The sequence below is a fragment of the Mycobacterium sp. PO1 genome (assembly GCF_017312405.1).
GTDB lineage: Bacteria > Actinomycetota > Actinomycetes > Mycobacteriales > Mycobacteriaceae > Mycobacterium.
On the sequence record NZ_BLTG01000059.1, the window covers coordinates 1 to 44727 of the forward strand.

Annotated in this window: 39 protein-coding genes and 2 tRNA genes; 17 read left to right on the plus strand and 24 right to left on the minus strand. The window is 68.3% G+C overall.

Annotated elements, in window-relative coordinates; genetic code table 11:
* From J3476_RS18970 to pknB, 4 genes are all read left to right on the plus strand, one after another.
* The coding region (locus J3476_RS18970) for an FtsW/RodA/SpoVE family cell cycle protein (RefSeq protein WP_207067930.1) at positions 1-1375 on the plus strand (1375 nt) is incomplete at its 5' end.
* Positions 1372-2847: a penicillin-binding protein 2 gene (gene pbpA / locus J3476_RS18975; RefSeq protein WP_207067931.1), complete on the plus strand. Its 1476-nt coding sequence runs from the start codon at positions 1372-1374 to the stop codon at positions 2845-2847. The genes J3476_RS18970 and pbpA, both read left to right, overlap by 4 nt.
* A gap of 70 nt (positions 2848-2917) precedes the next feature.
* Positions 2918-4177 (plus strand): protein kinase, encoded by a 1260-nt coding sequence (locus tag J3476_RS18980; protein WP_163672430.1) that lies wholly within the window; start codon positions 2918-2920, stop codon positions 4175-4177.
* Complete coding sequence (gene pknB, locus J3476_RS18985) at positions 4174-6051, plus strand: Stk1 family PASTA domain-containing Ser/Thr kinase (RefSeq protein ID WP_207067932.1); 1878 nt, start codon at positions 4174-4176, stop codon at positions 6049-6051. Before J3476_RS18980 ends, pknB begins: the two co-directional genes overlap by 4 nt.
* Here the strand turns inward: pknB and J3476_RS18990 are convergent.
* From J3476_RS18990 to J3476_RS19005, 4 genes are all read right to left on the minus strand, one after another.
* Complete coding sequence (locus tag J3476_RS18990) at positions 6029-6733, minus strand: aminodeoxychorismate/anthranilate synthase component II (protein WP_207067933.1); 705 nt, start codon at positions 6731-6733, stop codon at positions 6029-6031. The two genes, pknB and J3476_RS18990, sit on opposite strands and share 23 nt — an antisense overlap.
* A gap of 44 nt (positions 6734-6777) precedes the next feature.
* Positions 6778-8124, minus strand: a complete 1347-nt coding sequence (locus J3476_RS18995) for a PE-PPE domain-containing protein (protein ID WP_286183341.1) — start codon at positions 8122-8124, stop codon at positions 6778-6780.
* A 305-nt stretch (positions 8125-8429) separates the two neighbouring features.
* Entirely contained in the window at positions 8430-9806 is a 1377-nt protein-coding gene (locus tag J3476_RS19000) for a PE-PPE domain-containing protein (RefSeq protein ID WP_286183342.1), read from the minus strand.
* A 180-nt stretch (positions 9807-9986) separates the two neighbouring features.
* Complete coding sequence (locus J3476_RS19005; protein ID WP_207067935.1) at positions 9987-10748, minus strand: DUF881 domain-containing protein; 762 nt, start codon at positions 10746-10748, stop codon at positions 9987-9989.
* A 120-nt stretch (positions 10749-10868) separates the two neighbouring features.
* On the opposite strand from J3476_RS19005, the gene crgA reads away from it, so the two are divergent.
* Together crgA and J3476_RS19015 are read left to right on the plus strand one after the other, a co-directional pair.
* The gene (gene crgA, locus J3476_RS19010; protein WP_152514828.1) at positions 10869-11150 is read left to right on the plus strand and encodes a cell division protein CrgA; all 282 of its coding nucleotides are present in this window, start codon (positions 10869-10871) and stop codon (positions 11148-11150) included.
* A gap of 149 nt (positions 11151-11299) precedes the next feature.
* The gene (locus J3476_RS19015; RefSeq protein ID WP_207067936.1) at positions 11300-11728 is read left to right on the plus strand and encodes a PH domain-containing protein; all 429 of its coding nucleotides are present in this window, start codon (positions 11300-11302) and stop codon (positions 11726-11728) included.
* 48 nt (positions 11729-11776) lie between these two features.
* On the opposite strand, the gene J3476_RS19020 is transcribed toward J3476_RS19015, so the two are convergent.
* Positions 11777-12304 carry a peptidylprolyl isomerase gene (locus tag J3476_RS19020; RefSeq protein ID WP_152514826.1) on the minus strand — a complete coding sequence of 176 codons (528 nt, stop codon included), beginning with the start codon at positions 12302-12304 and terminating at the stop codon, positions 11777-11779.
* 108 nt (positions 12305-12412) lie between these two features.
* Between J3476_RS19020 and cwsA the strand changes: the two genes are divergently transcribed.
* Both cwsA and J3476_RS19030 read left to right on the plus strand, forming a co-directional pair.
* A complete protein-coding gene (cwsA, locus tag J3476_RS19025) occupies positions 12413-12847 on the plus strand; it encodes a cell wall synthesis protein CwsA (RefSeq protein WP_207067937.1) in 435 nt (144 codons plus the stop codon).
* 13 nt (positions 12848-12860) lie between these two features.
* Positions 12861-14207: an L-serine ammonia-lyase gene (locus J3476_RS19030; protein WP_207067938.1), complete on the plus strand. Its 1347-nt coding sequence runs from the start codon at positions 12861-12863 to the stop codon at positions 14205-14207.
* Positions 14208-14215: 8 nt separating this feature from the next.
* On the opposite strand, the gene J3476_RS19035 is transcribed toward J3476_RS19030, so the two are convergent.
* From J3476_RS19035 to dnaA, 11 genes are all read right to left on the minus strand, one after another.
* Positions 14216-14288, minus strand: a tRNA-Ala gene (locus J3476_RS19035).
* A 3-nt stretch (positions 14289-14291) separates the two neighbouring features.
* Entirely contained in the window at positions 14292-14414 is a 123-nt protein-coding gene (locus J3476_RS27995; RefSeq protein ID WP_286183344.1) for a hypothetical protein, read from the minus strand.
* A gap of 17 nt (positions 14415-14431) precedes the next feature.
* A tRNA-Ile gene (locus J3476_RS19040) sits at positions 14432-14505 on the minus strand.
* Between the two features lie 58 nt (positions 14506-14563).
* Positions 14564-15610, minus strand: coding sequence for a DUF3566 domain-containing protein (locus J3476_RS19045; protein ID WP_207067939.1), 1047 nt, complete (start codon positions 15608-15610; stop codon positions 14564-14566).
* Complete coding sequence (gyrA, locus tag J3476_RS19050) at positions 15611-18136, minus strand: DNA gyrase subunit A (protein WP_207067940.1); 2526 nt, start codon at positions 18134-18136, stop codon at positions 15611-15613.
* Positions 18137-18170: 34 nt separating this feature from the next.
* A complete protein-coding gene (gene gyrB, locus J3476_RS19055; protein WP_207067941.1) occupies positions 18171-20198 on the minus strand; it encodes a DNA topoisomerase (ATP-hydrolyzing) subunit B in 2028 nt (675 codons plus the stop codon).
* A gap of 220 nt (positions 20199-20418) precedes the next feature.
* Positions 20419-20991: a DUF721 family protein gene (locus tag J3476_RS19060; protein WP_207067942.1), complete on the minus strand. Its 573-nt coding sequence runs from the start codon at positions 20989-20991 to the stop codon at positions 20419-20421.
* Complete coding sequence (recF, locus tag J3476_RS19065; protein WP_207067943.1) at positions 20988-22148, minus strand: DNA replication/repair protein RecF; 1161 nt, start codon at positions 22146-22148, stop codon at positions 20988-20990. The genes J3476_RS19060 and recF overlap by 4 nt, the downstream gene beginning before the upstream one ends.
* A 12-nt stretch (positions 22149-22160) precedes the next feature.
* Positions 22161-23054, minus strand: a complete 894-nt coding sequence (gnd, locus tag J3476_RS19070) for a phosphogluconate dehydrogenase (NAD(+)-dependent, decarboxylating) (RefSeq protein WP_152514806.1) — start codon at positions 23052-23054, stop codon at positions 22161-22163.
* Positions 23055-23085: 31 nt separating this feature from the next.
* The gene (gene dnaN, locus J3476_RS19075) at positions 23086-24285 is read right to left on the minus strand and encodes a DNA polymerase III subunit beta (protein ID WP_207067944.1); all 1200 of its coding nucleotides are present in this window, start codon (positions 24283-24285) and stop codon (positions 23086-23088) included.
* A 777-nt stretch (positions 24286-25062) separates the two neighbouring features.
* Positions 25063-26613 (minus strand): chromosomal replication initiator protein DnaA, encoded by a 1551-nt coding sequence (gene dnaA / locus J3476_RS19080; protein ID WP_207067945.1) that lies wholly within the window; start codon positions 26611-26613, stop codon positions 25063-25065.
* A gap of 596 nt (positions 26614-27209) precedes the next feature.
* Between dnaA and rpmH the strand changes: the two genes are divergently transcribed.
* The 9 genes from rpmH to J3476_RS19125 all read left to right on the plus strand — a co-directional run bounded on the left by rpmH (position 27210) and on the right by J3476_RS19125 (position 33589).
* Positions 27210-27353 carry a 50S ribosomal protein L34 gene (gene rpmH / locus J3476_RS19085; protein WP_014818477.1) on the plus strand — a complete coding sequence of 48 codons (144 nt, stop codon included), beginning with the start codon at positions 27210-27212 and terminating at the stop codon, positions 27351-27353.
* 21 nt (positions 27354-27374) lie between these two features.
* A complete protein-coding gene (gene rnpA, locus J3476_RS19090; RefSeq protein ID WP_207067946.1) occupies positions 27375-27734 on the plus strand; it encodes a ribonuclease P protein component in 360 nt (119 codons plus the stop codon).
* Positions 27731-28069 carry a membrane protein insertion efficiency factor YidD gene (yidD, locus tag J3476_RS19095; RefSeq protein ID WP_207067947.1) on the plus strand — a complete coding sequence of 113 codons (339 nt, stop codon included), beginning with the start codon at positions 27731-27733 and terminating at the stop codon, positions 28067-28069. Before rnpA ends, yidD begins: the two co-directional genes overlap by 4 nt.
* A gap of 43 nt (positions 28070-28112) precedes the next feature.
* Complete coding sequence (gene yidC / locus J3476_RS19100; RefSeq protein WP_286183351.1) at positions 28113-29177, plus strand: membrane protein insertase YidC; 1065 nt, start codon at positions 28113-28115, stop codon at positions 29175-29177.
* 34 nt (positions 29178-29211) lie between these two features.
* Positions 29212-29892, plus strand: a complete 681-nt coding sequence (locus tag J3476_RS19105; RefSeq protein WP_207067949.1) for a R3H domain-containing nucleic acid-binding protein — start codon at positions 29212-29214, stop codon at positions 29890-29892.
* Positions 29893-29949: 57 nt separating this feature from the next.
* Positions 29950-30633: a 16S rRNA (guanine(527)-N(7))-methyltransferase RsmG gene (rsmG, locus tag J3476_RS19110; RefSeq protein ID WP_207067950.1), complete on the plus strand. Its 684-nt coding sequence runs from the start codon at positions 29950-29952 to the stop codon at positions 30631-30633.
* Positions 30534-31568, plus strand: coding sequence for a ParA family protein (locus J3476_RS19115; RefSeq protein ID WP_239343468.1), 1035 nt, complete (start codon positions 30534-30536; stop codon positions 31566-31568). Before rsmG ends, J3476_RS19115 begins: the two co-directional genes overlap by 100 nt.
* Positions 31569-31611: 43 nt before the next feature.
* Complete coding sequence (locus tag J3476_RS19120; protein WP_207067951.1) at positions 31612-32619, plus strand: ParB/RepB/Spo0J family partition protein; 1008 nt, start codon at positions 31612-31614, stop codon at positions 32617-32619.
* A 217-nt stretch (positions 32620-32836) separates the two neighbouring features.
* Positions 32837-33589, plus strand: coding sequence for an acetyltransferase (locus tag J3476_RS19125; RefSeq protein ID WP_207067952.1), 753 nt, complete (start codon positions 32837-32839; stop codon positions 33587-33589).
* A gap of 197 nt (positions 33590-33786) precedes the next feature.
* On the opposite strand, the gene J3476_RS19130 is transcribed toward J3476_RS19125, so the two are convergent.
* The 8 genes from J3476_RS19130 to J3476_RS19165 all read right to left on the minus strand — a co-directional run.
* Positions 33787-34974: an N-acetylmuramoyl-L-alanine amidase gene (locus J3476_RS19130; protein WP_152519417.1), complete on the minus strand. Its 1188-nt coding sequence runs from the start codon at positions 34972-34974 to the stop codon at positions 33787-33789.
* 95 nt (positions 34975-35069) lie between these two features.
* Entirely contained in the window at positions 35070-35411 is a 342-nt protein-coding gene (trxA, locus tag J3476_RS19135; protein ID WP_207067953.1) for a thioredoxin, read from the minus strand.
* Positions 35408-36409: a thioredoxin-disulfide reductase gene (gene trxB, locus J3476_RS19140; protein WP_207067954.1), complete on the minus strand. Its 1002-nt coding sequence runs from the start codon at positions 36407-36409 to the stop codon at positions 35408-35410. Before trxB ends, trxA begins: the two co-directional genes overlap by 4 nt.
* Before the next feature lie 88 nt (positions 36410-36497).
* On the minus strand, positions 36498-37232 hold the full coding sequence (locus J3476_RS19145) for a hypothetical protein (protein ID WP_207067955.1): 735 nt from the start codon (positions 37230-37232) through the stop codon (positions 36498-36500).
* A 57-nt stretch (positions 37233-37289) separates the two neighbouring features.
* Entirely contained in the window at positions 37290-37847 is a 558-nt protein-coding gene (gene sigM, locus J3476_RS19150) for an RNA polymerase sigma factor SigM (protein ID WP_207067957.1), read from the minus strand.
* Positions 37848-38040: 193 nt separating this feature from the next.
* On the minus strand, positions 38041-41532 hold the full coding sequence (gene murJ / locus J3476_RS19155) for a murein biosynthesis integral membrane protein MurJ (protein WP_207067958.1): 3492 nt from the start codon (positions 41530-41532) through the stop codon (positions 38041-38043).
* A 79-nt stretch (positions 41533-41611) separates the two neighbouring features.
* The gene (locus J3476_RS19160) at positions 41612-44092 is read right to left on the minus strand and encodes a DUF6049 family protein (protein ID WP_286183349.1); all 2481 of its coding nucleotides are present in this window, start codon (positions 44090-44092) and stop codon (positions 41612-41614) included.
* A partial coding sequence (locus J3476_RS19165) for an NUDIX hydrolase (RefSeq protein ID WP_286183350.1) occupies positions 44089-44727 on the minus strand: 639 nt, incomplete at its 5' end. The genes J3476_RS19160 and J3476_RS19165, both read right to left, overlap by 4 nt.

The window sequence follows — 44727 nt, forward strand, 5'->3', positions numbered from 1 at the left end:
ACCGCCGCTGCCGAACCGGCGCAACGCCGAGCTGTTCCTGCTCGGCTTCGCCGCCGTGATCACCACGGTTGCGCTACTGCTCGTCGAGGCCAACCAGGAGCAGGGCCTGCACTGGGACCTGGCCCAGTACACGGTCGCCTACCTGGCGCTGTTCGCCGGTGCGCACCTGGCGGTGCGCCGTTTCGCGCCCTACGCCGACCCGCTGCTGCTGCCCGTGGTCGCGCTGCTCAACGGGTTGGGTCTGGTGATGATCCACCGCCTGGACCTGGCCGCCGAGGAGAACCGCGCACAGGGGTTCGGCGGCACCGCCAACCAGCAGATGTTGTGGACCCTGGTCGGGGTGCTGGGCTTCTCGGCGGTGGTCATCCTGCTGCGCGATCACCGGATGCTGTCGCGCTACGGCTATCTGTGCGGGTTGACCGGGTTGATCCTGCTGGCGATCCCGGCGGTGCTGCCCCGGTCGATGTCGGAGCAGAACGGCGCGAAGATCTGGATCCAGTTCCCCGGCTTCTCGATTCAGCCCGCCGAGTTCTCCAAGATCCTGCTGCTGGTGTTCTTCGCCTCGGTGCTGGTGTCCAAACGCAACCTGTTCACCAGCGCGGGCAAGCACGTGCTCGGCATGGATCTGCCTCGGCCGCGCGACCTGGCCCCGCTGCTGGCCGCCTGGATCGCCTCCATCGGCGTGATGATCTTCGAGAAGGATCTCGGCACGTCGCTGCTGCTGTACGCATCGTTCCTGGTGATGGTGTACATCGCCACCGAACGATTCAGCTGGGTGGTGCTCGGCCTGGGCTTGTTCGCCGTCGCCAGCGTCGTCGCCTACTACGCGTTCGACCACGTCCGGGTGCGGGTGCAGACGTGGTGGGACCCCTTCGCCGACCCCGACGGGGCCGGCTACCAGATGGTGCAGTCGCTGTTCAGCTTCGCCACCGGCGGCATCTTCGGCACCGGACTGGGCAACGGCCAGCCGGGCACGATCCCGGCCGCCTCCACGGACTTCATCATCGCCGCCGTCGGTGAGGAGCTCGGGCTGGTCGGCCTGGCGGCGGTGCTGATGCTGTACACGATCCTGATCATCCGCGGCCTGCGCACCGCGATCGCCGTGCGGGACAGCTTCGGCAAGCTGCTGGCCGCCGGGCTCGCCGCGACGCTGGCGATCCAGCTGTTCATCGTCGTCGGCGGTGTCACCAACCTGATCCCGCTGACCGGGCTCACCACCCCGTGGCTGTCCTACGGCGGGTCCTCGCTGGTGGCCAACTATCTGCTGCTGGCGATCCTGGTCCGCATCTCCCACGCCGCGCGCCGTCCGATCGGCAGCACCGCACCCGGCGGGCCCATCGCGGCCGCCAGCACCGAGGTGATCGAGAAGGTATGAACACCTCGCTGCGCCGGATCTCGGTGATGATCATGGGCCTGGTCGTGCTGCTGCTGGCCAACGCCACCTTCACCCAGGTCTTCACCGCCAACAGCCTGCGTTCGGACCCCCGCAACCAGCGGGTGCTGCTCGACGAATACTCCCGCCAGCGCGGCCAGATCACCGCCGGCGGCCAGCTGCTGGCCTACTCGGTGTCCACCGGCGGACGGTTCCGGTTCCTGCGGGTCTACCCGGATCCGCTGGTCTACGCCCCGGTCACCGGGTTCTACTCGCTGAGCTACTCGAGCACCGGGCTGGAACGCGCCGAGGACTCGGTTCTCAACGGGTCCGATCAGCGGCTGTTCGCCCGCCGCCTGGCCGACTTCTTCACCGGCCGCGATCCCCGCGGCGGCAATGTGGACACCACCATCAACCCGGAGGTGCAGCAGGCCGCCTGGGACGCGATGCAGGAGGGGTGTTCGGGCCCCTGCCAGGGCTCGGTGGTGGCGCTCGAACCGTCCACCGGCAAGATCCTGGCGCTGGTGTCCTCGCCGTCCTATGACCCCAACCTGCTGGCCACCCACGACCTCGCCGAGCAGACCGAGGCCTGGCAGCGGCTGCGTGACGAGGCCGACTCACCACTGCTCAACCGCGCGATCTCCGAGACCTACCCGCCCGGGTCGACGTTCAAGGTTCTGACAACGGCCGCCGCCCTGCAGGCCGGCGCCACCCCCGACACCCAGGTGACCGCGCAGTCGGCGATCCCGCTGCCCGACAGCACCGCCACGCTGGAGAACTTCGGTGGCCGCCCCTGCGGTGGAGCCGAAACCGCCACGCTCGCTTACGCATTCGCCCATTCGTGCAACACGGCATTCGTCCAGCTGGGCATCGACACCGGAGCCGACGCGCTGCGCAGCACGGCCCGTTCCTTCGGTGTCGACGTCGAGCCGCCGTCGATTCCGTTACAGGTCGCCGAGTCCACCATCGGCCCGATCCCCGACGCGGCGGCGCTGGGCATGACGAGCATCGGTCAGAAAGACGTCGCGCTGACGCCGCTGCAGAACGCGATGGTCGCTGCGACGGTCGCCAACGACGGGGTCACGATGCGCCCGTATCTGGTCGAGAGCCTCCGCGGACCCGACCTCGCGACGATCGCCACCACAGAGCCGACGGAAGAGCGGCGAGCGGTCTCCGAGGATGTCGCGGATACACTTACGGACTTGATGGTCGCCGCCGAGCAGGTGACTCAGCAGAAGGGAGCCATCGCCGGCGTGCAGATCGCATCCAAGACCGGCACTGCGGAGCACGGTACGGATCCGCGCAACACGCCTCCGCATGCCTGGTACATCGCTTTTGCGCCCGCGCAGGCCCCCAAGGTCGCCGTCGCGGTGCTGGTGGAGAACGGTGGGAACCACCTGTCCGCCACCGGTGGTGCGCTGGCCGCCCCCATCGGGCGCGCCACCATCGCCGCTGCATTGCGGGAGGGCGCATGAGACGCGCCGGGGTTGCGACACGTCCCCGAGCCGGAGGCGAAAAAGCCAGCACCCGGGCCGGAGGCGAGAAATGAGTCCCCGCGTCGGTGTCACGCTGTCCGGGCGCTACCGGCTGCAGCGGCTGATCGCCACCGGCGGCATGGGCCAGGTCTGGGAAGGCGTGGACTCCCGGCTGGGCCGCCGGGTCGCCATCAAGGTCCTCAAGGCCGAATACTCCACCGACGCCGAGTTCGTCGAACGTTTCCGCGCCGAGGCCCGCACGGTCGCGATGCTCAACCACCCGGGCATCGCCGGGGTGTACGACTACGGCGAGACCGACATCGACGGCGAGGGCCGCACCGCCTACCTGGTGATGGAGCTGGTCAACGGTGAGCCGCTGAACTCGGTGCTCAAGCGCACCGGTCGGCTGTCGCTGCGGCACGCGCTGGACATGCTCGAACAGACCGGCCGGGCGCTGCAGGTCGCGCACACCGCCGGGCTCGTGCACCGCGACGTCAAGCCGGGCAACATCCTGATCACCCCCACCGGGCAGGTCAAACTGACCGACTTCGGTATCGCCAAGGCCGTCGACGCGGCCCCGGTCACCCAGACCGGCATGGTCATGGGCACCGCCCAGTACATCGCCCCCGAGCAGGCGCTGGGCCACGACGCCACCGCCGCCAGCGACGTGTACTCACTCGGCGTGGTCGGCTACGAGGCGGTGTCGGGCAAGCGGCCGTTCACCGGCGACGGCGCACTGACCGTGGCGATGAAGCACATCAAGGAGAACCCTCCCCCGCTGCCGGCCGACCTGCCACCCAACGTGCGCGAACTGATCGAGATCACCCTCGTGAAGAACCCGGGCATGCGGTACAAGTCCGGTGGCCCGTTCGCCGACGCGGTCGCCGCGGTGCGGGCCGGTCGCCGGCCACCGCGGCCCAACGCCGCGCCGTCGATCGGCCGGGCGGCGCCGACGGCGGTCCCGTCGGCCACCCAGGCCCGCGCGGTCCCCGCACCGCCGCCACGCGCGCGCGCCACCGGCAGCCACCGCCCCGCGCCGCCGGCCCGGCGCACCTTCTCGTCAGGCCAGCGCGCGCTGCTGTGGGCGGCCGGGGTGCTCGGTGCCCTGGCGATCGTCATCGCGATCCTGATCGTGCTCAACGCCCAGGATCGGCAGGACCGCGCCCCCAGCGGCGACGAGACGTCACAGACGACACCGGCGGAGTCGCCGGCGGCCGCACCCGCGCGCTTCGGCGATCATGGATTTCAGGGATACCGGGTATCCCGCCCGCTTGACGACGTCGGACCCCCGACGTCGATGTTGGACGCCTCAGAACAGATGTTGCGATGACGACCCCCCAGCACCTCTCCGACCGGTACGAACTCGGTGAGATCCTCGGCTTCGGCGGCATGTCCGAAGTCCACCTCGCACGCGACCTGCGGTTGCACCGCGACGTCGCGATCAAGGTGCTGCGCGCCGACCTGGCGCGCGACCCGAGCTTCTATCTGCGGTTCCGCCGCGAAGCGCAGAACGCGGCGGCCCTGAATCACCCCGCCATCGTCGCGGTGTACGACACCGGGGAGGCCGAGACACCCACCGGGCCGCTGCCCTACATCGTCATGGAGTACGTCGAGGGTGTGACGCTGCGCGACATCGTGCACACCGAGGGCCCGATGCCGGCCCAGCGGGCCATCGAGGTCATCGCCGACGCCTGCCAGGCCCTGAACTTCAGCCATCAGCACGGCATCATCCACCGCGACGTCAAACCCGCCAACATCATGATCAGCAAGTCGGGCGCGGTGAAGGTGATGGACTTCGGCATCGCCCGCGCGCTCGCCGACGCCGGCAACCCCGTCACCCAGACCGCCGCGGTGATCGGCACCGCGCAGTACCTCTCGCCCGAGCAGGCACGCGGCAACAAGGTCGACGCCCGCTCGGACGTGTACTCGCTGGGCTGCGTGCTCTACGAGATGCTCACCGGGGAACCGCCCTTCGTCGGGGATTCGCCGGTCGCGGTCGCCTACCAGCATGTCCGCGAAGACCCGGTGCCGCCGTCGACCCGCAACGGCGACATCTCCCCCGACCTGGACGCGGTCGTGCTCAAGGCGCTGGCCAAGAACCCCGACAACCGCTACCAGACCGCCGCGGAGATGCGCGCCGACCTGGTCAAGGTGCACAGCGGTGAGACGCCGGACGCCCCGAAGATCTTCACCGACGCCGAGCGGACGTCGATGCTGGCCGCATCGGCGCCCTCGGACCGCACCGAACCGATCGACCCCGTCGGCGGCCATCAGCCGCGCTACGTGGAACGCCCGCGCAGCGGCTCGGTCGCCCGCTGGGTGGTGGCGGTCGCCGTGCTGGCGGTGTTGACGGTGCTGGTCACCGTCGGCATCAACATGTTCGGCGGCGACACCCGCGAGGTGCAGGTGCCCGACGTCAGCGGGCAGGTCTCCGCCGACGCGATCGCTGCGCTGCAGAACCGGGGATTCTCCATCCGCACCCAGCAGCAGCCCGACTCCGAGGTGCCACCCGACCACGTCATCAGCACCGACCCGGAGGCCGACAGCTCGGTCGCCGCGGGCGACGAGATCACCGTCAACGTCTCGACCGGACCCGAGCAGCGCGAGGTGCCCGACGTCTCCGGCCTGACCTATGGCCAGGCGGTGGAGAAGCTCACCGACGCCGGCTTCGAACGGTTCCGGCAGACGACGTCGGAGTCCACCCCTGAGCAGAAGGACCGGGTGCTCTCCACCCTTCCGCCGGCCAATCAGACCTCGGCGATCACCAACGAGATCACCATCGTCGTCGGCCGCGGCCCGGCCACCGCCGTGGTGCCCGACTGCGTCGGCCAGACTCAGCAGACCTGCCAGGAGGTCTTGACGGCCTCGGGGTTCCTCAACACGGTGCCGGTGCAGGTCGACAGCACCACCTCGGCGGGACTGGTGGTCGGCTTGGAACCCGCGGCCGGACAGACGGTTCCGCAGGACACCGTCATCCAGATCCAGGTGTCACGCGGCAACCAGTTCGTGATGCCGGACCTGACCGGAATGTTCTGGACCGACGCCGAGCCGCGGCTGCGGGCGCTGGGCTGGACCGGGGTGCTGGACAAGGGCGCCGACGTCCAGAACAGCGGACAGCGGACCAACGCGGTGGTGAACCAGAGCCCGGCACCGGGCACGGGGGTCACCTACGGATCGAGGATCACGCTGAACTTCGCGTCGTAGCCGCGGCGACGGCGCCGGCGACTTCCTCCTCGAGTGCGCGGACCAGTTGCTCGGCCGGCGCGGCTCCGCAGAAGCCCAGCCAGTTGGCCAGCATGCGGTGACCGCCCTGGGTGAGGATCGATTCGGGATGGAACTGCACGCCGTGGATGGGCAGCTCGACGTGGCGGACCGCCATGATCACACCGCCGCCATCCATGCCGTCACGTCGTTCGCCGCCGACTGTGCGGGCGATGACCTCGAGTTCCGACGGCACCGTGTCGGGCAGGATCGTCAGCGAGTGGTAGCGGGTGGCGACGAACGGATCCGGCAGCCCGGCGAGTACACCCTGGTTGCTGTGATGTACCACGCTGGTCTTGCCGTGCAACAGTTCCGGCGCCCGGTCGACCGTCCCTCCGAACGCGACCCCGATCGCCTGGTGTCCCAAACAGACGCCCAGCAGCGGCGTGCGGGCGGCGGCGCAGGCGTGCACCAGCGGGATCGACGCGCCGGCGCGCTCCGGGGTGCCCGGCCCGGGGCTGAGCAGCACCCCATCGAACTCGGTGGCTGCAGCAGCGATATCGGAGGGGGTGCCCAGGCGGTCGTCGTCGTTACGCCACACCTGCGCGTCCACCCCGAGCTGGCCCAGATACTGGACCAGGTTGAACACGAAGCTGTCGTAGTTGTCGACGACCAACACCTGCATCGTCACAGGTTACCGCCCGGTTCGAGGCTGCGCGGGCGGCGGGCTCAGTCGCCGGCCTTGTCGCCGCCGGCCTTGTCGTTACTGCTCGAGTCGCTACCGCCCGAGTCGCTACCGGCCTTGTCGCTGTCGCCCGAGTCGCTGTCGGCCTTGTCGCTGTCGGTGGCATCGTCCGAGCCTTCAGTGCTTGCGGACTCGTCAGCGTCGGCGGATTCTTCCGAGTCGTCCGATTCTTCCGCGTCGTCGGCCTCGCGCGTGCCACGGATCTCGCTCGTGTCGTCGGCGTCGCTCTGATGGGCCTCGGACTCTTCGTTCCCGACCTCCGCCGCGACGTCTGTCTCCGCGAGGCCGCTGTCCGGGTCATCGGCAGCAGAGGACTGCGCGTCGTCGCCGTCGGGTGCGGCGTCAGCCGACGCGCTCACGCTCACCAGCTCGGCACCAGCAGAGTCCTCAGCTGACGGCTCGTCGGCTCCCGCGACCCGTCCGGGCGACTGCGACTCGCTCTCCCCCGTCTCCGTCGTCGTCTGATCGGGCTCGGCCACGGGATCCTGCAGGCTGGGCGGCGGGGTCCCGTTGCCCCAGTCCGCACCCTCCCCCTGCGGTGTGTAGGCCGGACGGTCGTAATCGCGTTCGACCAGCGGACGGTACTTGGCGTCGAGTTCGGCCAGGCGCTCGTCGGACACGAACGGCGCGAGCCAGCTGACCATCGGCAACGTCTCCGCCGGGATCAGCATGTACGTGGTGTTGCCCGCCTGGTACACCAGGTTGTCCGGATCGTTGACGTCGAGACCCTCGAAGTAGGCGAAGTGCCGGTTCGAGAACAGCGAGTTGACCGCAGAATAGAAGCCGAACCGCGTCGGGCTGTCGGCGACGCTGTCGTACTGCGCCACGACGTCGAGGTGGTCGTAAGGCTGGGTCTGCGGCAGGCCGGTCCCCGGTACCCGGCGGTTGTCGCCGCCGAATTTGTTCTCGGGATTGCCGAACGTGACCACCAGCACCACCCGCTCAGGGTCGGGGGCCAGCGTCGGATCCTCTTCCCACGTCCGCAGCCGGTTGTACACGCCGGCTGCACCCACCGAATAACCCGCCACGATGATCTCGCCCGGGGTCGAGTCGACCGCGTCCTGGATGCGGCGGGCACTTCCCGACGGCGTGATGGTGCCCCTCCCCAGAGACCGGCAGGTGTTCTCCTCGCAGAACGCGCCGCCGAAGGCGGACTGCGCTTCACCGCTCTGCCGCGTGGCACCCTCGGCGAACAACGCGGTCGCGGCCGCAGCGGTGGGCGGCGCGGCAAACGGAACCGCGAAAGGCGTCAACAGCGTGGCGATTCCGGCGACATATCCAGTCCGGCGATGAGAGTTCATGGGTTCCTCGACCAGTCGATCGGTGGGCACCGCGCAGCCGCCTTCGCGGCATCGTCACTGAGCCAGACGGGGTTGGACGCAAGTGTTCAGGGCGTGGTGCTGTTACCGCTTACGGCGAAGTACATGCCCGAGTCCTCTTCGCTGAAACATCGGACCGACTTCACCCTTCACGCGGGGAATAACCCGTTGGCCCCTGGCATTTTGCGACTACCAGGGACGCTGTCGCTCCCCGCCTCCCCAACCGTACCCATCGGGTCAGCAAATTCACCCGGCGCAGCCATTACGCAGTTGTGACGCTGACGGGCTCACTCGCGACCGCGCCCGTCACCCCTGACTCAGCTCTGGTCGCCGGCGGGATCCTCGGACTCGCGACGCGCGGAGGTGGGCGCTTCCCGGTCGGCGCGGTCCGCCTCGTCCTCGTCGGTGTCGATCCCCGGTTCGGGTTCGTCGGCGTCGGCGGCCTCGTCGGCCTCAGCAACGTCACCGGCGCCTTCCGGGAGGTCCACGTCGGCCCGGTGGTCGTCCGCGTCGTCGGGCGCGGTCGGGTCGTCGGCCCGCCGGTCGTCCGGGTGGTCGGCCAGCCGCTCGTCCGGCCGGTCGTCCGGGTGGTCGAAGCCGCCGGCGTCCGAGGCGTCTGGGTCGTCGATCACGGTCCCGTCATCGGCGCTTGGGTCGTCCGGGTACTCGGCGGCGTGTGCATCGTCGGTGTTTCCCCCGACGCTTCCCTCGACGATTCCCTCGCCGGCGATCACGCTGTCGGGGTCAGCTCCACCCGATAGCGCATCGTCGGCCGTGCGGCCCGGCTCATCCGTGGCCATCGGTGTGGCCGCCCCGGCGTCATCCACACCACCCGGGGAAGTCTCCACGGTCGGCGGCGGAGTGCCGTTGCCCCAATCCGCGCCCTCGCCCTGCGAAATGTAGTCCGGCCGGTCGTAGTCGCGTTCGACCAGCGGCCGGTACTTGGCGTCGAGCTCCGCCATGCGTTCGTCGGTGGTGAACCAGTCCATCCACTTGAGCATCGGAAGCACATCGGCCTTGATCAGCATGTAGGTGCTGCCGTCGGCATCCTGATAGACGAGGTAGTCCGGGTCGTTGATGTCGATGGGATCGAAGTAGTCCAGATGGCGGGCGAATGTCAGATTGATCATCGAATACCACCCCCATCGGGTGGGCCGGTCGGCGACGCTGTCGTACTGCATCGCCACGTCGAGGTGCTGGTAGGGCTGCGCCTCGGGAAGGCCGGCGTAGGAGTTCTTGCGGTCGTCCCCGCCGTACTTGTTCTCGGGGTTTCCGAACGTGACGATCAGTTTGAGCCGGTCGACGTCGGGAGCGATGGCCGGTTCGTTCTCCCAGGCCCGCATCCTGTCGTACACGGACGCCGCGCCGAGGGAGAACCCCATCACGATCAGCGGTCCCTGGGTGGCGTCGATGGCGTCCTGCATCTGTTGTGACCCCATCGCGACGCCGAACGGGTGGCGCGCATTCCTGATCGAGCGGCACGTGTTGTGCGCACAGAAGGCCCCGCTGAACGCGGTCTGGGCCGTCCCGGCAGGTTGGGCGGTGCCTTCGGCCACCAGAACCGTGGCCGCCGGTGCCGACGGGGCCCACGACAGCGCCAGTGCCGCCGACGTCGACAGGGTGGCGGCCAGTGCTCCCCGGCGCCCGCGCGGGGTGCGTCGGCGGTGCCGGCCGGCAGATCGGCTCCGGTTCACTGGGCGTTCATTTGAGCAAACGACATCGACAGACGCAAACATGGCATGGCCCTCCCCCGAAGCACAGCCGCAAGCGGACAATCGCGTTCAGAACAGGTCTTGCTGTCCGAACAGCGAAATTCTGTATATCAGGAGGAACACAGAAGCGCTAGGCGACAGCTAATTTTCGAAACCGTCGATTCAGTAGCCCAGCGGACCCATCGGCTCCGCGTACTCCATCCGGACCGGCTCGGTGTGGCCGACGAGCTCCACGTCGCGCTGCTCCTCGCTGTAGCCCAGCCCGAATCGATCGACGTAGCGCTTGTACAGCGTCACCATCGGCGCGGCCGCCAGCGCGTCCTGCATCGCCGCGGCATCACCGATCGCCGAGATGACATAGGGCGGACTGTAGGTGCGGCCGTTGAGCAACAGCGTGTTGCCCACACAGCGCGGCGCCGATGTCGCGATGATGCGCTGATCCTGCACCTGCACACCTTCGGCTCCCGCGCTCCACATGGCGTTGAGCACCGCTTCGATGTCCTGCTGGTGGACGACGAGGTCGTCGGGGGAGGCGTCGCGCGGAAACCGGCCCTGGGCGTCGCGTTGCGCATCGTCGAGCGTCACCACCAGGCCCGGGCCCCGCAACGGGGTCAACCCGGCGGCACCGGCCAGGGCATCTCCGCGGCGGGTGATCGCCTCCAGCGCCGCCGCCGACGACGGGGTGCCGCCGTGATGGTTGGCGATGGCGTCCGCGGCGGCGTCGCGTTCGGCGGTCAACCGGTCCACCGACTGCTGCGCCTCGCGCACCAGATCGACCAGCCGGGGAGCGTCACTGCCCCGGATCTCGTCGCCCCCCGAGACGCTGTGCGTCACCCCGAGCAGCAATCCCGCGGCCACACACACCGCCGGCACGCCCCAGCGCCACGCCGAGCGTGTCGGCCGCGGCGGCGTCGAGTCCGGCATGGGCTTCATCTCCTGGGAGCAGGTTCGCGGCTACGTTAGGCTTTGCCTACACATCGTCGCACCAACCGGTGGTTTTAGGACACCGGCGGCCGGTGCGACGCCGATCGTCCGAAGGTTCGCATGCCCAAGTCCAAGGTCCGTAAGAAGAACGACTTCACCATCAACCCGGTGAGCCGGACGCCGGTGAAGGTCAAGGCCGGTCCGTCGAGCATGTGGTTCGTCGTTCTCTTCGTTGGTCTGATGCTGCTCGGCCTGGTGTGGCTCATCGTGTTCCAGCTGGCCGGCAACGGTCCCGACGCTCCCAGCTTTCTGCAGTGGATGGCCGACCTCAATGTGTGGAACTACGCCATCGCGTTTGCCTTCATGATCACGGGTCTGCTGCTCACGATGCGGTGGCGGTGACCCGCGGCGGCCGCCGATTGAATTCATCTTGGTCGCTGCGCGTTACCGTCGGCGCTACCCGATCGTCACCAGATCACACGGTTGTGATTCATCCCCATTGGGGATAGCACTTGTGGATAACCCCGTTGTCCGCGGTAGGAGAGGGTGAAATGTCCGCCCAGCAAACTTCGTGGGGTCCGCCGACCGCGGGCCTCGTCGGGGCCGCGATTCTCGGTGTTTTCCTCGGCGTCAGCGCTGTGACGCTGGTCACAGACGTGCCGGGACGCATCTTGATCGGCCTTGCCGCGGTCGGTTTGCTGCTGTTTGCCGTCATGTCGTGGCGCGCTCGACCGAAACTGGCAATCGACGACGGCGCCTTGATCTACCGCGGCTGGTGGCGGCAGCGGGAACTCACCAAAGCTGACATCGCCCTGATCCGGATCACCGAGTTCCGCCGCATCGGGCGCAAGGTGCGCCTGCTGGAGATCGACACGACCGACGACCGACTGCTCGTCCTGAGCCGCTGGGACCTCGGCACCGACCCGTTGCACGTGCTCGACGCGCTCACCGAAACCGGATTCGCCCCCGGCCGGGCGTGAAGTCGGCGTGGTCGCCGACGCTGAGCGCCGACAACCACGCCGAAGTCGCTAGGAGATGGTGATCGACTCGATCACGACCGGATCCGTCGGGCGGTCGCCCCGGTCGGTCGGCGTCTTGGCGATCGCGTCGACGACCTTCTGCGACTCGGGATCGACGACCTCACCGAAGATGGTGTGCCGGCGGTTCAGGTGCGGCGTCTCGGTGACCGTGATGAAGAACTGCGAGCCGTTGGTGCCGGGCCCGGCGTTGGCCATGGCCAGCAGGTAGGGCTTGTCGAACTGCAGTTCGGGGTGGAACTCGTCGGCGAACTTGTAGCCCGCGTCGCCACGGCCGGTTCCCGTCGGGTCGCCGCCCTGGATCATGAATCCGTCGATCACCCGGTGAAAGATCACGCCGTCGTAGAACGGGCCCGACGAGCCGCCCGACGCGTTCTCGGTGCTGTAGTCCTTGGTGCCCTGAGCCAAGCCGACGAAGTTGGCCACGGTCTTGGGCGCGTGGTTACCGAACAAGGCGATCTTGATGTCGCCCCGGTTCGTGTGCAGGGTCGCGGTCGCGGTCTGAATAGGACTCGTCACGGGAAGTCAGTGTGCCACGCCCCCTCCCGGGCCCAACCGGGCACCGTGGAGTTCGGCGAGATGGCAGGCTGATAGGCGCGACACCGCCAGGTGTGAAAGAGGTGGACTATGCGCTCCAAGACCGAACTCCGACTGACCCCACGTCAGCGACTGAGCCGCGGGTTGAAGTACTCGACGATCGGTCCGGTCGACGTCACCAGGGGAGCGCTCGGAATCGGGGTGGATTCGGCCCGCTCGTCGGCGGCCTGGGTCGGCGACCGATACCGGCGCAGTGAACTGGCCAGACAACTCAAGGCCGAGCTGAACGCGGCGCAGGAGACCGTCGCCGCCGAGCTGGCCGCGGCACAGGAAGCGGTGGCGCAGCTGCCCGACACCCTCACCAAGGCGCGCCGGACCCGCTCTCGGCGCCGGACGCTGCTGATCGCCGGTGTCGGCGCGGTCGTCCTCGCCGGGGGAGCGGCGGCATTCGTGATCGTGCGGCGTTCCACCCAGCCGGAGCCGTCGGCGTTGGAGCCCAGCGTCGAAGTCACCCCCAAGCCGTAACGCGTCGCGCGCCATGACCGTCTCGGTGTTCGATCTGTTCTCCGTCGGTATCGGACCGTCGAGTTCGCACACCGTCGGGCCGATGCGGGCCGCACACCGCTTCGTCGACCAGCTGGTGGCCGAAGACCGGCTCACCGACGTGGCCCGCATCCGTGTCGAGCTCTACGGCTCACTCGGCGCCACCGGGGCCGGTCACGGCACGCCCGGCGCAGTCCTGCTCGGCCTCGAGGGTTTCGCTCCCGAGACGGTCGACCCCGCCGAGGCCCGGAACCGCGTCGACGCCATCCGCACAAACCGGCGGCTACGCCTGGCCGGAGAGCACCCGATCGAGTTCGACCCGGCCGCAGACGTCGTTCTGTCGTTGCGCGCCATGGAATTCCACAGCAACGGCATGGTGTTCACCGCGTTCGCCGGTGACGGGGGAGAGCTGCTGCGCAGGGTGTACTACTCGGTGGGCGGGGGATTCGTCCTCGCCGAGGGCGAAGCGACTGCTGCCACTCCGGCGGTGCCGCATCCGTTCACCACCGGCGCGGAACTGGTGAGTCTGGCCGTCGAGAACAACTGCCGGATCGCCGAGATCATGGCCCGCAACGAGGCGGCGCTCGGGCACGCGGAGCTCCGTGAGGGCCTCCTGCGCATCTGGGCGGTGATGCGCGAGTGCGTGGACAACGGACTCCACGCCGAAGGGGTGTTGCCCGGCGGTCTGCGGGTCCGTCGTCGGGCACCGGCGCTGGCGCAGGCACTCGAGGCCGATCCGACCGACCCGCTCTACGCGATGGACTGGGTGACCGTGTTCGCGCTCGCGGTCAACGAGGAGAACGCCGCAGGCGGCCGGGTTGTCACCGCACCCACCAACGGCGCCGCCGGCATCATTCCCGCTGTGCTGCACTACTACTGGCGCTTCGTCCCGGACGCCTGCGAGGACGGCGTCGTCGAGTTCCTGCTCACCGCCGCGGCCATCGGCCAGTTGTTCAAGACCAATGCCTCGATCTCCGGCGCGGAGGTCGGCTGCCAGGGGGAGGTGGGCTCGGCATGCTCGATGGCGGCCGCCGGGCTGGCCGCGGTGCTCGGTGGCACGCCGGCGCAGGTGGAGAACGCCGCCGAGATCGGCATCGAGCACAACCTCGGGCTGACCTGCGATCCCGTCGGCGGCCTGGTGCAGATCCCGTGTATCGAACGCAACGCCGTGGCCTCGGTCAAGGCGATCACCGCCGCGCGGATGGCGTTGCGCGGCGACGGAATCCATCACGTCAGCCTGGACACCGCGATCAAGACGATGCGCGACACCGGGGCCGACATGGCCGAGAAGTACAAGGAGACGTCACTGGGCGGGCTCGCCCTCAACGTCGTCGAATGCTGACGCACTTGTGGAGCCTAGGAGATTCGAACTCCTGACATCTGCCTTGCAAAGGCAGCGCTCTACCAACTGAGCTAAGGCCCCCGATCAGGAAGGAACATCGGTGAGGCGGCCCGGCAAGGTGTGCCACACCTCGGGTTCGTGCTGGGTCCGCCACACCACCGCGGCGGCCACAGCGACGCCGGCTGCGAGCAGGAACACCAACTTCATCGATGTGAACCTTTCCGTGGGGCTAGGAGGACTCGAACCTCCGACCTCTTCGTTATCAGCGAAGCGCTCTAACCGCCTGAGCTATAGCCCCGTGCACCACACGGGCCGAGCGACGAGATTACCGTACGGTGTCGCTGTCTCCCAAACCGTCAGTCGCGATCGGCGAGGGTCACCTCGACGCCGCCCACCAGGTCGGTGGTCAGGTTGTAGATGAACGCGCCGATCGTGGCCGCCGCCGTCAGCAGCACGATGTTGACCAAGCCGATCAGTGCCGCGCCGCCGAAGATCGTGCCGCTGGACACCAGCTCACCGCCGGAGGCGCCGCTGGCGCTGGTCAGCAGGTCACCGACGTTGCTGTTCAGCTTCGTCCAGACGCCCATCCCGCCGAGGACCAGATACAGGAACGCCACGGCTATCATCCACACGAAGAACAACGCCACCGACAGCAGCAGCGACACCTTCAGCGTGCTCCACGGGTCGATGCGGCGGATCTGCATGCTGGCCCGCACCGGACCCTTGTGCTGGCGGGTCGCGACCTGCACGCCCTTGTTCGGCTGTGGCGGGCGCTGCTCGACGCTGGGACGCTCGGCCGGTTTGCGCTGCTGCGCCGGACGCGGCATCGGACCGGACAGGTCGGGCAGCTCGCTGTTGTACTTGCCGCCTTCCGGCCTTGCGGCCTGCTCGGTGCGGTTGCCGTCGGGACGCCCCCCTTCAGGTCGGGGACCTTCCGGCCTCGACTCCGGACGGGCACCCTCGGGCCGCGCGTCCGGACGGGGAACCTCGGGCCGGGACTCCGGGCGGCCGGCCTCTGGCCTCGCACCTTCGGCCCGCCCGGCTTCCGGCCGGGCACTGTCGGGCCTGGCACTGTCCGGTCTCGCACTGTCGGGTCGGATCGTGTCGGTGCGCTCATTGCGGGAAGTGGTGTCGCCCTCGGCCGGGGAACCGCCCGCGATGAAGCGGTTCAGCCGCGCGTCCAGGCCCTGCTGCCCGCCGCCACGCCGGGCCTCACCGGCCGACCCGTCCGGCGTCTGCTGCTGGCGAGCGCGGGCTGCCGGCCCCCGCTGCCAGGGCGGGACGTCGCCGGACTCGGCGACATGCGCCGGCGACGACCCCGACTGCTGCGGCCCGCCGCGCGGCGCCTGGCCGCCCGACGAACCCGCGTCATGAGCAGAACCCGGCTCGTTGGGTGAGCTCACCTACGACTCCTCACTGGTCGGCGCGCCCGGGTCGGTGTTGACCTCGTCGGTGCTGTCGCCGGCTTCGGCGTTACGCGCGATCGCGATCAGTGTGTCGCCCTCACCCAGGTTCATCAAGCGAACGCCCTTGGTCTGGCGCCCGGCCTTCCGGACCTGTCGAGCACCGGTGCGGATCACCCCACCACCGGAGGTGATGGCGTACAGCTCGGTGTCGTTGTCGACGATCAGCGCTCCGACCAGCGTGCCACGCCGCCGGTCGAACTGGATCGTGAGCACACCCTTGCCGCCGCGGCCCTGCACCGGGTACTCCTCGATCGCGGTGCGCTTGGCGTACCCGCCCGACGTCGCGACCAGGAGATACGTGTCGTCGCGCACCACGTTGAGCGACAGCAGCGCGTCGTCGGTGTTGAACCGCATGCCCTGCACACCGGAGGTGGCCCGCCCCATCGGGCGCAGCACCTCGTCGGTGGCCGAGAAGCGGATCGACTGACCCTTGGCCGACACCAGCAGCAGGTCGTCGTCCGCCGAGCACAGCACCGCACCGACGAGCTCGTCACCGTCGCGCAGGTTCACCGCGACGATGCCGCCGGAGCGGTTGGAGTCGAAGTCGGTGAGCTTCGACTTCTTGACCAGTCCGTTGCGGGTGGCGAGCACGAGATAGGGCGCGTCTTCGTAGCTCTTGAGCTGGATGACCTGGGCGATGCGCTCCTCGGGCTGGAACGCCAGCAGGTTGGCCACATGCTGGCCCCGCGCGGTGCGGGAGGCCTCGGGCAGGTCATACGCCTTGGCCCGGTACACCCGGCCCTGCGTGGTGAAGAACAGGATCCAGTCGTGGGTGGAGCAGACGAAGAAGTGGTTGACGATGTCGTCCTGCTTGAGGCCGGCGCCCTGCACACCCTTGCCGCCGCGCTTCTGGCTGCGGTACAGGTCGGACTTGGTCCGCTTGGCGTAACCGGTCTCGGTGATCGTGACGACCACCTCTTCGCGGGCGATCAGGTCCTCGTCGGCGACATCTCCGTCGGCCGGGATGATCCGGGTGCGGCGCGCGTCACCGTGTTTGTCGACGATCTCCTTGAGTTCGTCGCGCACGATGGCCCGCTGGCGTTCCGGCTTGGCCAGGATGTCCTCGAGGTCGGCGATCTCGGCCTCGATCTTGGCCAGGTCGTCGACGATGCGCTGGCGTTCCAGGGCGGCCAGCCGGCGCAGCTGCATGTCCAGGATCGCCTGGGCCTGGATCTCGTCGACGTCGAGGAGCTCCATCAGGCCGGTGCGGGCGACGTCCGCGCTCTCCGAGGCCCGGATCAGCGCGATCACTTCGTCGAGCGCGTCGAGCGCCTTGACCAGGCCGCGCAGGATGTGGGCCCGTTCGTTGGCCTTCCGCAGCCGGTAGGTGGTCCGCCGGATGATGACGTCGAGTTGGTGATTGACGTAATGGCGGATCATCTGGTCCAGGCGCAGGGTGCGCGGGACGCCGTCGACGATCGAGAGCATGTTCGCGCCGAAGCTGGTCTGCAGCTGGGTGTGCTTGTAGAGGTTGTTCAGCACCACCTTGGCCACCGCGTCGCGCTTGATCTCGACGACGATGCGCAGACCGACCCGGTCGCTGGACTGGTCTTCGATGTTGGAGATCCCGGCCATCTTGCCGTCGCGGACCTGTTCGGCGATCGAGGTGATGAAGTTGTCGTGGTTGACCTGATAGGGCAACTCGGTGATGACGATCGCGGTGCGACCGCGCGAGTCCTCCTCGATTTCGACGACGCCACGCATCCGGATCGAACCGCGTCCGGTCTTGTAGGTGTCCTCGATGCCCTGGGACCCGACGATCAGGCCATGGGTGGGGAAGTCCGGACCCTTCACGCGATCGCAGACCGCGGCCAGGGTGGCTTCCTCGTCAGCCTCGTGGTTGTCCAGGCACCAGTACACCGCCTCGGCGAGCTCACCGAGGTTGTGCGGCGGGATGTTGGTGGCCATGCCGACGGCGATACCGCCGGAACCATTGGCCAGCAGGTTCGGGAAGCGGCTCGGCAGAACCGTCGGCTCCTGAACACGTCCGTCGTAGTTCGGGACGAAATCGACTGTCTCCTCGTCGATTTCGCGCAGCATCTCCATGGCCAGGGGAGTCAGCCGCGCCTCGGTGTAACGCATCGCGGCCGGCGGATCGTTGCCCGGCGAACCGAAGTTGCCCTGCCCGTCCACCAGGGGATAGCGCAACGACCACGGCTGCGCCATCCGCACCAGGGTGTCGTAGATCGAGGCGTCGCCGTGCGGGTGGTAGTTACCCATCGTCTCGGCGACCGAGCGGGCCGACTTCGCGTGGGACCGGTCCGGGCGGAACCCGGAATCGAACATCGCGTAGAGCACCCGGCGGTGCACCGGCTTGAGACCGTCCCGCACCTCGGGCAGCGCACGCCCGACGATGACGCTCATCGCATAGTCGATGTAGCTGCGCTGCATCTCCTGCTGGATGTCGACCGGTTCGATGCGGTCGCCGGCTTCGTCGCCGGGAGGCAACGTGGTGTCAGTCATAGAGTTTTCCCTGGCCCTATCGCAGAATCAGTAACTAAACGTCAAGGAAGCGAACGTCTTTAGCATTTCGGGTGATGAAGCTGCGGCGCGCTTCGACGTCCTCGCCCATCAAGATGGAGAACAGTTCGTCGGCGGCCGCCGCGTCGTCGAGGGTGACTTGGCGCAGCACCCGCACCGACGGATCCATCGTGGTCTCCCACAGTTCCTTGGCATCCATCTCACCCAGACCCTTGTAGCGCTGGATACCGTCGTCGACGTTGATCTTCTTGCCGGCCTCGCGTCCGGCTTTGAGCAGACCGTCGCGCTCGCGGTCGGAATAGGCGAACTCCGGCTCGCTGCGCTGCCATTTGAGCTTGTAGAGCGGCGGCGCCGCCAGGAAGATGTGCCCGTTTTCCACCAGTGGCTTCATGAACCGGAACAACAGCGTCAGCAGCAACGTCGAGATGTGCTGCCCATCGACGTCGGCGTCGGCCATCAGCACGATCTTGTGGTAGCGCAGCTTGGCGAGGTCGAACTCGTCGTGGATGCCGGTGCCCAGCGCGGTGATGATCGCTTGGACCTCGGTGTTCTTCAGCACCCGGTCGATGCGGGCTTTCTCGACGTTGATGATCTTGCCGCGCAATGGAAGGATCGCCTGGAACATCGAGTCGCGGCCGCTCTTGGCCGAGCCGCCGGCGGAATCACCCTCCACCACATACAGTTCCGACTTCCGGGGATCGGTGGAGCGGCAGTCGGCCAGCTTGCCGGGCAGACCGCCGATGTCGGTGGCGCTCTTGCGCCGCACCAACTCCCGTGCCTTGCGGGCGGCCAGCCGGGCCTGGGCCGATGAGACCGCCTTGTTCACCACCGTTTTCGCCTCGGCGGGGTTGGCTTCGAACCAGTGACTGAGCTGCTCGTTGCAGATCCGCTGGACGAAGGACTTCACCTCGGTGTTGCCGAGTTTGGTCTTGGTCTGACCCTCGAACTGCGGCTGGGAGACCTTGACCGAGATGACCGCCGCCAGCCCCTCCCGGATGTCGTCGCCGGTGAGGTTGGCGTCTTTTTCCTTGAGCAGCTTCTTGTCTTTGGCGTACTTGTTCACCACGGAGGTGAGTGCGGTACGAAAACCTTCTTCGTGCGTACCACCTTCGTGGGTGTTGATCGTGTTGGCGAACGTGTGGACCGATTCGGAGTAGCCGGCGTTCCACTGCATCGCGACCTCGACCTCGTGGCCGTCGCCCTTGCCCTCGAAGTCGATGATGCTGGGCTGGATCGCGGTCTTGGTGCGGTTGATGTGCTTGACGAAGTCGGTCAACCCGCCGGGGTAGTGGAAGACGCGATGCTTCACCTTGTGCGGGGCGGTCGCCTCGGCGGCCTTCTCCTCGGCGGTCTTGGGCGCTTCGGCGGTGTCGCTGACCACCTCGTCGGTGATCTCTTCGGCGGCCACCCGCTCGTCGGTGAGCTCGATGGTCAGTCCCTTGTTCAGGAACGCCATCTCCTGCAGGCGACGCGCGATGGTCTCGAAGTCGTAGACGGTGGTCTCGAAGATGTCCGGATCGGCCCAGAATCGGATGGTGGTGCCGGTCTTCTTGGTCTTCTCACCCTGCTTGAGGGTGCCCGGAATCGACTTGTCGTAGGTCTGGAACCACTCGTAGCCGTCCTTGCGGATGTCGGCTTCCAACCGCGTCGACAGCGCGTTGACGACCGAGACGCCGACGCCGTGCAGACCACCGGAGACCTGGTAGGCGCCCTCTTCGAATTTGCCGCCGGCGTGCAGCACGGTCATCACGACGTCGACGGTGGGGATGCCGGTGGAGTGCATGGCCACCGGGATACCGCGGCCGTCGTCGGTGACCTGGACGCCGCCGTCTTCGAGAATGCGCACATCGACCTTGGTGGCGAACCCGGCCATCGCTTCGTCGACGGCGTTGTCGACCACCTCCCAGATCAGGTGGTGCAGACCGCGCTCCCCGGTGGAACCGATGTACATACCCGGACGTTTACGTACCGCTTCCAGGCCTTCGAGGACCTTGATCGCATCGGCGCCGTACTCGCTCGGAGCATTCTTCTTCTGGGCAGCCACGTTGGACGCGTCTCCTTGGATGTTTCGCAGGCAAGCGATCGAGCACCGCTCGCAGGTCTTCGTACAGTCTACCGTTACCGACCGTCAGGACCGATTCTGTGGCGGCGTTTCCACACACCTAATCGCGCCGTGCACGGAATTTCTCGATTCAGGATAGGTCTTGACGCCTCGGAAACACTGCGCTCGCGTCCTGGTGGCTCTCAGGCGCAGCTCCCGGAACTCACCCGTAGGTGTCGCGGGGACCGCGGCCGCGCACGCTGTAGCGGCCCTTCTGCCAGGAAGGACCGACCGGTCCCTGGATCTTCAACGATGTCACGACGCCGTCGCCGACAGCTGCCGCGATCTTGGCCAGCAGCTGCGATTGCACCAATCGCAACTGGGTGGCCCACGCCGTGGACTCCGCCGACACGGTCAACACCCCCTCGTGCAGTGAGGTCGGGGAGGCGTGGGCGGCGATCTGATCGCCGACCACTGACCGCCACCGGCCGAACACCGCCCCTTGGGCGACCCGGTTCGACCATCCCCGGCTGCGCGCCAGTTCGTTGGTGACATTGCCGAACAGTTGCGGGTCGCGACCGTCCGGGCCCGGACCCGACCAGCGCCGCCGCCCGCCACCGGCGACCCGCCTCGGCGGCGGCGCGCTGCGGCCGTGCCCCACGTTCTTCCCCTGCTGGCGCGCCGCGCCCCGGGCCTCCTCGAGGGTGCGGCGCACCAGATCCATACCCGACAAGTGGGACAGATGTGCCGGCGGGCCGGCGGCGGCGCCCTCGCTGTCGTCCGGTTCGTCGCTCACTGCTGCACCTCCGAGATCCGGCCGGCATCCGTGTCCCGCATGGTGATGTCGATGCGCCGCGCGTCCCAGTCGGCCGGGATGTCCTCGGCGACCGCGGCGGTGACCAGCACCTGCTCGGCCGACGCGGCGACCTGAGCCAGTGCCTCGCGGCGTGCGGTGTCCAGTTCGGCGAACACGTCGTCGAGCAGCAACACCGGATCGCTACCTTCGGCTCGCAGCAACTCGTAGGCCGCCAACCTCAACGACAATGCCATGGACCACGATTCACCGTGGCTGGCGAACCCTTTGGCGACCTGCTCGCCCAGTCTGAGCTCGAGGTCGTCACGGTGTGGACCCACCAGACAGACCCCCCGCTCCAGTTCGGCGGACCGGCGCCGACTCAGCTCGTCGAGCAACGCCGCCTCCAGCACCTCGACATCGGCGTTACCCGCGGCGGCCTCGTGCTCGACCACCTCCACGCGGCTGCGGTACCGCACCGACGCAGGCCGCGACGCTGGCGCGAGCAACTGATAAGCCTTCTCGACCTCCGGAGCCAACTCGTTGACGAGATCGATTCGGGCAGCGATCAATTGGGCGCCGTGGGCGGCGAGGTGACCATCCCACACGTCCAGGGTTTGCAGGGCACTGTCATCACCGCGGAACCTGGCACCTGCGGCGGTCTTGAGCAACGCTGTGCGCTGGCGCACCACTTTGTCGTAGTCCGCGCGGACCCCGGCGATCCTCGGCCGCCGCGTGGTGGCCAATTCGTCGAGATAGCGCCGCCGTTCTGCCGGGTCGCCACGGACGAGGGCAAGATCTTCCGGGGCGAACAACACCGCGCGCAGAACACCGAGCACCTCGCGGGCAGACCGGACCGGTGAGCGGTTGAGCCTGGCTTTGTTCGCCCGACCGGAGGTGATGTCCAGATCCACGGCCAACTCGCGGCCCTCGTTGACGACGATCGTCGAGATGATCGCCCGGTCAGCACCGACCCTGATCAACGGCGCGTCCGTGGCCACCCGGTGGGAATTCAGAGTCGCTGAATACCACAGTGCTTCAACAAGATTGGTCTTACCGTAGCCGTTGGGACCCACGAACACCGTCCGCCCCGGAGCGAGCTCGAGCTCGACTCGCGGCCACGACCGGAAATCGGTCAAGACGAGGTGGCGGACGTACACCGATCTTCTCGCTCAGCCGGATTCGCTGATCCGCTTCACCGCGTGTCCGCCGAACTGGTTACGCAGAGCCGAGACCGCCTTCATGGTGGGGGAGTCGTCCTGCCGGGACAGGAATCGCGCGAACAGTGACGCGGCGATGCCGGGCACCGGCACCCGCAACCTGATCGCTTCCTCCACCGTCCAGCGACCCTCACCGGAATCCTCGGTGTAGCCGCTGATCTCGGCGAGATTCGGGTCTTCCTTGAGCGCCTTGGCCAGCAGCTGCTGCAACCACGACCGCACCACTGTGCCGTTCGTCCACGCTTGGTAGACCGCCTGCGGATTCTGAACCAGCTCTTCGGCGGCCAGCATCTCGTAGCCCTCGGCATAGGCAGTCATCAGCGCGTACTCGACCCCGTTGTGCACCATCTTGGCGAAGTGACCGGCACCGACCGGGCCGGCATGGACGAACCCGTCCTCACGGGGTCCGGGCGGGCGCAGCGTGTCGAAAATCGGCATGACGCGCTCGACGTCGGCCTCGGAACCACCCACCATCAGGCCATAGCCTTCAGTCAGCCCCCAGATACCACCCGACACCCCGGCGTCGATGAATCCAATTCCCTTGTTGGCCAACAAGTGTGCGTGAGGCTGGTCCTCGGTGTAACGAGAGTTGCCGCCGTCGATCACCAGATCGCCCTTCTCGAGCACCCCGGCCAAACCGACGATGGTCTCGTTGGTGACCGTGCCGGAGGGCACCATCACCCAGACGACTCGGGGAGAGGGCAACTTCTCGGCCAGTTCCTCCAGCGACGCGACATCGGAAACTTCGGGCCGCGGGTCGTACCCGACGACCTCATGGCCGCCGTCGCGCAGGCGCGCGCGCATGTTGAACCCCATTTTTCCCAGGCCAACCAGACCCAGCTGCATGTCAACGCCCCTTTTCGTGTGTTCGCACCGGTCAGCCGGGAAGGCGAACCGGCATCAACAGGTAGACATAGTCGGTCTGCGACGCCGGGAACGGCCCGGCGCCGGTGGCTGCGGCGTCGTCGTCGCCGGCCGGACGCAACACCGCCGGCCGACTCGGTGTGGTGAACCCGAATGTCACGCGATCGGCGTGCAACGAACCGAGGCCGTCGGTCAGATAGGTCGGGTTGAACGCGATGGTGAGCGGTTCACCGGCGAATTCGACGGGTAGGTCTTCCTCGGCGCGACCGACGTCGTCGGCGCCTGCGGACAGCCGGAGCACACCGTCGGCGAATTCCATCCGAACCTGCGCGCCGCGGTCGGCGACCAGGGCCACACGCTTGATGGCTTCGGTGAGCTCGGCCACGCCCAAGGTGGCCATCGCGGTGTGTTCGGTCGGCAGCAGCTGGCGGAACTTGGGGAACTCCGCATCGAGCAGCCGGGTGGTGCTGCGCTTGCCCTTGCTGCGGATACCGAGCAGACCTTCCTTGCCGACCGCCGGACCGGAGCCGAGAGACAGGTGCACGTCGGCGCCGTCCGCGCCGGCCTTGGCTGCTTCGGACAACGTTTTGGCGGGGACGAGCACTGCGGCCTCGACGCCGGCGGCGTCGGTGGACCAGGTCAGCTCCCGGACGGCCAGGCGGAACCGGTCGGTGGCGGCCAAAACCACTTTCTCGCCGGAGATCTCGACCCTGATGCCGGTCAGCATGGGCAGCGTGTCGTCGCGCCCCGCCGCGACCGCGACCTGGCCGATGGCCTCGGCGAACAGCTCGGAGGACACGACTCCGGTCTCGTCGGGCAGGGTGGGCAGCGTCGGGTAATCCTCGACCGCCATGGTGGGCAGCGAGAAACGTGCACTTCCGCAGCTCAACGCGACCCGCGTGCCCTCGACGCTGACGTCGACCGGCTTGGCCGGCAGCGCGCGCACGATGTCGCTGAGCAACCGTCCGGACACCAAAACGCTTCCCGGAGAAGCGATCTCGGCCGGAATCTGCACCTCGGCGGAGACCTCGTAGTCGAACCCGGAGATCGTCAGTCCCTCGTCGGTGCCGGTGAGCAGCACGCCGGCCAGCACCGGGACCGTCGGCCGGGACGGCAGATTGCGCGCGACCCAGGCAACCGCATCGGCGAAGTCTTCGCGGGCCAGTCGAAATTTCAAATCCGTGAGACCAGCCGTTGTCGTCGCCACGTTCATAGCGTCCCTTCGATGCACACCCCGATAAAGCGTCAATCAGCGGTTTTCCCGCCACCGCACGTGCGCCCGGGCGGGCACAGTGCAGCGAGCGCAACGGCTGTCGATGAACCACCGTAGAGCTTTCCGTCTCAACTTGAAAGCTAATCCATCCCGCCGACATCGGCGACGTTCGGGGCTCTGGGAAGGCCTGTGAGCACGGTGTCCCCAAGACGCTTCTTCTAGAAGAAATTGATGTATTGAGATCAGTAACAGTAGTAGGTGTTGTGCACACTGGGGACAACGTGGTGTCGGCGCTGGCCAGCGGGGTCGTCGACCTGTGAGCAGGGTGTGGATATCAACGGCGCCCTTGGTGACGGGTTGGGGACGGCGCGGTGGTTGTGGACGCGCCTTGGGGTGAATCGCACGGTTGACCTCAGGTAGTGCACAGTGCGGTGCACAGCCTGGTGCTGTGACAGGTGGGGCGGTGGGTACAGAAGTTTTTCTGTCGTTTTCGGCCTGGGCGGCATCGCGGAGCCCGCTGGGGGAGCGGGCGCCCGTCGCGAGGGTGGTGGCTGGACGAGTCGGCGTGCCGTCGGAGGGCGGGTGAAGGCGTCATGCGGTGCGCTGTGTCAGCTGAGTGCGGCGCGCGCTGTGTGAGCTGAGTGCGGGGCGCGCGCTGTCAGCTGGTGCCTCCGTTGGGAGAACGGATGGGCGATCCGGGGAGCGTGCGGGCGCACCGGCAAGGCCACGATCATGTCGTGCGGGCGCCGCCGCGGCGGTGCAGAACAGGTCGCGCGTTCAGCGCTTGGCGCGCTGGCGGATCCGCGTGGTGAGCTCTTTGACGTGGTCGAACACCTCGCGTCGTTCGGCCATCTCGGCGCGAATCTTCTTCTCGGCGTACATGACCGTGGTGTGGTCGCGCCCGAATGCCTGACCGATCTTCGGCAGGGACAGGTCGGTGAGTTCGCGGCACAGATACATCGCGATCTGGCGGGACTGTGCCAACGCACGCGTCTTGCCCGGCCCTCGCAGTTCGTCGACGCTGGTCTCGAAGTACTCGGCGGTGGCGGCCATGATGGCCGCGGTGCTGATCTGCATCGTGGTGGGGTCGGAGATGAGATCGCGCAGCACGATCTCGGCCAGCGACTTGTCGATGGGGGTCTTGTTCAGAGACGCGAACGCGGTGACCCTGATGAGCGCGCCCTCGAGCTCGCGGATGTTGCGCTCGATGCGGCTGGCGATCAACTCCAGGACATCACCGGGTACGTCGAGGCGGTCCATCTGAGCCTTCTTGCGCAGAATGGCGATCCGCGTCTCCAGCTCCGGCGGCTGGACATCGGTGATCAGGCCCCACTCGAAGCGGGTGCGCAGCCGGTCCTCGAGGGTGGCCAGCTGCTTCGGCGGCCGGTCGGAGGAGATGACGATCTGCTTGTTCGCGTTGTGCAGGGTGTTGAACGTGTGGAAGAACTCTTCCTGGATACCGTCTTTGCCCTCGATGAACTGGATGTCGTCGACAAGCAGGACATCGATGTCGCGGTAGGTGCGTTTGAACGACGCCCGACGGTCATCGCGCAGCGAGTTGATGAAGTCGTTGGTGAATTCCTCGGTCGAGACGTACTTGACCCGCATCCCCGGGAACAGCCGCTGGGCGTAATTGCCGGCCGCGTGCAGGAGGTGGGTCTTACCCAGACCGGACTCTCCCCAGATGAACAGCGGGTTGTAGGCCCGGGCGGGCGCTTCGGCGATCGCCAGCGACGCCGCGTGGGCGAAGCGGTTGGATGCGCCGATGACGAACGTGTCGAAGGTGTAGCGCCGGTTGAGGGTGACACCTGAGGCGTCGTCGCCGGCCGAGTTCGCCGCGCGGTTGGCGAAATACGACGGCCAGTTCTCCTCGGCGCTGGCGCGTGCGGCCAGGTCGTCGTCGACATCGTCGTCGCTGTCGTCGAAGGAGGTGCCGTCCGCACCGTCGCCGGTCATGGTTTCGGGATCGAGCGCGGTCATGGTCGACGCCGCGCTGGTCCGCCCGTTGTGTCCGTCTCGACCAGGCTCGTCGGCGGACGCGGTGGCGGGATCGGCGATCCGGACGCCGAGTTCGACGCGCTGACCCAGTTGGCGACTGAGCGCGGCCACGATCGGTTCGCGGAGGTGTCGTTCGATCTCGTTCTGGACGAACGGCGTGGGCACCGACAGCAGGGCGAACCCCTCGGTCAGCACCAGCGGCTGCACGAGCTTGAGCCAGGCCCGCTGTTGCGGGGTCAGCGTGCGACCACCCGCGCCCGGTGAGCCGTTCAGCTCGGTGACGACGTTGTTCCAGATGGTGACGAAGGGGGGGTCGGGGTCAGCGCTCACAGACACTTAACCCCCTCGGGGCCGACGCGAGGGTCGACCTGACGAACGACGACGAATTGTCCACAAAGTTATCCACAGACTGTGGATAGGGGACGCCCGTCGTCGTTGTGTTGTCTACCGGCGCGAACGCTCCACACCGGAGCGCGTCACAGATGATCATCCAGTGGGCTCGCGGCGGAGGAGGCGTCCTCGCTTCGTTGTCGTTCGCCGATCCGTTGTGGAATCGGCATTGCCAGAAGCTAACAGTTTTCTCTCCGAGTGCCAACAGTTCTGCAACATTCCGAGGGCCGTGAACGTGTCGACGTCGGGTGCGGAGATCGCCACTGGCCCAATAGTTCCAGACAAGCGTGACAGGTGGGTCCGGTGTGATGACGGTGACAGTGATCGGGGCGCTGACCGTAGGTTTGACCGAGCGAAATCTCGTCAGTACCCTCGAACAGTCGCCCGCAAGTGGTGATACGGCTGCGACCCGGTGCCACCGGGGACCGCGCCGGCAAGAGTGACGAGCTTACCAACGGCCGTCCGCGTCGCGCTTGGCATGACCGACATCATGCGGGCTGGCGCGTGGCGGTCAAACGCAACAAGGAGTGACTGACGTGGCCAAGGGCAAGCGGACCTTTCAGCCCAACAACCGTCGCCGCGCGCGCGTGCACGGGTTCCGGCTGCGGATGCGCACCCGCGCCGGGCGGGCCATCGTCTCGGATCGGCGCCGCAAGGGCCGTCGCTCGCTGACTGCGTGATCCGGTCCAAGGTCTGACGCGGTGCTTCCGGCTCGGAACCGGATGACGCGGTCGGCCGAGTTCGGTGCCACAGTCAGTCAGGGGATCCGGGCCGCTCAGCCCGACCTCGTCGTATACCGGTTGCGTTCTGACCAGACCGGTGACCCCGGACCGCGGATCGGCCTGGTCGTCTCCAAAGCGGTGGGTAATGCGGTGCAACGTCACCGGGTGTCCCGGCAGCTGCGCCATGTGGCGCGCACCGTCATGGATGAGCTGACCCCCGCGGACCGCATAGTCATCCGGGCACTGCCCGGCAGTCGGCACGCGTTGTCGCTTCGGCTCGAACAGGAACTGCGCACCGCGCTCGCACGGATCTCGGCCCGAGCGGGGGCCGGCGCATGAGCGTGCGATCGGCGCCGGTGCGCGCGCTGGTCTTTCTCATCCAGCTCTACCGCCACACCATCTCTCCGCTGCGACTGCCGACCTGTCGGTTCACCCCCACCTGCAGCCAGTACGCCGTCGATGCGTTGAGCGAGTACGGCTTGCTGCGCGGCGGATGGCTGGCCCTGGTGCGACTGGGGAAGTGCGGTCCATGGCATAACGGAGGATGGGACCCGATCCCGGAGCGGGACGGGCAACCGGACAACCACAGTGAGGCCGCCGACCCGTACGGCGAAGGCGTCACCGAACACCGGGTCAGCCCGGACCACCAAGGGAAGAGTCAGCCGCGTGTTTAATTTCTTCAGCCTCGACATCATCTACTACCCGGTGTCGGGGATCATGTGGGTCTGGTACAAGGTCTTCGCCTTCCTTCTGGGTCCCACGAACTTCTTCGCGTGGGCGCTGTCCGTGATGTTCCTGGTGTTCACGCTGCGCGCGATTCTGTACAAGCCGTTCGTCCGGCAGATCCGCACCACCCGGCAGATGCAGGAGCTGCAACCCCAGATCAAGGCGCTGCAGAAGAAGTACGGCAAGGATCGCCAGCGGATGGCGCTGGAGATGCAGAAGCTGCAGCGCGAGCACGGGTTCAACCCGATCCTGGGTTGTCTGCCGATGCTTGCTCAGATCCCGGTGTTCCTGGGCCTCTATCACGTTCTGCGGTCGTTCAACCGGACCGGCGGCATCGGGTTCGGTCATCTCAACCTGAGTGTCGAGGAGAACGCGCAACTCGCGAACTACTTCTTCAGCGCCGAGGATGTCCGCCACTTCCTGGACGCCAATCTGTTCGGGGCACCGCTCGGGGCCTACATGACCCAGTCTGCGGGTCTGGAGGCATTCACCGAATTCAACCGGACTGCGGTGATCGCGGTGGGCGTGCCGATCATGATCGCGGCCGGTATCGCCACCTACTTCAACAGCCGCGCCTCGGTCGCGAGGCAGAGCCCGGAGGCGGCCGCCAATCCACAGACCGCGCTGATGAACAAGCTGGCGCTGTACGTCTTCCCGCTCGGTGTGGTGGTCGGTGGGCCGTTCCTGCCTCTGGCGATCATCCTGTACTGGTTCGCGAACAACATCTGGACCTTCGGTCAGCAGCACTACGTGTTCGGCAAGATCGAGAAGGAAGAAGAGCAGAAGAAGCTCGAGGCCATCGAGCGGCGGGCGGCCAACGCTCCGGCGCCGGGCGCCAAGCCTCGTAAGAAGAAGGCCGATTCGGCTGGTGTCGCCAACAGCGGTTCCGCCGCGGTCGACGGTACGGAACCCGAGAGCAACGGTGCGGCCAAGGCGGACTCGAACGAGAGTGCGCCCGCGACCAACACCGACTCCGCGGCCAAGTCTGCGGCGCGGAACGGGGCGGTGAACCGAACCCCGAAGCCGGGAGCCCGGCCGAAGAAACGGAAACGTTGACGCGCAGGCGAGCGCGAATGAGAAAGAGGTACGCATGACGAAGTTCGAGACCGCACCTGATGGCGGAGTCGCTGAAACAGTTCAGGATGGCGGAGCCGCCGAAACGGTTGAGGGTGCCGGCGCCACCGGAACCGCCGACACCGATCGTGGAGCCACGGACACAGCTGATGCCGGCGCCACGAGTGCGGCTGACGACAGTGACGGCGCGGCGGGGTCCGGGGACGCTGCGGGCGCCGACGGGGGAGACGAGATGGACGACCCGCTGGTGGCCGAAGGCGAGATCGCCGGTGACTATCTGGAAGAGCTGCTGGATCTCCTTGACTTCGATGGAGACATCGATCTGGACGTCGAAGGGGACCGCGCGGTCGTCAGCATCGACGGCGGGACCGACCTGACGAAGTTGGTCGGCCGTAAGGGCGAGGTGCTCGACGCGCTTCAGGAGCTGACTCGTCTGGCGGTGCACCAGAAGACCGGCGAGCGCAGTCGTCTGATGCTCGACATCGCGCAGTGGCGGCAGCGCCGGCGCGAGGAGCTGACGGCGTTGGGTGAGAAGGTGGCGCGGCGCGTCCTGGAGACCGGGGAGCGGGAAGAGCTATCCCCGATGACTCCGTTCGAACGCAAGATCGTGCATGACGCCGTGGCCGCGGTCAGCGGCGTGCACAGCGAGAGCGAGGGTGTGGAGCCCTCTCGTCGCGTCGTCGTCCTGGTCGACTGACCCAGAGTTACATCCATGTAGTTCGTCCATCGCGCGTTCGGTCGGAGGATGTTTCACGTGAAACGTGCCGAGGTTGCGCCGCCGCCCGTCGCGGTGGACGCGGTGTTCGGTGCTGCCGCCGACGCGGCGGTGCGCTACACCGAGATCCTGGCTGGAGCCGGAGTGGAGCGCGGATTGTTGGGTCCGCGTGAAGTGGCACGATTATGGGACCGTCACGTACTCAACAGCGCGGTGGTCGGCGAGATGCTCGAGTCCGGCGAGAAGGTGGCGGACATCGGGAGTGGAGCCGGCCTGCCCGGGATACCGTTGGCCCTGGCGCGGCCAGACGTGCGGGTCACGCTGATCGAACCGCTCCTGCGGCGGAGCGACTTTCTGCGGGAAGTCGTCGAGGAGCTCGGCATCCAATGTGTGGTCATTCGTGGCCGGGCCGAAGACCGGTCGGTCCGCGACGAGGTGGGGGAGGTCGACGTCGTCGTGTCCCGCGCCGTGGCATCCCTGGACAAGCTGACGCGCTGGAGTTGTCCTCTGCTTCGCACCGGTGGCCGCATGCTGGCGATCAAGGGAGAGCGCGCCGAGGATGAGGTACGTGAGCACGCGCGGGCGATGGCGTCGCTCGGCATGACCGATGTGAAGGTGAAGAGATGTGGGGCGCAATACGTGGACCCGCCCGCAACCGTGGTCGTAGGGTTCCGGAGTATGACGCGAGGGAAGCAGCCGCCAGCGGGAAGGAACCCCAAGTGACGTCGATTCCCGGAGAGCCGACCGGCGCTCCGACGGATGTTTCACGTGAAACCTGGGACAGCCAGGACGTGGATACGCCGATCGGGGCGGAGGCTGAGCGCGCCGTCCGGATGATGCACGCGGCCCAGGGACAGCTGCCCCGGCCGGCCCGCCAGCGAGTGTTCACCATCGCCAATCAGAAGGGCGGAGTCGGGAAGACCACGACCGCGGTCAACATCGCATCGGCACTGGCCCTGCAAGGCATGCGCGTCCTGGTCATTGATCTCGATCCCCAGGGCAACGCCAGCACCGCGTTGGGCATCGAACATCGTCCCGGGACGGCCTCGTCATACGAGGTGTTGCTCGGCGACATCGACGTCGGCGAGGCCGTACAGCAGAGCCCGCACAACGAACGGCTGTTCTGCATCCCCGCCACCATCGATCTGGCCGGTGCCGAGATCGAGTTGGTGAGCATGGTCGCCCGGGAAGGGCGACTGCGCACCGCGCTGTCCGAACTCGAGCAGTACGACTTCGACTATGTGTTCATCGATTGCCCGCCGTCGCTGGGTCTGCTGACCATCAACGCCTTGGTCGCCGCACCGGAGGTCCTGATCCCCATTCAGTGCGAGTACTACGCGCTCGAGGGTGTGGGGCAGCTGCTTCGCAACATCGAGATGGTCAAGGCCCACCTGAACCCAGCTCTTGATGTCACCACCGTCGTGCTCACGATGTACGACGGGCGGACCAAGTTGGCGGACCAGGTCGCGATGGATGTTCGTGCACACTTCGGCGACAAGGTGCTGCAGACGGTGATTCCGCGCAGCGTGAAGGTGTCAGAGGCGCCGGGCTACGGAATGTCGATCATCGATTACGACCCAGGCTCGCGCGGAGCGATGAGCTACCTGGACGCCAGCCGGGAGTTGGCCTACCGAGGAGCGGGAGGGCAGACGCGGTGAGCGTCGAACGGCGTGGATCCTTGGTGAGGAGAAGGGGTAATCGATGAACAACCCGGCGCGTAAACGCAGCGGGCTCGGCCGCGGGCTGGCGTCACTGATCCCGACGGGCCCGGCGGAAGACGGTGAACCGTCGACCTTCGGTCCGCGGATGGGATCGGCAGCTGCCGACGTGGTGCTCGGTGGACCGACCGTGACGCCGCAGCCGGAGGAGTCCAACCCGGCCGGTGCGGTCTATCGGGAGATCGATCCCGCGCAGATCGAGCCCAATCCGCGTCAGCCGCGCCAGGTGTTCGACGAGGAGTCACTCGCTGAGCTGGTGCACTCCATCCGCGAGTTCGGATTGATGCAGCCGATCGTCGTGCGGGCCGCCCCGACGAATCAGGACGATGCAACCGGAGCCCCGCGCTATCAGCTGGTGATGGGGGAGCGCCGTTGGCGTGCAGCCCAGGAAGCCGGCGTCGCGACGATTCCGGCGATTGTGCGGGAGACCGCCGACGACAGCATGCTGCGCGACGCGCTGCTGGAGAACATCCACCGCGTCCAGCTGAACCCCCTCGAAGAGGCCGCCGCGTATCAACAGTTGCTCGACGAGTTCGGCGTCACCCACGATGAACTCGCGTCGCGGATCGGACGGTCCCGGCCGCTGATCACGAACATGATCCGGCTGCTGCGGCTGCCCATCGCCGTGCAGCGCCGTGTCGCCGCCGGCGTTCTGTCCGCTGGGCATGCGCGGGCGCTGCTGTCGCTCGAAGGCGGTCCGGAGGTGCAGGAGGAGCTCGCCGCCCGGATCGTTGCCGAGGGTCTGTCGGTGCGTGCCACCGAGGAAGCCGTGACACTGGCGAACCGGGATGGGAATGCACCGCCCTCCGCACCGCGACGTAAGCCGATCCAGATGCCGGGTCTGCAGGATGTCGCCGAACAGCTGTCGTCGGCCTTTGACACCCGGGTGACGGTGAGCCTGGGGAAGCGCAAGGGCAAGATCGTGGTCGAATTCGGTTCGGTCGACGATCTGCAACGCATCGTCGACTTGATGAACGCGTCGTCGCGATGACCTACCACCCGTGCGAATTACGTCACTGTGACACAGCCCGGCGAACGGGACCGACGCATCGCGCGGTGCGCGGCAAACGCATTGCCGGTCAACACAATTGGATTCAGGCCACGCGCAACGGCCCGAATCCGGGCCGCCGCGGCTCCCTGCGGTCGGCGCCTTCTATCCTGGAGTGGCAACAGTCCATTTCGGAACGGCGACAAGACCCGGGGGTGTAGTGGCCGCTCGCATCACGCCTCTTCGGCTCGAAGCTTTCGAGCAGTTGCCGAAGCATGCACGGCGTTGCGTGTACTGGGAGGTCGACCCGCTCACCGTCGGTGCGGAGGGCCAGCTGTCGGACCCCGAGTTCGAGAAGGAAGCGTGGCTGTCGATGGTCATGCTCGAATGGGGTTCGTGCGGGCAGTTGGCCGTCGACATCCAGGAGGTCGCCGTAGGCGAGGATCCCGCACCCGACACCGGTGATGAGCCATGCCTGGGGTACGTCTTCTACGCCCCGCCGCGGTCGGTGCCGCGGGCCGGACGCTTTCCCACCGGCCCGGTGAGTGCCGACGCGGTGTTACTGACATCGCTGGGCATCGACCCCGGCGAGGCGGCGCAGGAGTTGTCCCGCACGCTGATCGCCGCCGTGGTCGCAGACCTGGTGCGGCGCGGTGTCCGCGCGCTGGAGGCCTTCGGGCGGACTGCGGAGGTCGCCGCGCTGAGCGATCCCGCCCAGCGGCCGGCCGATGTCGTCCCGGTGATGGAAGCGCTGGGGGACTGCTCGGTGGAGCAATGCGTGCTCGACAGCGATCTGCTGCTCGACGCCGGTTTCGTCGTCGTGTCTCACCACACCTATTTCCCCCGGCTGCGTTTGGAGCTCGAGCAGGGCCTCGGCTGGAAGGCCGACGTGGAGGCAGCGCTGGAGCGACTGCTGCAGAGCGCCCAACTGCAAATGGTCGGCTCGGGGTCGTCGTCCGTGGAGTTCGCCTGACCCGAACCGGGCGCGAGAGCTCGTGAGGACAAGGGACGGTCGGGTAGGCATCGTGATCCGCCGGGCCCGAGAATTCGCGGCGTCAGGAACGGCGCCTGGGCGAGAAGGAAAACCGGGGCAGTGAGACATCCGGGCGCCGAAAAACGTTGCGGCTCAAGCGATCGGTCCCGCAGAACGGTGGCCACCGGCGCGAGCGGTCAGCCCTGGCGGGCCTGTTCCACGGACAATTCGTGGGCCAGCAACTCGGCGAAGGTGAACGTGCCGGTGGGACGGTCGTTCTTGCCGAGCAGATAGAGCCGCTTCACCGCGGCGAGGATGCCCTCGGCGAGGGAATCACGCGACTCGGCGGACACCAGCGTGGCGCGGTCGCCGGGATTGGTGACGTAACCGACGTCGACCTGGACGGTCGGCATCCGGGTCAACCGGAGCAGATCCCAGGTCCGGCCGTGCACGCGGCAGTCGCGTAATCCGGTGCGGGCCACGACCTCTCGCTGGATGAAATCGGCGAGGTTACGTCCGATCGTGGACACCGAGCCGTGCGAGTTGCCGAAATGGAAGGACGCCACGCCGTTGGCCGCCGGACTGGGTTGGGTCGCGCAGCGCAGGCTGATCATCAGATCGGCGCCGACGGTGTTGGCGGTGCCGGCGCGCTCGGCGTCAGTGGGGGAGCGGTGGGCCGGACGGGACAGAAACGTCTCCATGCCGATCGCGGTCATCCGGCCTTCGAGGCGACTGGCCAAGTCCCACAGGATGTCTGCTTCGCTGATGGGGCCGGCGGGCCCGTTCATGATGAGCCCGTGGTCGTCGCCGCCGCGCCCCGGATCGATGATGATCCGCTTGCCGGACAGGCGGGGCCCGGAGCTGCGCACCAGCTCCTCCTCGCGGATGGCGTGCGGTGAACCACCGGTCACCCGCGAGCCCAGGAAGTACAGGGACCGCAACGTTTCCGGGCCGCAGATGCCGTCGGGATACAACCCGTACTCACGTTGATACGACGACAGCGCATTGTGCGTCTGCAGACCGAAGTGGCCGTCCACCAAGCCGGTGTAGAACCCGAGATCCTGCAGGCGTGCCTGCAACGTCGCCACGTCGTCGCCGTACATCGGTGCGCCGAACTGGTGGTTGAGGGTGCGGGCACCGAGACGGTAGGAGGCCTCTTTGAGGGCGCGGTAGGTGGCTTCACCGACGATGCCGTCCACCAGCAGACCGCGATGCTGCTGGAACGCGCGCACGGAGTGGTCGAGGTCATCGTCGAAGACGTCGACCGCGACGTGCCTGCCGGTGGTGAGATCGTCGTCGGGATTGTCGATCATGCCCAGGGCCGCCAACGCGGCCCGGATCTCGGTGACCGCACCCCCGCGGTCACCGCGACGCAAGCTCGACATAGCCGTAATTGTCTCAGAAGAGCAGCGCAATCCGGAAAACGTCGGCGCGTTGTTCCGGCCCGCGGCGGCGGCCGCCGCCGCAGCTGAGTCCGCTGTCAGACCAGGTCAGCGAGTTCGCGCAGCAGCGCGGCCTTGCCCTTGGCGCCGACTATGCGCTTGACCGGCTCGCCGTCCTTGAACAAGATCATCGTCGGGATCGACACCACCTGGAAGTCCCTCGCGGTGGCCGGGTTCTCGTCGACGTCGAGCTTGGCGACCGTCAGTGAGCCCGCCTTCTCCGAGGCGATCTCCTCCAGGACCGGGGCGACCATCTTGCACGGTCCGCACCAGGTGGCCCAGAAGTCGACCAGGACCGGTGTGCTCGAGGACAGCACGTCCTGGGAGAACGAGTCGTCGGTCACCGCAACGGTGGCTGCCTCCGTGCCGGAATCGGTCATTGCTGTGCTCCTATCAGGTCGCTGCCGTCGGCGGTGGTCGGGGTGGGGGGAGCGGTTGGGGTCTCGTCGTGGTCGGCCAGCCAGCGTTCGGCGTCGATCGAGGCCGAACATCCGGTGCCGGCCGCGGTGATGGCCTGCCGGTAGGTGTGATCCACCAGGTCGCCAGCGGCGAACACCCCGTCCACCGAGGTGTAGGTGGTCCGTCCGCGGGTCTTGACGTAACCCTCGTCGTCCAGGTCGATCTGTCCACGGACCAACTCGGAGCGCGGGTCGTGCCCGATGGCGACGAACACGCCGGTGACGGCCAGCTCGGATTCTTCGCCGGTGACGGTGTTGCGCAACCGGATGCCGCTGACCTTGGGGTCGCCCTCGATGGCGGTGACGGCCGTGTTGGTCAGGATGGTGATCTTGTCGTTGGCCTGGGCGCGTTCGAGCATGATCCGAGAGGCGCGGAACTCGTCGCGGCGGTGGATGAGCGTGACGCTGCGGGCGAACCGGGTCAGGAAGGTGGCCTCCTCCATGGCCGAGTCGCCGCCGCCGACCACGGCGATGTCCTGGTCGCGGAAGAAGAAGCCGTCGCAGGTGGCGCAAGTGCTGACCCCCATGCCGAGCAGGCTGTCCTCGCCCGGCACGCCGAGATGGCGGGCCGCGGCACCCATGGCCAGGATGACCGAGCGGGCGTGATGGGTTTCGTCGCCGACGGTGACGGTCTTGACCGGTCCGGTCAGATCGACCGCGTCGACATCTTCCATGCGCAGGTCGGCGCCGAAGCGCAGGGCCTGCTCACGCATCTGGTCCATGAGTTCGGGGCCCATGATGCCGTCTTTGAAGCCGGGGTAGTTCTCGACCTCGGTGGTGGTCATCAGCGCGCCGCCGAATTGGCTGCCCTCGAAGACCAGGGGCTTGAGCTGGGCGCGCGCGGCGTACACGGCGGCGGTGTAACCGGCCGGACCGGAGCCGATGACGATGACGTCATGGATGGTGGGTGAGGAGGTCATGCGAGCCTTTCTGCCTGCGGCACGGGTTCTAACAACAGGGTATGCCCGGGTGTTCCCGCAGACCTGCCCAGTGGGGGTGTCGGTGGGTTCACGGCAGGTCCAGACTCCGGCGTGCGAGCAGGCCGGTGTCGGCGGCACTGCAGGTGGAGGCGACGACGACGGCGGTGGCCCGGTCGGGGACCTCGTCGGGAAGAACCAGCACCACGGCAGGACGGCCGGCGACCCGGTCGGTCCGCGCGCCGAGCACCGGTCCGCCGGGGGAGTGGCCTAGCCCGGCCAGGCAGGAGGCGAGCCGCCGCGGATCGGTCAACGGGCCCAGGTCGGCCGGCGCGGACAGCAGCGCGCGTAACTCGGTCTCGGGGACCGGGAAGTCGTCGGGCGCGGCGGTGATCTGCGAGGCGGTCGGTCCGGCCGGGAACGACGGACCCGGCTCGCGGGTGAGGGTCACGGCGCCTATCGCGACCGCCGCGGTGGCGGCCAGCAGCCCGCCTCCGACCGCCACCCGCTGGGGACGGCTGAGGCTGGGCCGGGCGATGCGGTGTTCGGGCGTGCTGGACGCCGCACGCACTGCGGCACCGACCCGGGCGGTGACGTCGGGCGGCGGAACGGGCGCGCCGGACGGATCGCTGCCGAGCCGGGCCAGCTCACCCCGCACCGCGTCGAGGTGGGCGAGGGTGCGCGTGGCTTCGGGATCGTCGCAGGCGCGGCGCCGGATGCGGGCTGCGGTGGCGTCGTCGAGCAGTCCGGCCTGCAGGTCGGCCAGCACCGCGGCGGTGAGTTCGGGCGGATCGGTGCCGGGGTCACGGCCCGCGTGACCGTCCATGGCTGCCCCCGGCTGCTCGTCGACTCCTGCGAACCGTTCGAGGCTAACCGACCGCGGTCACCCGGCGGGGGCACCGGCGGCCAGCCCGTCCAGCGCGCCCGCCAGTTTGGCGCGGGCCCGTGAGCAGCGGCTCTTCACCGTGCCCTCGGGCACACCCAGGATCAGCGCCGTCTCGGCGACTGTGTAGCCCTGCATGTCGACCGCGACGACCGCGGCTCGCTGCTCGACAGGCAGGCCCAGCAGCGCGCGCTCGACGACGAGAGCGGTGACGAGCCGACCGGTCGGGTCGGTAGCCGGACCGGCGTGCTCCTCGAGTACCTCGCACGAATGCACCCGGTTGCGCCGCAGCCGGTCCAGGCAGGCGTTGACGACGATGCGATACAGCCAGCTGCTGACCGTGGAGTCGTGGCGGAACCGGTGCGCGGATCGGTGCGCGGCGAGCATGGCGTCCTGCAGCGCGTCGGCGGCGTCGTCGGGGTTGCGGCTGGTCAGCGTCGCCAACCGGTAGAGCTGCCGATGGTGGCGGTGGAACAGCTCCTCGAATGCGTATCGGTCGCCGCGGACATGCGCGTCGAGCAACTCGGCGTCACTGAGCAGTTCAACGTCACTGAGCAGTTCAACGTCACTGAGCGGTTCAACGTCACCGAGCGGTTCAACGTCACCGAGCAGCCGTTCCCTGCGATGTGCACGTGCCCCGAAGATCCCCACAGCCGAACACTAAGGGCACCGACAGGGGGTGTCGGACACCAGTTTCTGGCGTCCACGCTCATCTGCGCCGACCCCGGTGCGGTGCTGGGGATGGACCCGGTCAGGACGCCGCGCGCAGCGTGATCTCGGCGATGTCGGAGCGGCTCTCCCCGCCGACGTTTCCGAGCTTGGTGATCCACACCAGCACGTGTGACGTCGGTGCCGCGTCCTCGACGTCGATGGTGTTGGACCCCGGTCGAAGCGCAGTGGGCTGGGTCAGTGCGGTGGTGTCGTCCAGCGAGGACGGGGTGGCGGTGGACGACGAGCGGATCTGCACGGACGTGCCGGTGCTGTTGAGGTTGATCGTCACCGATCCCAGCGTCGCCGGCTCCGGCAGCTGCAGCATCAGGCCCAACCCGTTCTTGAAGTTCGGGAACGGCTCCGGGTCGCTGTAGGTGTCGGTGGGCCACACCGTGCTCGGGTCGCCGTCGATGGCGAGCTCGGCCAGATCGGGCGCGTCGGCCTCACCTTCGGGGGAGAACACGGTGACCGAGCTGGGTTCGATCACCTGCCCGGCGGTCTGCGGCTCACTGGTCTGTTCCGAGGATTCGGTGGGCGAGTTCAGGCCGAGTTCGTCGCCGCCCAGACCGTCGTCGACGTCGCCGAAGATGTTGCTGAGCACCGTGCCCATCAGCACCACGAACAACACGAGCACGGCAGCGCCGACGCTCAGGCCGATGATCAGGCCCTTGCGGCGTCGCGCTTCGGCCTCGGGGTCGGGCTCGGGCTTCCAGTCCTCGGCGGCGGGTTCGGGCGCGGCCTCGACGGGGGCGAGGTGGTCGGTGCGGTCGGCGACCGCGGTGGCCTGCTGCAGCAGGTTCAGCAGGGTGCCGGCGCTGCGGATCGCCCCGCCGTCCTGGACGGCCCGGATGGCCGCGGCCGAGATCTGGAACGGGATGTCGCGGTCCACCGTCTTGGGTTCGACGGGCTGGCCGGCGGCGTCGCGGTCGGCCTGCGCCAAGCCGCTGGGCTCACCGCGTTCGGGCAGTGGCCAGCGGTTGACCAGCAGGGCGTACAGCGCGGCGCCGATCCCGCGGATGTCGTTCTCGGGGGTGGCGTCGGGCAGCGTCGCCGGAAACGCCAGCGCGACGTCGCCGTCGATGCTGACCCGGATCCGGCTGGGGTGATCCACCGACAACGCGACGCCCTGCCGGTGCGCGACGTCGGCGGCCGCGGCCAGGGACTGCACGGCCCGGGCACCGCCGATCGGGGAGGGCGCGGTGTCGGCGACCTCGACCAGCGATCCGCCCCGGATCCACTCCGAGACGACCAGGCCTCCGGAGCCGCTGCTGACGACGTCGAGGACACGCGCCACACCGGGCATGTCGATGCGTCCGAGTCGCTGGGTGCGGGACAGGATCTCCTGCACCTCGTGGTCGGGCATCGTGCCGTCGGGGTCGACGAACGTCAGGGCGACCTGTCGGTCCAGCGCGGTGTCCAGGGCCTGCCAGAACTGCAGGTTGGCGGGTCCGCCGTGAAAAACCAGCAGCCGGTAGCGGCCGGCGGCGATCGTCGCGCCGGGAATGAGGTGGACGTCGTCGCCGGACAACGGCGTCTCGACGGTCTGTTCGCGCGGGGATTCGAACGCCACCGGTTCGCGGGTCGGGTCACCGGCGTAGTCGTTCGCGGGCCGGCGACCCTCCGATGCCGACACCGGATCGGGCTTCGCGGCGGCGGGCACGTCCGGCTGGAAGTCGTCGGCCGCGGGACCGGTCGGCCGGGAGAGACGAGTGGTTTCAGGGCTGTCCGCGGAATCGTGATCGGCCGGAGAACCGTTTGCGGGTCTGTCGCTCACCGCGGATCCTCTCCCCCTCCTCCAGTCGTCGGCGACGTCGGCCGAAGGTCCGCGCTGCACCGGATCGGGCTGCTGGTGGCGGTGCGGCGAGGACGAACTCTTGCGATCAGGGTACGTGAGGGACCGCCCGGATCGTGGCGGGACGGACGGTAGAGCGCGGGCAGGCGGGGTTGCCCGGCGGGATCCGAGGCGGCGGCGCACCAGCGCCAGTGCGGCCTCGGCCTCGGGTACCCGGGCCGCGAGCAGCACCCCGACGATGACGGGCACCATGATCAGGCCCAGGACGGTCAACCGCAGCAGGGAACCCCCGCCGCCCCACTGATCGGTCAGCACCTCCAGACCGAGCACGCGATCGGCGATGTGTGCGAGCAGGCCCCCGCCCAACGACGCGGTGATGGTGACCAGGATGGTTCGGACCACGTCGAGGCTGAGCAGGTGCCCGTCCGGTGGATTCAGCCGTGACCGCAGCAAAAAGTGGCCGACCGCGGCCCCGGCGAGGAAGCCCAGCCCGTTGGCCAGACCCAGGTAGCCGGCGACCAGCTTCGGGTCGTCGGTCAGGTGCGGCGCCGCCACCGACGCCGCGATCTTCACCGCGGTGATCACGACGATCAGCACTATCGGCGTCCACGGCTCCTCGCGGGCGTAGAAGACCCTCAGCTGCAACAGCAGCAGGGTGTAGGGGATCAGCGTGAACGCCGACAGGGAGATGGCGACGCCGAGGTAGCCCGCGTCGGCTGCCCCGAAGTTCCCGTAGGAGAACAGGGCGCTGCCGATCGCGGGCCCGCCGACGGTCATCATCGCGACGATCGGGATCAGCGTGACCATGGTCAGGCGGGTGGCCAGCGACAGGTCGGCCAGCACTGCGGGGCCGTTCTCGGCGGCCGCGTTGCGGGACAGCCGCGGCATCACCACGGTCAGCACGGTGACGCCGATGATGCCGAACGGCAGCTGCAGGATCAGCCACGTGTAGTTGTAGATCGCCGGCCCCGAATCGGCTGCGCCGGCAGCGATCCGGTTGCCCACCACCAGACCTGCCTGGCTGATGAGCACATAGAGCACCATCGCCAGCGCCATCATCCCGAACTTCTTGAGCCGGTCGTCGATACCCCACAGCGGCCGCATGCTGACGTGGCGGGCGCGCAGCGCCACGAACACCACGGCGGCCTGGGTGATGACACCCAGCGTCGTACCGATGCCGAGCACCAGCAGTTTGGCGGTGCCCATCGCGACCGGGTCGACGGACAGCTCGCCCGGGACGAGCGCGAACAGCCCGAGCGTAACCAGGGCGACCATGTTGTTGACCACCGGCGCCCAGGCCGGCGGGCCGAACACGTTGCGGGTGTTGAGGATCGCCATGAACACCGATGACAGCCCGTAGAAGATGATCTGCGGCAGCAGCAGATACGCGAACGCGGTGGTGAGCGGGCGGTTGACCTCCGGATCCGACCCCAGCATCAGGTTCACCAGCTGCGGCGCCGCCACGATCGACACGGCCGTGACGGCCAGCAGCAGCGTCGTGGCCAGCGTGAGGAGGCGGCGCACGAACGCCGCTCCGCCGTCGGGGTCGTCGCGTTCGGCGCGGGCGAGCACGGGCACGAAGATGGCGGTGAACGTGGCCTCCAGCACCAGCGCCGCGATCAGGTTGGGCAGCTGGTTGGCGACGGTGAAGGCACTGAGCAGCGGCCCGCCGAGCAGGATGGCCAGCAGCACCATCCGGGCGAACCCGGTGAGCCGGCTGACCAGCGTGGCGATCGCCATCCCCCAGGAGCGCGACACGACCGCCGAATCGGACAGCTCGGGGCGCGGCGCGGGACCGTTCGCGGTGCGCCGTACCGAATCACTCACCGGTGCCACCGGTGGTCGTCGAGGTGCGTCGCCCGCGGGAACCGTCGCGACCGCGGGTGGCCCGGTCCGCCCTGTCCCCGGTGTCACGGTCCCCGGTCTCGTGGCCGTCGTCGCTGTCGTCCCATGCCAGCGCGACCTCGATCGGGTCCGGGCGGTCCAGGTCCGCGCGGTCGGGCTGACCGCGGAACCGGTGCCACAGTCGCCGGCCCACCAGCAGCACCAGCACCACCCCGCCGGTCAGCGTGATGAAGAACAGCACCTTGCCGTAGGCGTTGGAGTGCACCGACAACCGCACCGGTTCGCCGAGTGGCAGACCGTCGGCGGTGCGGAGCGCGACGTCGACCGCCACCCGTTGGGTGAAGTGCACCTCGATCGGCACCTTCAGCGGCAGGAATCCCGGCGGCAGCACGATCTCGCCCATGTCGGTGACCGTCATGCCCGGCGGTGCGTCGATGTCGAGCCGGACCCGGATCGGCACGGGCAGGTCGTTGCGCAGCGCCAGCGGCAGCGGGCTGCGCTCGGTGGCGAGCGTGTAGGAGCCGCTCGGATTGACGATGGTGACGGCGTTGAACAGGTCCTCGACGGTGCGCCCGACAGTGGTGAGTCGCTGCTGGGCCAGACCGTTGCGGGCGTCGGGCGGCACGGACTGACTCAGCGCCCGCAACAGATCCTCGCGCAGCGGATCGGTGTAGCTGAACCCGGTGAGGCCGGTGCGCTCATCGGTGGTCAACGCGGAGGTCAGCCCCCACAACCGGCCCGTCACGGCGGCGATTCCGGAGATCACGCCGTCGTCGAAGCGGCCTCGCGGATTGCCCGGCACTCCGCGCGGCAGCGGGGCCGTCTCCGCCGTCGCGGCCGCGTCGGCGATGACCTCGGGCAGCGGGCGCGGCTCGGCGAGACCGGAGCGGATGCTGCTGGCGAGGGCGGTGAGGATCGCCTGGGCGTCGTCGGCGCTGAGATTCCACACCAGCGGCGGCATCAGGATCTGCTCGCGCGGCGCCAGGTCGGGATTGAGTGAGCGCCACAGCAGGGCGCCGAGCGCGTCCTGGCGGCGGGCCACGGCGGAATCCTGTTTGAGCGGGATGTCCAGCGACGGTTCCAGATAAGTCGGTGTCTCCGGGTTGGTGCCTGCGCCGCCGAGCGCCGCCCCGACGGCGGGGTCGAACAGCGCCGCGGTGACACCGGGGGTGAACCGCACCGGCACCGCGTCGGCGGTGGCGGGGGTGTCGTCCACCGCATCTCCGGGGCCGGCCAGTGGCGCGGCCCCGATGGCGACGGTCCCGGCGGGACCGTAGACGTCGGACAACAGGCGCACCGCGGGCGCGGTGACCGGGCCGTCGCCGATCAGCGTGGCGCCGCGGATCGCGGTGGTGCCGAGCAGGCGGTCGACGATGTCGGCGCCGGTGGTGGTTGCGATCGTCGACAGGCCCGGGTCGCCCACCCGGCGCAGCGCGTCGAGGTCGGCCTGGGCGTACACCGTCGGCGCGACGCACATGCGCTGGGCCAATGTCGTCAGTCGGGCGAGCCAGTCGGTGGCGGCCTGCTGGCCGGTGCCCGGATGCGTCGGGGTGCCCGCGCCCGCGTCGGCGGCGTCGTTGACGACGTAGCCGGCCGTCATGGCGCTGACGGTCACCAGCAGATCGGGATCCACCGCCAGGCACAGCGCGCGGGTCACCTCGCCGGCGGGATCGACCTCCAGACTGGTCGCGAACTCCACCGCCGACAGCATGGTGTCCAGCCGTCCACCCGGGGCCAGCGACGTCGCGAGCTCGTCGTCGATGAGCCGAACCGGAGCAGTGCCGCCGGGCTGTCCGCCGGCCAGCCGGGGCCGGTCGGCCAGCGGCCAGAACATCGTCAGGCCCACCGGGCGGGTGGTGTCCGGCGGTATCGCCGACTCCAGCGTGTTCGCCCCGGACCGTTCGGCCCCGGCCTCGGGCGGAACACCCATGACCGGCAGCAGGAAGCGGGTGTCGTCGAGCCGGGCCGGCGCGCCGTAGTCGGGGGTGCCGTTGACGTTGACCAGGACCGGGTAGACGCCGGGGTCGTCGATGTCCAGCGACGCGTAGGTGGCGGACCGTACCGGGGCGGCCAGCCGGAACGGCACCTCCTGGCCGCGGGCCATCTCCGGGGCGACGGTGATGAAGTCCGACACCGGTTGGTACTGGTCGAGGTTGCCGGACAGATCCGTGCGCAGCGACGTCGAGGCCGTCACCGCCGGCGCGTGTTCGAGCCGGACCACCACATCGCGCACCGGCCGGTCACCGATGTTGCTGACGGTGCCGGTGACCGTCACCAGGGGTTCGCTGGTGGTCGTCATGACATCCGGGGTCACGGTGTCGATGGTCAGCCGCAGGAACTGGTCGGCCGCGGGCTGGGCGTGCGCAGCGACCGCTCCGGTGGGCGCCACGGCGAACGACAGCGCCAGGACCGCGGTGGCCAGCCGCAGCCATGCCCGGTGTGCCCGCCTCGTCACGGTCCTTGTCCGCAGCCGTTCGTCCGCCGGCCGTTCTGGGGTTGTGCGGTGGGGTCGGGTCGGTGTCTGCGGGTGTGCGAATGGGTCTGGCCGCGCCGGCGCGGTGTTGTCGTCGGCAACGGCGGCAACGCCTCGAGCCCCTCGGTGTGCAGGGTGTCGATCAGCTGGTCGGCGACCGCGGCCAGCCGCCGTTCGTCGGCGTAGGCCAGTTTGGCGGGCAGCTCGTGCAGCGGCACCCAGGCCACTTCGGTGACCTCGATGTCCTCGTCGGAGAGCTCACCGTCGAGAAACCTCATCAGGTAATGGTGCACGGTCTTGTGCACGCGTCGGCCCTCGGTGACGAACCAGTAGTCGATGCTGCCCAGGGCGGCGAGCACGCTGCCCTGGATGCCGGTTTCCTCGGCGACCTCGCGGATCGCGGTCTGTTCGGCCGTCTCACCCATCTCGATGTGGCCCTTGGGCAGCGACCACAGCATGCGGCCGCGACGGTCGACGCGCCCGATCAGCGCGGCGACCTGGCGGTCCTTGGGCCCGTCGATCCCGTCGATCACCAGCCCGCCGGCCGACGTCTCGTGCACGGTGCGCAGCCGGTCCGGGGGTCGGCGGGGTCGCGATTTCTGGGCTTTGGGGGAGGG

Bases quoted from the DNA above. Each gene is read 5' to 3' on its own strand.
- pbpA (WP_207067931.1), top strand. From the start codon at position 1,372: ATGAACACCTCGCTGCGCCGGATCTCGGTGATGATCATGGGCCTGGTC.
- J3476_RS18980 (WP_163672430.1), top strand. From the start codon at position 2,918: ATGAGTCCCCGCGTCGGTGTCACGCTGTCCGGGCGCTACCGGCTGCAG.
- pknB (WP_207067932.1), top strand. From the start codon at position 4,174: ATGACGACCCCCCAGCACCTCTCCGACCGGTACGAACTCGGTGAGATC.
- J3476_RS18990 (WP_207067933.1), bottom strand. From the start codon at position 6,733: ATGCAGGTGTTGGTCGTCGACAACTACGACAGCTTCGTGTTCAACCTG.
- J3476_RS19005 (WP_207067935.1), bottom strand. From the start codon at position 10,748: ATGCCGGACTCGACGCCGCCGCGGCCGACACGCTCGGCGTGGCGCTGG.
- crgA (WP_152514828.1), top strand. From the start codon at position 10,869: ATGCCCAAGTCCAAGGTCCGTAAGAAGAACGACTTCACCATCAACCCG.
- J3476_RS19015 (WP_207067936.1), top strand. From the start codon at position 11,300: ATGTCCGCCCAGCAAACTTCGTGGGGTCCGCCGACCGCGGGCCTCGTC.
- cwsA (WP_207067937.1), top strand. From the start codon at position 12,413: ATGCGCTCCAAGACCGAACTCCGACTGACCCCACGTCAGCGACTGAGC.
- J3476_RS19030 (WP_207067938.1), top strand. From the start codon at position 12,861: ATGACCGTCTCGGTGTTCGATCTGTTCTCCGTCGGTATCGGACCGTCG.
- J3476_RS27995 (WP_286183344.1), bottom strand. From the start codon at position 14,414: ATGAAGTTGGTGTTCCTGCTCGCAGCCGGCGTCGCTGTGGCCGCCGCG.
- gyrA (WP_207067940.1), bottom strand. From the start codon at position 18,136: ATGACTGACACCACGTTGCCTCCCGGCGACGAAGCCGGCGACCGCATC.
- gnd (WP_152514806.1), bottom strand. From the start codon at position 23,054: ATGCAGCTGGGTCTGGTTGGCCTGGGAAAAATGGGGTTCAACATGCGC.
- dnaN (WP_207067944.1), bottom strand. From the start codon at position 24,285: ATGAACGTGGCGACGACAACGGCTGGTCTCACGGATTTGAAATTTCGA.
- yidD (WP_207067947.1), top strand. From the start codon at position 27,731: ATGAGCGTGCGATCGGCGCCGGTGCGCGCGCTGGTCTTTCTCATCCAG.
- yidC (WP_286183351.1), top strand. From the start codon at position 28,113: ATGTGGGTCTGGTACAAGGTCTTCGCCTTCCTTCTGGGTCCCACGAAC.
- J3476_RS19105 (WP_207067949.1), top strand. From the start codon at position 29,212: ATGACGAAGTTCGAGACCGCACCTGATGGCGGAGTCGCTGAAACAGTT.
- J3476_RS19115 (WP_239343468.1), top strand. From the start codon at position 30,534: ATGTGGGGCGCAATACGTGGACCCGCCCGCAACCGTGGTCGTAGGGTT.
- J3476_RS19120 (WP_207067951.1), top strand. From the start codon at position 31,612: ATGAACAACCCGGCGCGTAAACGCAGCGGGCTCGGCCGCGGGCTGGCG.
- J3476_RS19130 (WP_152519417.1), bottom strand. From the start codon at position 34,974: ATGTCGAGCTTGCGTCGCGGTGACCGCGGGGGTGCGGTCACCGAGATC.
- trxA (WP_207067953.1), bottom strand. From the start codon at position 35,411: ATGACCGATTCCGGCACGGAGGCAGCCACCGTTGCGGTGACCGACGAC.
- trxB (WP_207067954.1), bottom strand. From the start codon at position 36,409: ATGACCTCCTCACCCACCATCCATGACGTCATCGTCATCGGCTCCGGT.
- J3476_RS19145 (WP_207067955.1), bottom strand. From the start codon at position 37,232: ATGGACGGTCACGCGGGCCGTGACCCCGGCACCGATCCGCCCGAACTC.
- murJ (WP_207067958.1), bottom strand. From the start codon at position 41,532: ATGGCGATCGCCACGCTGGTCAGCCGGCTCACCGGGTTCGCCCGGATG.